Origin of the sequence: Trichocoleus sp. FACHB-40 (assembly GCF_014695915.1) — a bacterium.
Taxonomy (GTDB): Bacteria; Cyanobacteriota; Cyanobacteriia; order Cyanobacteriales; family FACHB-T130; genus Funiculus; species Funiculus sociatus.
Map to the genome: position 1 here is coordinate 57672 of NZ_JACJPF010000068.1, position 56505 is coordinate 114176.

The following is a 56505-nucleotide window of genomic DNA, read 5'->3' on the forward strand; positions in this document are numbered from 1 at the left end:
GAGGGGCTTTCCCCCTTTCCTACTAGGGAAGGGGCTAGGGGTTAGGTCTGTATTTTATTTAAGTAAGTAGTGCTACAAATCAATCTTTTTAAAATTAAACCACAAATAAATGCAGATAATTTATCAGTGTTTATCTGTGGTTAATAACTCTAAAAGGTTACTATTCAGGTTTGCACGGAAAATTCTTCTGGATCGATGTCCCAATTGATCCAGCTAATCGCTGCACGAGCTGATGTAATGTCCGGTGGAACTCGCATAGCATGAATAAAACTTGTGCTAGGACAGGTCATTTTTAGCAAATGAATTGGCTCTTTTTGAGGAGCATCATCATCATCATCAAAATCGTCAGGCTCGAAACCATCAATATCAGCATCAAGTTTTAGCAAAGTGTATTCTTGCCAGGAATCTAATTCAGTTGCTTGTAATTCTTGACAAATTCGTGCATAGCCAATCCCTTGAATTAGCACTCGCCTCAGCTCAGCGTTGTCTTCTTCTAAAAGCCATTGCGCCTGCCATTGATGAGGATGTAGTTTGCCATATTTTTCAGGCAATTTCACACCGTGATAATAATATCCTGTATGCCATCCATCGGCAAACTGAATCGCGGGTTCACCTTCGGCGTGGAGGCGGTTTTGGTTGTCGAGGGAGATTTTAGTAGGGCGATCGCATACGATACAAATCTTCTCAAACGGGAAAATCAAACCACAATGCTCGAAAAGCTGGTTCAGACAGTCAAATGCTTCCCGTGTCTTTTGGTCGAGAGTGACACCTAACGAAGAAACATAAAATTCAGTTGCGTAGATTTGTGTAAAAAGGTCTGTAGGAGTTACTGGATAAAAATCATCTGCATCAAAAGAGCTGGAATCAGCTCCGATGAGTTCTAGAGAATGATTAATTAATTCATCCAGCTCCCACCATCCTTCTTCGTCTCCTGCTGTCAGCTCTAGTTCTATCTGCTCTGGCGCTATTTCATTCCGGATATGATTCCACAGCGCTTGACACGGAAGTCCTTCCAAAAACCATTGGAGCTGCTTTGATAGTGACTCTCCCCACACGAGCAGGGATTTCAGCTTACCAAATCTTTGTTCTTCTGGTGTATTGTCTAGTTTGAGCAAGTTGAATAGTTGAGTACACCCCGCGTGTGGACTAGGGAAAAAAAGAACTTCTGGTGCTTCTTTGCCAATCCTTGCATACGCAGATTTGATAGCTTTTTTGGCTTCTTTAAAATCGATCGACTTCGTTAAGAGAGTGCACCGCTTCTGTAGAAGCGATCGCAACAAAGTTAGATTAAGGATTGGATTAACTCGGAGATTCAGTTTGGTAAGGTTGGTTAACTCAGAAAGCCCACTCAAGTCGCTAACTTGATTACTACTGAGACTCAGTTGGGTGAGGTTGGTTAACCCAGAAAGCGGACTCAATTTGGTAATTTGATTACCACCGAGTTTCAGATGGGTGAGGTTGGTTAACCCAGAAAGCGGACTCAATTCGGTAATTTGATTGTTGTAGAGATGCAGTTGGGTGAGGTTTATTAACCCAGAAAGGGGACTCAATTCGGTAATTTGATTGCTATTTAGATGCAGTTGGGTGAGGTTTATTAACCCAGAAAGGGGACTCAATTCGGTAATTTGATTGCTATTTAGATCCAGTTGGGTGAGGTTTATTAACCCAGAAAGGGGACTCAAATCGGTAATTTGATTACTATTTAGATCCAGTTGGGTGAGGTTGGTTAACCCAGAAAGCGGACTCAAGTCGGTAATTTTATTGTAATAGAGATTCAGTTGGGTGAGGTTAGTTAACCCAGAAAGCGGACTCAAGTCGGTAATCGAATTGTTATGTAGATCCAGTTGGGTGAGGTTGGTTAACCCAGTAAGGGGACTCAAGTCGTTAATTTGATTACTACCGAGATCCAGTTGGGTGAGATTGGTTAACCCAGAAAGTGGACTCAAATCGGTAATTTTATTGTAATAGAGATTCAGTTGGGTGAGGTTGGTTAACCCAGAAAGCGGACTCAAGTCATTAATATCTTCACCAAGAGACAGTTGGGTGAGGTTGGTTAACCCAGAAAGCGGACTCAAGTCGGTAATCCAATTGTTATGTAGATACAGTTGGGTGAGGTTGGTTAACCCAGAAAGCGGATTCAAGTCGGTAATTTCATTACTGCTGAGATCCAGCTCCGTGCAGTATGAAAGTATCAGCTCCGCTTCATAGCAGTCCCAAGTGTCAGCTTCCTCTAACAGCACCTCAACTGTGTGTCTGGCTGCTTCTGAGAGGGTATTTTTGTGCAAACACCAGTCAGCAAAGCTGTTAAAAGTTGTATTTTTTATTTGCTGTGGTTCAAACATTTATCACCTCTTAACTGAGATTTGTGTTTCTTAGTTAGGTGTCAGTAACCAGCAACTTGTTAAGAGCGCCAGTCTTTTTCAGCTTGTTCTAGCACGTAAGCGGAAACAGCTTGGATTTCTTGTTCGGTTAAGCGGTCTTTGTATGCCGACATATTGTTTTTGCCGTTAGCGACGATGGATGCGATCGCATCCGTTGAATCATATCCATTTTTTTTTAAAGCTTTTAGTTGCAGATTTTTCCCCCGTCTAATAATATTGCTGCCATTGATATGACAACCAGCACATTCGACGCTGAAAATTTTGGCACCATTAGCTATATCTGCCGCTAAAGCATTTGGAATAAATGCAATGGTCAGCATTACTACCATCAATATCGCGATTTTCACTAACTTATTCAACATTATTCCCCTAATCTTTAGCTAAATTAAACTACTTTTAATTATCCGTGCTTTCTCCATCAGATGATTCACTGTCTTCCATTGCTTCCTGAAGAAACAGCATAGCCAATCTGTTGTAGGTGCCAGCACCAATAAACTGCGGATAAGTGTGAGAACGGCTATATACCCATACCACATCTTCACCATCAAGAATTCGGATATCTTGAAACAAACTTTTGCACTTTGGTTGAAGAGACTTAGCGGTATTCAATGCGTCTGTCCATCTTTCAAACTCTTGAGAGAATCCCGGCGTTATTACTCTAAACATAACTTTGTGCTGCTGGGCTTTCTTAGTTGGTCATTCCTCAAAGTGACTCAAAGGAAGCCGAAAATCCTTCCAGGGTTAAACTCTCGTCTTGGAAGGCTTCCGCGTCCCCCACATCTTCAACGTGGTATTCCATGAAACGCTTACCATCGGGCATTTTTTTGGAAGAAATACAAGTATTTTGATACTTGTCTGCGATCGCTAAAAATTCTTTCCCATGTCGTTTCCAGCCATCGCCTGAGCAGGTGACAGTTAGCAGCCACATAATTTAATCTCCATTAATATTGTTCTGGTTGCAGTACACCCTGTAGATGTAAAAGGGTATTTTACTGCTGAGGTGCAATTACTTTGGCGCTGTTAGTGGAGTTATCCCAGACTATCCAAGCCAACTTATTGTCTAAATTATCGGAACTATTTGTGACCTTAAAATATATCTTTTCTCCGTTTCTAGGTTCAACCGCAAAGTCGGCTTTTTCAGCGTAGACTACTTTAAAGCCTTTGTCTCTAAGACAATACATTGCCCACGCTTTTAGCGTGTGTTTTTCTGGCTCAAATTTTATCGGAGGCTTGGTAAATATTTCCTCGATTACCTTAAATAGCTGCTGCACTGGTTTAACTCCCATCAGGCACTTTTCTTATCATCAGCGACAAAGGTAAGACTTTCAAGCTTAAATTTATTCTGGATCGCAGCGGATCTCGACGAGAAACCCATCTGGATCGTAGAAGTAAATGCCTCGTCCGGTAGGGCGACTAACGGGGCCATGATCGATCTGCACTTGATTTTGCTTTAGCACCTCGACGGCGCGGTCGAACAATTGCGGATCGATGTCAAAGGCAAGGTGATTGGCGCGGGTAAAGGCGCGATGGGGGTTTTCGTCTGGCGGTAACAGTTCCGGTTCCCAAAACAGATCGAGGACGGTGCCATCTGGGGTGACGAAGTTGGTCACTTTTCCATCTGTCACAAGCGATCGCAATGTGGCGGGAACTTCTTCGCCTGTCAGTTCGTGTAAACCAAGTATAGCTCCGTAGAAGTGACGGGAAGCTTGCATATCTTGAACGTTCAAGGCTATGTGGTGTACTCGACGCAGATTACCTGGGGTAAGAGCAATATTCTGAGATTGAGGGCTAGAAAGCATGGTAGTAATCGCAACCTTTCATTACTTAAGATAGAAGCTAGACTTTTATCTTTAATTCTATTATTTTAAATTAAAAATTAATTATGCAGTTTGATTATTCTCTAGATTTTAAAAATATCAATTTTCGCGATCGCCCTGAACTTTATCGAGTTGGCAAGGGCGAACAGGGAGTGCTTTTGGTGGAGCCATACAAAGCCGAAATCCTTCCCCATTGGCGGTTTAAAACTCCGGATATCGCGAGGGAGTCTAGCGAAAAAATCTACCAAATGTTTCTTGACTATCTGGAGCAGGATGATTTTATTGGGGCGGATATGGCGCGGAAGTTTTTACAAATGGGTTATACGCGATCGCGCCGCTACGCCAATCATAAAAGTGGCAGAAAATATAAGTCAAATCCTCAAAAAGAAGATTCTAAAGAAGCCCAGGTTACAGCCAGAAAAGATATTTTACCAAATGAAGTAGACCCGGTGAAAGCTGAATCGGCGGCAATATTCAAAGAAAAATGGATGCTAGCCAAGACAAATGAGAAGTATTTACAGCTTTTAGCAAACCATAAACAGATGTACGAGCAAGGATGAAATAAAAACAAACCCCAGCGAATAGAATTCGCAACCGCACCAACCAAGTCCGCCTGCGCGGGCTGTAGAGACTCGTGTCCCTACAAATAGATTTAACACCTGTGTATGCAGGTTTTTTTTCTTCCAGGGCAATTCTAGTTTCCCCAAGGTAAAAGTTAATCCTTTATGTCAGTTCAAATATTGACACACAATCAACCGAACTTTTTCGGAACCGTTCTCTACATTGGTGTAGTACACAATTAGTTTAGCAACAACAATCAAAATGCGTATTCATCGTCAATCAATGCTATTTGTCAGCTTATCTCTGACAACCTTGGGAACAATTACTTCGGCTAATCACGTCATAGCTTTATCCCAATCTTCTGCCTCAAGCCAAACAGTCACAACATCACAGAAAATCCTAGCCCAATCAACGCAACTTCCCTCTAAGTGTGTCTACGACACTAGAAAAACAGTGCAAACTGTGAAAAGTCAAAAGGGGAAGGTGACTCTGGTTGCTAACAATTATGTAATTGTTACCGAAGGCGTTAATGGAACAAGATTTGTTACTTGCAATCTTCCCGATGCTTTCAAAACGGAGGGGAAAACAATCGTATTCAGCGGTGAAGTAAAAGAAATCTATCCTAATGAACGTTTGGTGGCTACACCGTTTAAAATTACAGCGATCGCATCCAGCACCCCAACCCCAACCCCAACCCCAACTCAGTCTATTCAAAGCTTACCCAATGGTGACTACAGATTTTGTAGCAAGTCGCCTTCAGCGGACACAGGTAACGGAGATACAGGCTATTGTTATGTATTCAATAAAAGAGGAAATCGCCTAGTCGGAGACTTTTACGATTCCAGGTCTTTGGGCGAAGTAAGCGCCTGTGTTAGTGGTACGCTCAACAATAAAACTGTTCGCGGCGAAGCTATAGAATTGGTAGGAGATATTGGGAACCGCAATATCCCGCCAAATTCACGAGGAAATAGGCTGGTTAATTGGGATAGCCAAGGTTATTTGAAAGTTGCGAGAGCCACTCAAATTGCCAGGAATGCTACCACCGGGAGTAGAAAAATTCGCTATCGCGATGCTGTACTCAAATTAGATGGTTTTTATCGCTATAGCCAATCAGCAAAAGGCGCACCCACCAACTGTCTTAACCGCTAATCAAGGTTACTTGTAAAAGTAAGCGATTGAGAATGCGATCGCTGTAGGTTGAAACTTACAACAAAACCCTACCATTGCTTAAAATGGTAGGATTTTGTTGCTTCAACCCCACCTAAACTTTTATTTTTTGACAAATAAAAAGGAGGTACCGCAGCACAGGTACCTCCTTTTTATTTACTTAATCTGGTCAGGAGCGATCGCTTATCCTTGAGGTGGTAGCAAAACCATATCAACGACATGGATAACGCCATTGTCAGCTTCGATATCCGGTGTCACAACCATCGCCGCATTCACCTTGACTCCGCTAGAAGCATCAATGGTGAGGTCTGAACCTTGAACGGTTGTAGCTTTATCCAGATTGACCACATCAGAAGACATCACTTTGCCAGGGACAACGTGATAGGTCAGAATTTTGGTCAGTTCCGGAATATTCGCCAGCAGAGAATCTACTGTTCCGGCGGGAAGCTTGGCGAATGCCTCATCGGTTGGTGCGAAGACTGTGAACGGCCCAGGCCCTTTGAGGGTGTCTACTAAGCCCGCAGCCTGGACAGCAGCGACTAGGGTCTTGAAACTTCCAGCGCTAACGGCGGTATCTACGATGTCAGCCATTTGTTGCACCTAATCTCTAAAAACGTTTCTTTAACAAATGTAAAGGACTTTTAAGTTTTATGATGTCGTCCAAATTACATTGAACAAAAACTCGTTCCCCCTCGACAGGGCAAGGTTTTGAGTCAAATAAGTATGTCCTTAGAGAGAAGACAATAGCTGACAATTGTTGTTTTTGTTACACTAGCGCTGGCATAAGTATGCTATCAATGACGTGGATAACGCCGTTGTCGGCGAGGATATCTGCTTGGAGAACCTTAGCATCATTGACTTTGAAGCCACCGTCGATTTTATCAATTCCGACAATGCCGCCCTCAACTGTTTCAGCGGAATCTAGTTCAACCAAGTTGTCGGTTCTGACATCGCCAAACAGGACGTGATAAGTCAGAATTTTCTTGAGTTTGGGGATGTCTTCCATCCAAGAAGTGATGGTGTCAGAGGGAATCTTGGCAAAAGCTTCATCGGTGGGTGCGAAGATGGTGAAGGGGCCAGGACTTTTGAGAATATCTAATAAACCAGCAGCTTCAACAGCACTCAGCAGGGTTGTGAAAGATTCGGCGTTGGCGGCAGTTTCTAGAAGGTCAGCCATGTGTTTTGATGATTTCTAAGTATGTGTCCTGTTTAGGGATACAGGTTAGAACAGCAAGAGCGCATCTTTCTGGAGTTGCAAGTGAGAGTGAACTAGCGCACACCTATCGGAGTACCGATTAGGCGTGGGCTTCTGTACTCACGGGGGAGTGCCAAAGATTAGACTTTCGTCCCAGCTTTGGTCTTACCTCCCCTCCTACAGCAGAGACGGCTGAACCATCCGCCTTGAGCATTCTGATTCCCTCTGCTCTAATATTTATCGCTGCGTTTCCATCTCGGTCATGATGAGTGGCACAGTGAGGACAAGTCCACACCCTCACATCTAGCGGCATCTCACATCTCTGGTAGAAACAATTAGAGCAAAGCTTGGAACTGGGGAACCATCTATCAATTTCAACCAACTTTGCACCTGAGCGTTCTAGCTTGTAGGCTAAAAAGTTAGTGAATATTCCCCATCCCACGTCAGATATTGCTTTGGCCAAATTGTGATTGCGAACCATGCCCTTGACATGAAGGTTTTCTACTATGACAGCTTGGCTATCGCTGACCAACTTGTAACTAAGTTTATGTAGAAAATCTTGCCGCGAATTGCTAACTCGTTCGTACACTTTGGCAACAACTTTCTTGTATTTATTTCTGGAGTTACTTCCTTTTTGTTTACGGGCTAATTTTTGTTGCTTGCGCTTTAGATTATTTTCGTGTTTGGCAAGATGCTTTGGATTGTCGTATTTAGACACTTTTTCGCCGTCAGTAACGACTGCAAAATGTTTTATTCCTAAATCAATCCCGTAGATTTTTCCCAGATAATTAGACAGGTTTTCACCTTCCACCGTCGGGCGTTGTCCGCCAGTGCTAACAGTCAAAATAGAAGCAAAGTATTTCCCAGACGGAGTTTTACTAACAGTAACCGTCTTGATTTCTCCCTCAATAGGTCTATGTATTTTGGCTTTGACTATCCCGATGTTACCGGGTATTTTCACATTGCCATCTACAATCTTGACGTTTTGAGGATATTGAATTGACTGTTTACCGTGCTTAGATTTGAACTTAGGAAACCCAGCACGTTTGTCAAAAAAGTTTTTGTATGCCGTCGTCAAGTTGAGGGTTGTCGCTTGTAAAACTTGACTATAACATCCTCCTAACCATTTAGTTTCTTCGGCTTTTTTGAGAGTGGGTAGAAGTGCATTGAGTGCTGAACGCCCAAGTCCTTTACCCGTTTGCCCATAAGTCTCAATCGACTTATTCAAAGCATAATTCCACCACCAACGGGCAGAACCGAATGTTTGAGCTAATTGTATTTGTTGCTCTTTGGATGGGTATAAACGAACTTGCACTGCTTTGTGTAGCACTCAATATCACCTCCTTGGTTCGCTGATTCTACCACAATATATAATTTGCGATAAAGTCTCCGACCGAAATATTTGGGGATTCCTCATCGACCTGTTTGGTGGTTCGGCTATGCCTCACATCGGTCAGAGGTCAATTCCTCATCCCCCGCCTTATATCCCGCCACTGATTCGGAGTACCGAATACAGTGGGGGACTTACGGCGATTAAGTTAAATTGGTAGCGATCGCAACCACCATAGCCCGTACCCTAGAAGGGTGGAACCGCGCAAACAAAGCCCGCCTGCGCGGGCTTTGTTTGTTTAGCCGTGACTTTATAGCGTTTCTCAGTTGGGTGGAATATATCGCGGTTGTTTTGTTTTCGCCACCTTGGTAGGGACATGGCAATGCCCATTGGTGTCAAATTAAGCCCTGGCGACTGGAAGTCGCGGCTACAAAAACGAAGTCCGCCTGCCTTGGCTGACGAAATATCAAGGTTCTTTTAACCCGCGCAGGCGGGTTTTGTTTGTGTAGCTGCGGTTTCAACCGCCAAGCTAACGTTAAGTTGACGCTGTAGGGGCATTGCCATGTCCCTATAGATGTATCGCACCCGATGGAGAATTGCTTTAGTAGTCGGCGCAATAACTCAACTACTCGAACGAATACCGCGCTGCTGGAGTTGCTGAATAAAGAAGTCTTCCAGGGAGGGACGAGAGAGGTTCATGGCAATTAGCTGGGCGTTCATGATGCGGAGGCTAGCGAGAAACTCTTGGGGTTCGCCTTTTAAATGACCGTACCAACCGTCATGGTCAAATTCTAGATCGGGTACCCAGCGTTTGAGTATATCCAGGTTGCCGCCTTTGCCTTTGACGTGGTAGGCTTCGGCTGTGCCGAGGAGGTCGTTGAGGGAACCGCCGCAAATTAATTCACCTTGGGCAAGGATGGCGACGCGATCGCATATTTGCTCGACTTCCGCCAAAATGTGACTATTGAAGAAAATTGTCTTGCCTTGCTCTTTGAGAGATAAAATAATCTCTCGCATCTGGTAACGCCCCATCGGGTCGAGTCCAGACATCGGCTCATCTAAAAATACCAGTTCTGGGTCGTTGATTAATGCCTGAGCCATGCCAACTCGTTGTAGCATCCCTTTAGAATACTGACGCATCTGCTTCTTCCGGGCGGAGGCTTGGGCTAAACCAACTAAGTCTAGCAGTTGGGGGATGCGCTGACGTTGCACTGAGGCGGGGATTTGAAATAACCCGGCGGCAAACTGCAAAAACTCCCAACCTGTGAGAAAATCGTAAAAATAGGCGTTTTCCGGGAGATACCCGATGCGTTGCTTAACGATGCGATCGCCTACAGGTTTTCCCAGCAAGAATCCCCGCCCAGAAGTCGGGCGCACAATCCCCAGCAGCGTCTTCAACAGGGTAGTTTTTCCGGCACCATTTGGCCCAAGCAAGCCAAAAGTTTCTCCCTGATACACTGTCAGAGTGCAGCTTTTTAAGGATTCGATTTTTTGATTCATCCAGAAGCCAGTACGATAGACTTTTCGCAGTTGAGAAGTTTGCACCACTGGTTCGCGGTTGACAGTAACGAGTTCCCCTGGTTTATCGACAACAGTATCCATATCTATATCAACGACATATCGCATTCTCTACAATATTATTGATTCCCTATTTTGCGGACTTTCCTATCAGTCTGGAATGATCGGTGATATCAGTCCTCGACCTGTTATATTTCTTAGGGATAAACTGGGCGGATGCTTATCTTAACTGAAGCCGAGTTTCGAGAATCGGCAGAATCCTCGCTGCGTCTGGTTTTTCTGAACGACGACCCGTTTAACCAGCGTTTTGCACCGAATGTCCCGGCGCGAAGGATAATCTACGAGTATTTCTACCACATAGAACCGCCGCTCATAGATGCTGTAGTTGCGGCGGCTTCCAGTGTGGGAGACACTGCTTGTTACCTCTCAAATCTATGGCGTAATAAAAAACAAACCGAACGCCCCAATCACTGGTATATCCCTTTTTCTGAGATTTCAGCTTACATAGCAGCCGATGACAAAGTGTTTAACAATGCTTTGACTTCGGAGAATGTTCTCTACTCGCCTCAAGGAAAATGGGGAGTTATGATGTCTCACGAGCATCACGGTTTACTGGCTGGGACGCACGAGTTTATGGAAGAAATTGGTCAGATGATACCAGACCTCGATCGCCAGGTGTATGGGTTCCTAGATTATTGGAAATTCTGGTATAGCCAAGGTACCAGTGCTGATGTAACTTGGCTACGGGGATTATTAACGCAGATTTACGGGCGAGAAACAGCAAAAACCATGTTGCGAGAAGCAGGCTTAAAGTCTATCTGGCGAAAATACAGTTCTGAACTTCCATTAACTTAGACTGGATTTAGGAGTATTTAACAAAAGAGAAACTAATGGATCGTTCAAAAATAGTTGCAATTGTCGCTGGGGCGATTTCTATAACTCTAGCTCTTGCCTACCTGCTGCTGGTACAGTTGCTAGACTTCCGGCGGGAGATGATACCCGCACCTGTAAGTATAGTGCCGCAAGCAGTGCAAGTTGCCCAAATACCAGTCGATTTGGGTGTAGAAATCTCGTCTACACCGTCTCTACAACCGGAAGGTAATGTCTAATCGCAGTTACGGCATCCTGGGAACGGGTGCCTTGGGCGGGTATTACGGTGCTAAACTGCAACGTGCGGGGCTGCATGTGCATTTTTTGTTGCACAGCGACTATGAACACGTTTGTCAGCATGGTTTAGTTGTGGAGTCTCCAGACGGAGATTTCACCCTGCCTCATGTAAATGCTTACCAAGATGCTGCTAAGATGCCACCTTGTGATGTGGTAGCGATCGCTCTCAAAACTACGCAAAATCATCTTTTACCTCAGATGCTACATGTTGTCAAAGATGATGGCGTTGTCTTGGTTTTGCAAAATGGTCTGGGTGTTGAGGCGGAAGTTGCCGAAATTGTGGGTTCGCAACGTGTCATCGGCGGGTTGTGCTTTCTCTGCTCTAATAAGGTAGGCGCAGGACATATCCACCACCTTGACTATGGCGAGATTAAGCTTGGCGAATATACGCCCGATTATAGTCCCGGCGGGATAACTGGGCGAATGCGTCAGATTGCCAATGACTTTGAAAATGCTGCTATCCCTATCCAACTGGCTGAAGATTTGCTGCTGGCGCGTTGGCAGAAACTGGTCTGGAATATTCCTTACAACGGTCTTTCTGTGGTTCTCGATGCTACCACAGATGAGTTGATGGCGGATAGTCACACCTGTGCTTTAGTTAAGCAATTGATGGATGAAGTCGTGACGGGTGCTAAAGCGTGTGATCGCATTATCCCAGATAGCTTTGTGCAAAAGATGCTTGATTACACGCTGAAGATGAAGCCGTACCGCACCAGCATGAAAATAGACTACGACGAAAAGCGACAGATGGAAGTAGAAACCATGTTTGGCAACCCCCTGAGAATTGCTAAAGCTGCGGGTGTTGATTTGCCGCAAATCGCTATGCTTTACCAGCAGCTAAAGTTTTTGGATGCTAAAAATTGCCACGATTAGAGATTTTCTTGAGCAGACAGATTTCCATTATTTAATCGTACATTATTTTCCGAATAAGACAAGTATTAAATAATACTTAATTATGAAAAAACAGCCTTTGGAAAATCCTATTTTTACTGTCGAAAGCGTTCTGTCAAAAGCAGAGTGTGCCGAGTATATCGCCTTGAGCGAGAACATTGGCTATACTCCTGCTGGTCTCACTGTAGGACAGGATGAATACCTAATGGCTCCATCAGTCCGAAATAACGATCGCGTGATTTTGGATGATGAAGAGCTTGCAGCAAGTTTGTGGTGTCGTGTGGAAACTTATGTTCCCAGGATCGATAACTGGTGTGCAATTGGGCTTAATGAGCGCTTGCGATTCTACCGATACGATCCGGGTCAGCGCTTCGCACCCCATCGCGATGGTAGTTATTGGCGAACAAACGGCGATCATAGCCAATTGACTTTTATGATTTATCTAAACGAAGACTTTGAGGGAGGTGAAACTCGGTTTTTCTCACCCTACGTCTCTATAGTTCCAAAAATGGGTATGGTGTTGTTCTTCATCCATGAACTAAAACACGAAGGCGCACCCGTCATTCAGGGTCGGAAGTATGTTTTGCGGTCGGATGTGATGTATACGTATTGTGAGAAAAGGGAAATCGAGGGAAGTTGACTTTTAAAAAAGGCCGATGCTTTTTTCTACTTGCTCTGCCAGCAGTGGTTAAATTACCCCCTGTTGGTAAAAAATACTCCGATAACAACTAAGGCACCTCCCAAGAGCAGAGTAGCAGTTAGTTGCTCATTTAATAAAATAGCGGCTAATAAAATAGCAGATACTGGCACCAAATTGATGAAAACTGAGGCTTTGGCAGCACCAATTGCTTGAACACCCTCGTAGTACCAGTTAAAGCCAACAGCAGAACCCAAAAAGCCTAAATAGAAAACTCCTAACCAAGCTGTCAGAGAAATTTGACCGAAGTTTTGAGCCAGTCCTTCCATCCAAGCTGGAAAAAACAAAGCGATCGCTCCAATTACACAAGCATAGGTGCTTGCAGCCAGAGGAGAAAGTTCTTTCATGGCTAGTTTGCCGATAAGCGTATATGCCACCCAGCTAAAGACACAGCCAAGTAGAAAGACTTCTCCCCAACCTAAATTGCCAGCTAGGAAGTTTAGCAGATTGCCTTTGCTAATCACTACTGTCGCACCTAGCAGGGACGTGAGAATCCCAGTTAGCTTCAAGGGAGTGAGTTTTTCTTTGAAAACAATGGCAGAACAAAGGGCGATAAAGACCGGGTTGAGTGCAACGATTAAAGCAGCGCGGCTGGCAGTTATAGTCTTAAGACCTAGAAAAAAGAAGGCATTATAAGCGAAAACTCCAGTTAAACCGAGTAAAACAACTTGCAGGATTTGCTGTGGCTTGAGTTTGGGTAAACTACCTTCTTTGTGGGTAAACAAAAGCAGACAAAGGGATGCGATCGCAAAGCGACAGAACGCTACTGAAAATGGTTCCATGCTTTGTACTACGATTCTTCCGGCAATGAAAGTGCCACCCCAAATCAAAGCCGTCAACGCCAGCTTTACATAAACTATCATCGTGAAAACCCATTACCTGTTATTGATGATGCTGGTCTGATTCAGGTTCATGTTGTGGTTCTTTAGCTTCTGTCAAAGGTTTGACGACGCGGGCGATCGCTTCTTGTACAAACGCCTTCACAAACTCATCTTTGCGATTGAGTTGAAACTGTCGCTGCACAACTTCGGTAATGCCGCCGTCACCCCAATCTTGATCGTGGCGGAAGTATTCAATGGAACTTTTACCAGCAATGCGGGTGAGGTAAGCTGCGGTAATGCCTTGAATTGCTTTTCCAATCGGATAGGCGGCGACACTGAGTTGCAGTACCCTGGAGAGCAATTCTATCGCTCCTTGAACTATTCCCAAACTTGCCAAAGTTTTCCCCAGAGAAAGCGCTAATTCGCGCCCGCGATCCATATTCAGTTCGCAACCGTAAATTTTGCCAATTTCTACCACCATTTGGGCATTTACGGCAGCAGTTGCCAACAAATCTACCACTGGCAAGGGAGTAACCGCGATGACACCTGCACCAATCCACTGATAACGTTCTACTATTTTGTCCGCTTGTCGGCGGCGCTGGGTATCAAGTAGTCGTCGCGCTTCTTCTCCCAGTCGCTGAGATTGCAGTAATATGTTGTCTGCTACCAAGTCTTCACCTTCGGCGCGGAGAACAATTGCCATGCGGCGGATTAAAGGCATGACATCGGGTTCGGGTTGGAAGGTTTCTCCGGTTTCCAATTTTGCTGGTTGAGGATTGGCAGAAATTGCAACGACATCAGATGTGGAGATAAATCCGCGTACTCTTTCTCGGAGACGGGCGAGTATGGTTTCTTTGTCGGTTTCTCTGTAAAGATCGGTTTTATTGAGGATAAGAAGCGATCGCTTGCCAATTTCCGCTAAAGTTCGCAGCGGTTGATATTCCGATTGTCGCAAGTCATTATCTACCACAAATAGCAATAAATCGGCTTCCGTTGCCAATTGTCGCGCCAGTTGTTCTCGTTGCGTTCCCGCCACACCCGCTTCTAAAATTCCTGGCGTATCCGTGACCAGAATTTCCCGATTTAATCCTTTCAACTTGAGAACGTAAGTTTCCCCTACCTCTGTTGTACCCATTGGCGCGTCTACTCTGCCCACCATGCGCCCAATTAAGGCATTTACCAGAGAAGTTTTACCAGCGGAACCCGTACCAAAGACGACTACCAACAGTTCCCCACGAGACAAGTTTGCCTCAATTTCGCGCGATCGCTCTAGTAAAGCTTGCTTAGATACCTCATCCTGAATTTGCGCTACCTGCTGGCGCACAGCTTTAAGAGTTTCCTCAGCTGCTTCCGTCTTCGCTTCCGGAACTTTCGGAAGTCTGCGGCGTGATGAGCGTTTTGGCTGCCCAAACAAATTTACATAATATATAAATGCGCCAATTATCGCCCCCAATAACACAATCACCAACAATAACAGCAGATTCGCCAGCAGGGGGGCTGTGAAGGAAATTTGAATATAAAGCCGATATAGAGAGTTTATCAGCCACAGCATCAGCCCCAGGATTAAACTGAGGCCAACTAATAGCGTTAATAAGCGCGACAAAGGCATGAAGAAGTTTGGTAATTTACTTTAAATTTTAGGGAAACAGCGGCGCAATCAGAGCTGTCAGGAAAGCAAATTCAGAATCTACACGGATCTTCTTGCCACACCGTACTGCCATAATAAGCCTGAAACTCAAAAAGCGGGTTATAGTATCAAGCATTTCCCTGGGCAAATAGTCGGTGGTGATGGGTGTTGAATAGGGGATGACTTGTGAAAACATGACGCTTGCTAAGCAACTTACCCGGTAAACATACCTTCGTATCGCTCACAGGAGTAAAATCGTGACTTCTAAGCGTGACACCAGAGAGACTCAGCTACCCTTAAGCAAGTGGATCGCTCAGTTGAGTCGTCGCCTAAGTATTAGTAACAAAATCAGTTATGGATATGCGCTTACCCTTGGCATTGTTGTTGTAGGAACAACTGCCGGATTTACCATTGGAGATTCCTTTGAGCGAACGGCTAAAGAGCAAGAAGAACACGCTCACCAAGAAATACGTCTTCTGCATCGCTTGCAAACGGGCATAATACAGGCACGAACGCATCAACAACAGTTCATCCCTTTGATGGATGAACCAGAAAAATTCCAAGAAGAATATTCGCATTTTCTGCACCATGCCGCTGAGATTACTAAAGTATTTCTGGAAGTCAAATCTTTTGAAGAGCGTACCCCTTTTAAAGACGATCCCAATACTGAGGATATAGAACAGTTTCTGCACACCTACGAAGATGTGCCAGAAGTTTACTTTCAGCAGATAAACCAACTTTTAAAGCAAATCGATCCGCTTAATATAAAGTCAGGGGAAATTGATGCCGCCCAAAAACTACTTTTGAAGTTTACGAATAGCTCTGTAGCGCTTAAATTTGATGGTTTCTCAGATGATTTAACGGAGCTAATTCAATCGGCTTATCAGCAGGATGGAAAAGCACAGACTGCCCTAATTGCTGCGGAGACAATTCGAGTGCAGATCATTGCCACAAGTATATTTTTATCAATTGTATTCGCTGCCCTTTGCGCTGTTTTTACGAGTCGCGCGATCGCGCATCCTATTCTAGCAGCAACCGATGTTGCTGAGCGCGTCACCAAAGAAGCAAATTTCGACTTGCAAGCACCAGTAACAACTAAAGACGAAGTTGGGGTATTAGCCACTTCCCTAAACCAGCTAATTCAACAAGTCAAGCACCTTTTAGAAGAACAAAAAGCTGCCACACAAACCCAGCTGCTTCAGAGTGAAAAAATGTCCAGTCTCGGAAGAATGCTGGCGGGAGTTGCCCACGAGATAAATAATCCCGTTAACTTCATCTATGGCAATATCATCCATGCTAGTGAATACATTGACGAACTGATATCACTGCTAGAAACCTATCAAAAGGAGGTTTCTAATCCTTCCCCAAACATTCAACAGCAAGCCGATGAAATTGATATTGAATTCCTTAAAGAAGACTTGCCTAAGCTATTGCAATCAATGAAATTTGGAGCAGAACGTACTAGGGCAATTGTTCTTAGTTTGAAAGATTTCTCTCGCTTAGATCAGACAAAAGCCACCTTTGTAGATTTGCACGCCTGTATCGATAGTACACTGCTAATTCTAAACCATCGTCTCAACAAGGAAATCGCGGTACAGAAAAACTACGGCGATATTCCCCCAATTGAAGGTTATACAAGTTTGCTATATCAGGTATTTATGAATTTGCTGAGTAATGCAATTGATGCTTTGGAAGAAGTAAAAGGGTTGCAGGAAATAGTCATCTCCACAGAACTCATAGACAAAGACTGGGTTAAAGTAAAAATTTCTGATAATGGTTCTGGCATTGCTCCAGAAAATCAGGGGAAAATATTTGATACTTTCTTTACAACGAAACCGAGAAGCGTTGGCACTGGTTTGGGTTTATCGATTAGCTATCAGATTGTCGTAGAAAAACATGGCGGTAAGTTGAACTGCCTTTCCCTAAGTGGGAAAGGCACAGAGTTTGCGATCGCTTTACCCGTCAAACATGAACCTAATAAAGCACCAGCTTAAGCAATTATCTGCTATTAGTTAGAGGCGATTGCCTCCGAAAAGTGAGAAATTTGAAAAGGTGAAAACTCAGTACAAAGAAAGATTATGGGACTTTTCGACCAAATTTTGAATGCCATCGACGATCCGAATCAAGCAGCCAGTCCGGGACAGATGTCTGGTATTTTCAATACCGTGCAGCAGGTGAGTAATAGCTACGGTGCCGATCCTTCATCCGTTCAATCTGCCATGTCGATTGTCGGAAACTATGTTCGCTCTGCTTTACAGCAAAAGCAAGCTACCCAAGGCCCTGACCAAGCGGAAGCCTTCGTCAATCAATATAGCGGGTCTTCTCCCAACCCTCAAGCCGTAAACGCCCTTTTTGGTGCTTCTCAGGTGCAGCAAATCGTCCAAGCAGTTTCTCAAAGGACAGGATTGAATGCTGGCATGATTCAGCAGATGCTGCCAATTTTGGTTCCCTTGGTGCTAAATTTCTTACATACTGGCTCCCATACTCAAAGTGGGCGCGGGTCTAATCCTGTGCTGAGTGCCTTCTTGGATGCTGACAGAGATGGGGATGTCGATATCTCTGATGCCATGAGCTTAGCCGCTCGCCATTTCATGCGATAGTCAGGCGATGGTAAGGTAGCGATTGTCTGGAATGTCAATCCCGCAGGAGGCTAACTGCTTCTATTCTTCTGGCTTTTCCTCAGAACTAGGACGCCGGATGTAAGCATCCCTTGGTTTACCATACCGTTGTCGCTTTTGTGAACCAATCTTAGGTTGCTCCTCGGCTTTTTCTTCAGGAGTTTTTGCAGGGCTTATCTGCGGTGCTACATCATCTTTGGCTCTTGACCAGGAAACTACCCAGCCTCCAGCCAAACCACCAATCGCCCCAATAAAGATACTTAAAGGTACTGGGTAGCCCAGCAAGGAAAAGCTAACCAGGAAAAATAACCAATACTTCAATGCCGAGGAAAAACCCGCTGAGATTCGCGCAGTGCTTTTATTAGTCATTAGTTATTAGTTCACGGCTAATGGCTAATAGCTAATTGCTAATGGTAATTGACAGTTATATCCGGGAAGTCGCAGGCAAGATGCCTGCGCTAGTATTAGCAATTAGCTATTGAGTGCTAACTAATTTAATTGTGACTCCCAATCTTGGGTTGTGTCTAAAGTTTTCACATAAGGTTGTTCGGACTCGGTGAAGGGTTCAGCTGCGGCTTGTTGTTTAGTCAGTAGGTCAGCGGTAGCATCAGAGACATCTCCCGTGCGAGAGGAAACGCGACCTTGGCAAACTTCCATTGGTGCGGTGCAGTGGAGAATTGAAAGAGGCAGCTGGTGGGAATTAGCCCCAGCGATCGCATCTTGTCTCAACTTCTTTTTATCGTACTTTGCATCGAGAATCACCGACCAGCCAACACTTGCCAGCTTAATTCCCAATTCCAACAAGCGGCTGTAAGTCTTCTCAGTCATTTCGGCTGAGTAAAGGTCTGCTCCGCCTTGCTCGTCCAATGGTACGCCCGCAAGGTGTTTTCTCACCGCATCCGAGCGAATGTGAATTGCCCCCGTGTGCCGCGCTAGGTGACGCGCTACGGTACTTTTACCAGAACCTGATAGTCCTGACATCAAAGTTAGTTTCCCTTGGCTGGAGCCGCTTTGAGCGGCATACGCCGGGGACGGCGATCGCGTATATTCCCAAGCCAGCTGATAGTATTTCGCCGCTGTCACCGCAGCAGCTTCCTTATCGGCTGCGGGAACAGAGGGATCATCCAACAAGAAAGAAGTCACCTTAGCTCTGACATAGGACTGACGGCTCAAGTACAAAGGTAAAACCTGCAACCCTTCCCAATCGCCAATCTGCTCCACATAAGTATTTAGATAGGCATTGCCCAGGTCAGGACGCGATCGCGCATCCATATCCATCACCGCATAAGCAATGTCAAACATCACATCCACAAAGCGGAAAGGTTCATTAAATTCAATGCAGTCAAACAACAGAATTTTGTCTTGCCACAAACAAATATTTCTTAGATGCAAATCCCCGTGGCATTCCCGAATCCAATTATTTTTAATTCTACTGGCAAAAACTTCTTGACCAGAGGCAAAAAATTTATCTGTATACTGCTGAGTTTCCTCGTAATGTTCCTGAGTTTGAGGGCCACCAATATAACTGGCAGTTTGCCGATAATTCTCATCAATCGCATCGCGAACCTGGGGAATTTCGCCAAACTTGCGAATATAATCATCCGTATGGGCTTTTTCATGGAATTGGGCAACAATCCGCCCCAAATCTTCCATATATTTTTCCGTCAGTTCGCCCCGCTCAAACATATTGCTAAATAGCCCTTCCTGCGGAAACTGGTGCATTTTTAGTACATATTCTACTGCATCAGTACCGCCCAATTGATATTTTTCCCCAGCCTGACTAATCGGCAAAATTTCCAAATAAATTTCCGCTGCACCGCGCTGATTCAGACGAATTTCTTCCTTACAAAAATGGTGCCTCTTCTCCAAAGTCGAGTAATCCAAAAAGCCAAAATTCACTGGCTTTTTAACTTTATAAACATAATCGCCAGTCAACAGCACATAAGAAACGTGGGTTTGAATCAGTTCAATTGGTTCTATCACGGGGTGCGGATAAAAACCTGGTTGCAACATCTGCTGAATCAAAGGGGGAAAAGAAGTCTCAGTCATATTTGTTGTGTTTTTAGCGTCTTAGCGGTTAAAAAAAAGCCAGGGGTTAACCCCTGGCCATACAGATTAACGAAAACTGAGATTTTGCACCAGTATCAAATCGAGGTGCCTCAATATTCTCATTCCTGGGCTGAGCCTGGGAACGAAAGCTGGGAGGTGCCTCCCCCTGGTTGCGAATGGTGCAAGATGTCAGAAAAACCAACCTCAATTATTCGGATTCAGTTGCCTCTTCAGCATCTGTCGCTTCAGGGGTGATTTGCGGCGGGAGAACGCTGACAATCACTTGATCTGGCTCGCCTGAAGCTGTAACGCCTGGAGGCAAAACCAGTTCATTGAGATGCAAGGCATCCCCAACCTGCATATTAGAGACATCAATTTCAATGGAATCTGGAATGCTTTCAGGCGCACATCGCACCTGAATTTGTGTAAGCACGGGGTCTAATAAGCCGCCTTCTTGCTTGACACCAGCTGCCTCTCCCACAAAATGCAATGGCACCTCAACATCCAGGTCGCCATGAGCAGCGACCGCAAAAAAACTGAGGTGGTAGAGAGAGTTTTTCCAGGGATGTTTCTGGACTTCTTTTAGCAGCGTCTTACCACTCCAAGAGATTTCAGGAATGTTGAGATCGATCAGAGTGTTGTTAACAGACGACTCTCTGAGTAAGACTTCAGCCTTTTTGACAGGCATGGTCAGGGAAAGGGATTCAGTTCCTTGGTGACCGTATAAAACTACTGGGATTAACCCACTGCGACGAAGCGCATTTGGTTTGCTGCCTTCGGGTCGCTTTTGACATTCAACTGTAACTTGCATTTTCGTGGTTTGTTAGGTGTTCAGGGGAAAAAGCTAATTGCTAATCGCTCATAGCTAATTGCTAATTGGTGAAGTCTTCCGATTAGCCATTAGCTATTAGCCATTAACTATTACCTATGTGATGTCACGGGTGTGCCATTGGCGTGTAACAGCGCCCGCTTGGGACCGTGGATCGGATCTTCTACTATAATCGTTTGATCGCGACTAGCGCCGAGAGAGACGATCGCAATCGGGACATCCATCAACTCTGCTAGGAATTTCAGGTAAGAAAGTGCCTCTTTGGGTAAGTCTTCCAGAGTGCGGCACTCAGCGGTGGATTTTTGCCAACCGGGGAGGGTTTTGTAAATCGGCTGACAATTGGCAAAGTGACGGGCGTTGCTAGGAAAATCTTTCGTCGTTTCGCCATCAATCTCATAAGCGACGCAAACTTTGATTTCCTCTAGTTCGTCCAATACGTCCAGCTTAGTGATGGCCAGACAGTCCAGACCGTTAATGCGGACAGCATAGCGACCAATCACAGCATCAAACCAACCGCAGCGGCGTTTGCGTCCTGTTGTGGTGCCGAATTCAGCACCGCGATCGCATAACATTTCCCCTACTACTCCATCCAGTTCTGTAGGAAATGGCCCTTCTCCCACTCGTGTTGTGTAAGCTTTCGCCACCCCAATCACGCGGTCAATCATTGTCGGCCCTATGCCAGTTCCCACGCAAGCTCCACCTGCAACTGGGTTCGAGGACGTAACGTAAGGATAAGTCCCGTGATCCAAGTCTAAGAGCGTTCCTTGAGCGCCCTCAAACAGAATATTTCGCCGCCGCTGAATGGCATCGTAAATTTTCAGGGAACTGTCTACCACATGGGGACGCAAACGCTCAGCGTACTCTCTGTACTGAGCAATCACCGTCTCTGCATCCAACGGCGGTAAATTGTAAAGCTTTTCTAAAATGACGTTTTTGTACTCAATCGTCCAGCGCAGTTGCTTTTGCAACCCTTTTGGATCCATCAAGTCTAAAATTCTAATTCCCGTTCGCTCCGACTTATCTGCGTAAGTCGGGCCAATACCGCGCCCGGTCGTGCCTATTTTATGAGTACCCCGACGCTCCTCGGATGCCTGGTCAATCATCCGATGATAAGGCATCGTTACATGGGCAGTCTCGGAAATCAGCAGATTCCGGGTGGAAATATTCAGAGCTTGCAACTGATCGAGTTCTTGTATCAGCACCTGCGGATCGATGACCGTACCACAGCCAATAATGCACTCGGTGTCAGGATACAAAATTCCAGACGGAATCAGGTGCAGCTTAAATGTCTGACCCTGCACCACAACGGTGTGTCCAGCATTGACACCCCCTTGGTAACGTACTACGACATCTGCTGACTTGCTCAGTAAATCGGTTATCTTACCTTTGCCTTCATCGCCCCATTGGGCGCCAATCACAACTACGTTAGCCAAGGGTTTATTAAAAGTGCTAGAGTTTTCACAAATTACAATTATTAACAGATAGTGATATCGCTGTCAATACAAAGTTAACAATTCGCAGTCAAGGGTCTGCCTTGATTAAATGCTCGTTAACGAAGCTCTTGGCGGCTCTGCCTCCCGATTCTTGTTGCTTGTGTTGCAAAATGTCAAGCTCATATCAACTAAACCGCAAACGACTAAATAGAAGAGAATCAAATGTCTTTATATGCTGAACTACACCGCCATCTAGGCGGTTCGGTCGTACCTCGCGTTCTCTGGCGATATTTCCATCGCAGCGATCGCGAGCTGGCGCAACGCTTTCCTGAGTATCCTGAGTTTGAGGAATTTTACACGCGCCCCCGCAATACTCTTGATGAGTATTTAGAACTGCATACGCTGGTAGAAAGTGTCCAAACAGCCCAAACGCTGCCTTACTTTATCTATCGGCTGATTCGGGGTGCTTACATTTTTGAAAATCTGGCATATTTGGAGTTGCGCTATACGCCTTATCTCCGAACACCAGACCATTTGAGTCAGTCAGAACGGATTGAGAAAATGGCGGAAATTGTCGATATTGTAGGCATTTCCAGCCGAGTGCCTGAGTATCCAATTGTCACCAGCCAAATCTTGTGTATGCACTCGCGGTTGCCTTATGAGGTGAACCGGGCGATTGTTGACTTGGCTTCCCAGGCTAAGGAGTATGTATGTGCGGTAGATATTGCCGGGGGAGATGCCCACGTAGCCGAGCGTTTGGATGAATTTGTGGGATTGTTTGAGTATGCGCGGAGTCTTGGCATTAAAACCACCGGACACCTGTTTGAAACTTCATCTGGCTGTTATCCCCAACTGCTACCTTATTTGATGCGAATTGGTCACGGCATCCAAATTCCCCTAAAATATCCAGAATTACTGCCCGAAGTGGCTCAACGCAATCAGTGTTTGGAAGTTTGCCCGACCACATACCTGAAAACAGGCACGCTGGAAGATATGCGCCAACTGAAGCTGGTTTTCGACCGCTGTTTTGACGCTGGGGTAGACATCGCCATCTGCACCGATAATGCTGGCTTGCACAACGTGCGTTTGCCCTTTGAGTATGAAAATCTGCTAACTTTAGATGTGATTGGTTTTGAGCAGTTGCAAGCTTGTCAGGAAGCAGCTTTCCGCCATGCCTTCGCTTGGCCTTACGCTCAGCGTCCCGCCTCTATTTTGACAGGGTTGCTGCAAACTGAATCCGGCGATACTTTAGCAATTGGTGGGTAGGAAAAAGACCTAACCCTTAGCCCCCTTCCCTTTCAAGCGAAGGTGAAATTAAAGCCCCTCTCCTTTTAGGAGAGGGGTTTGGGGAGAGGTTAACACCCTTGTAGGGAAGAAGTAATCATTGGAAAGAGGAACAGACAGAATTAGCGTCTTCTGCCGCTTGAACCGAAACCCCGACTGCGGCTAGGAGCGCGCGATCGCCCACCACTGCCAAAACTTGGGCTTCTCTCGGCACGGCTGGGAGTAGATCTATTAGAACGGCGCAGAGTGCTAGTACCGTAACCTGATCCTGTAGCCCGACCGCTTCCGGTTGCAGGTGTTCGGCGCACCGTTGGTTGATTGTAGGAAGGCGATCGCAAGCGTCCAGTAGTCCGGAGAACTTGACGATTGCGTACAGCTGGTGGCGGCGCTTGGTAGCGAGTTTGGTATTGCTGAACCGCTTGCCCATAACTGCTGCCATAGCCGCCGTAGCCTCTGAGAATGCCTCCTGGTTGGTAAACTGGCGGCACATAGTAACGCGGAGAAAATAACAAGCTGCCCACAGCTTGACCAGCCAATGCTCCCGCAAAAGGAGTCCAAAAGCTAGGTTGCTGACGCACGACTACGGTTTGGGGTTGACCTGTTTGTGGGTCGGTTCGAGTTTCGGTAACGTTGTGAATGTATTCAATTTTGAAGTCTTCTGGTATGTGTAGAGATGCCTGACCGTTATCCATCTTCAGATAACCTTTTTGTCCAGACTTAATTTCTTCGTCGGTCAGACGAGCCATCTGCAAATCTGTATTGCGATAAACAGACGGCGTGCCAGGAGGGGTATTGAGCAACATTACACTATATTCCCCATTGGCATCATTGTAAGTAGCCTGTTGTACGGGATATTGTCCCTCACTTAATCGAGTTTGAGTGGACGTTGTGTTGAAATCCCGATTTTGAGATTGGGTAGGAGGAGGTGTTGGCGCACCACAAGCCAATGTGGTGAAACACAACGTCATGGTCATTAAAAAGATGGTAAATTTTCGCAACATAAACCGGGATAACAATTTGGGATTTTCGATGCAAGGATTTTGGATTTATAAATTTTTATTTTTAAATTTGGGATTTTGGGTAAATTGTTATACTCAACAATCTATAATTTTTCCCATCCACCCCAATCTAAAATCCAAAATCGATTAGAGGGGAATCAGTTCTGGAAAATACTCCAACAGTTGATCGCTTGTCAATTCATCGCCCAACTGTGCCGGAGAGAAATGAACTTGAATAGCCCGCAATTTTTCCTGATAGTGCAGATTTACCAAGGCTTTTAAACCTTGTTTGAGCGCATCAATATTTGCCAGGTCAGTTTCCAATTGCGGTACTTCACCCTCGTAAGCCACTGTAATCATTACAATCAAGTTCCGGGTTACAGGCAATGATAACGGTTCATTTCCCCTGCTAGGATTTTGACTGAAATCAGGTTCGCTTAGATAGCGTTCGGCAGAGTCAGTGAATAGTTCATTCACATAGTCTCCGGCTTCACCTTCATCCCAGAAAACATCGCCTTCATTCGCTGCTGATTGCCAGTAAGTATCGTTTTGTAATAAATTCTGGCAAATTTCAACCAATCCTTCCCCTAAGATTGTAATGTCGCCGTCGGCTTCGACTGCCTCCCTAGCGGCACGATTGAGAACTCCCAGGAGAGGCGCAACCTCTGCACCTGCTAGGTGGATAAATATACGACAGACCGCAAAGCGGGTTTTGCCACTGATTCGATTAAAGCGATCGCGCCAAGAAGAAGTCATGACTTGCCACCAACTGCAAACAATACTCACCTGAGTATATTTTCTACTTTAGGGGGCGCGTCGCCGATAGCCTTCTACCAAGAGAAGTGTTATGGGGTTTGATAGTTGGGTGCGTTAAGGGGGATCGTTTGGCTAGAATTTCCAACTCATAAGGGTTACTGACACGCTGACACCTTCTGCTTTAGGATTCTGGTACACCTGGATACTGCTACTCTCAAATTCATCCACAGCAGCAAGTCCTTGGCACAAATCAGGTGTTCTGACTCCAGTTGCAGGGGTAAAGTAAGCCTGCGATCGCTTGTAACTCTGGGAAATAATTAAAAGGCTGGTTTAGCAAGACCAAAAGATCGACATTGCTGTCTGCGATCGCTTGGTTACGAGCCATTGAACCATAAACAATCAAACCAGCCAAGCGATCGCCATAGTAATCTGCTAAAACTTTTTTACATTTTTCTAAAAAATCACTCTTTTGTGCTTTGGCACTAATTCAGATTCATTGTGTATAAAAAAAGATAACTTAGATGCGGCACCAATAAGGTTATTTCATATATATTCAACATTTTAGCCTATTGATTTACGTGTTTCAACGGATAGAGAAATGTAAAACATATTGATATTTTAAGGTGAATGCAGCAAACCAAACACATTGGGGGATTTGTGTCTGATACAGCCTCAGACAGGAACTTGATTGATCTGAATGTATTGCCTCAAGATACTTGCGAACAAAGTAAAGATGTACTGGGATTATCTGACATCTCTTTAAAAGGCAACGTTTGGGAAAAGCACCGAGCCAATGCAGATATAGTTTCTAAACACTATGCTGGGGCTGGAGATGGTAGCTTCAATCGCTATGCTTATCGGGTGAGTACCTGTTCCGAGTGGCTGGAGTTTCGATTAGTGCCACCATCGGAAGGTTCTCTCAAGTTTAAGCTATCAAATACTCGATTTTGTCGGGTTCGTCACTGTCCGGTTTGTCAGTGGCGGCGCAGTCTCATGTGGAAGGCGAAGGCTTACAAAATTCTCCCGAAAGTTGTCACTGATTACCCTAAATACCGCTGGCTTTTTATTACTCTGACCGTAAAAAACTGTCAGATTGAGGATTTACGGACAACTTTGGATGGGATGAACAAAGCTTTTAAACGATTGACTGAATTGAAGGCATGGCCTGCAAAAGGTTGGATAAAGTCTGTAGAGGTTACTATGGGTCGGGATGGGGTATCTGCTCACCCACATTTACATATTTTGGCACTGGTGCAGCCTTCATACTTCAGTCATGGCTATCTATCGCAGGCTAAGTGGGTAGAACTTTGGCAGCAGTGCTTGCGGATAGATTATAAGCCAGTTATCGATGTCAGAGCGATCGCTAAGCATCACGACCCTACGCTGCTAATCCCTGAAATCCTCAAGTATCAGGTGAAAGAGTCAGACTTGGTAGCAAATCGGGAATGGTTTCTAGAGTTGACCCGCCAGTTGCATAAAACGAGAGCTGTTGCTCTTGGGGGTTTACTGAAGCAGTATATGCGGGATTTGGAGTCGGTACACCAAGACCTCATTAGGGAGGATGAAGAGAGTAATGAGGTTGACGAGGGGAGTTTGTATTTCAGGTGGGAAAGAGAGTTGGAGAAGTACAAGATAGAGGGATATTAGAGATTAGTCAAGATAGTTGCTATCAGGGAGATAGGGTGGTTTAAGGCGACTAAAGAACGTAGAAGCCGATTTTAGAAGGTAGAGAGTATAAGCGGCATGACGATGGTGGGGATATAGGGTTGCAAGGCGCAGGTACTCAGAAACAGGAGCAATAAACCAATAAACTGTTCCAGAAGGGTAAGGGGTTACATCAAGAATGTGAATAGTATGCGAACGAAGGAACTGAGGGGTGGTTGTGAAGGAGCGAGGAACAAAAAGACGACCAACAGGAACACCAGAAAACTTATGAGAATTAACAAGAAATTCGGGAAACATAAAAACCTCATCCGAGAATTCAAAAGCAGCAATAGCGCTTAAAAAACCACAAAAAAGCATCCCAAAATAAACCGGAATGCAGTAAAGCATCAAGAATTCGCGAAAGGGGAAAAAATTGAAAGGAAAATACCTAATAAGACTTCCCCTCCCTTCCGGCGCGGCAGCGCACACCACCATCTCTTGGGAAAGCGAGTAATAGCAACACAGAGACTTCGATGTTTTCCGGCGCGAGCCGGTTGTCTATCAGCGAAGCGAGTAATCCGAACTAACATCAACCAAAGCTAAGCGAAGCGAGTAATCCCAACTGACAACCTAGCTGGGGAGTGCCGAAGAAGCTAGATGTGAGTTGCGAGGAGGATAACTTAACTAGAAACTGAGAAATAACGGCGGTGATGAAGTTGTAAAAGAGGAGTAAATAAATAAAAAAAACTATAAAAGCAAATAGACCCTGGCGAATTACATTCGCGGCTACACAAACAAAGTCCGCCTGCGCGGACTAATAAATTTTAACCCGCGCACCATTCGGGTAATGCCAGGTTAGCTGCGATTACCAACATCGCGAAGTTACAAAAATGAGATGCACCCGAAGCGATCGCGTCAATCATTCATTCATTGTGTCAAAATCGGGAAACACTCTAGATAAATCGAGAGACAAATCAGGGAAACCTGGTAAAGTAACAATAGTATTAGATAGAAAAATTTGCTTGCTGGCATAACCAAAGTTGCCTTGCAAGTCTTGATAAGGTTGACTATAAACTTCTAAGCAACTTGCTACTAAATTGAATATCCAGTAGTCAGAAATTCCAGATTCAGCGTAGAGAGATAATTTCACTTCCTGGTCATACTTAAGCGTAGAATCCGCAACCTCAGCTACGAGTAAAATATCAGATGGACTGGGATGCCCCGATAAATAACGATCTGGACGATAACGTGCAATTACTAAATCGGGTTCAGGTTCGCTATTAGGAGGTAGGATTATTGGTTCTCGTCCTCGGACTATTGCTTGTCTTTGCAATAAAAACGTGACTTCGCAAACCAAACTTGTATTGCAAACGGTGTGGGGGGTTCCTTTAGCTACCATTTGCATCAGTTCTCCCTTGATTAACTCTAGGCGGTCATTTTCGGTGAGGAACCCCAATTCAATGAGGCGATGATATTCCTCTAAAGTAAAACGTTTAGGAGTAACAGTGGTGATAGTAGCCATAAGGCAATTAGTGAGAGATTGCGATCGCATTTAACGACCAGTTTACCTTGAACAATTTTGTCGCTGATACGCCAACTGGGTTGCTAACCTGATCGCTGCTTTCATCGAAGTAGCATCAGCAATTCCCTTACCAGCAATATCAAAAGCTGTACCATGATCCGGTGAGGTGCGGATAAAGGGAAGACCGATAGAAGTATTAACCGCACGGTCAAAAGCCATCAGTTTTACTGGGATTAAACCTTGGTCGTGGTAAAGTGCAAGATAACCATCATGAGCAGATGAAATGCCACCAAACCAGGCTTGACCAGGCTTCACCCACATGGTATCTGGGGGAATCGGGCCGTCGAGTTGCAGGTGCGGACGTTTTTGGCGTTCTTGTTCTAACCAAGGAATTAACCAGTCTATTTCTTCTCGTCCGAGTTGTCCTTGTTCGCCGCTGTGGGGATTTAAACCCGCGATCGCAATCTTTCCCTTTTCTATCCCAAAATCTTCCCGCAAGCACTTGTCCAGTAAATCTAGTTTCGCGGTCATCAACTGCGGTGATAATGTTTCGGCAACTTGACAAAGTGGAATATGTGTAGTAGCAAGTAAAGTGCGGAGCGTCCAGCCAGTATGAGGCGATCGCGCTACAAACAGCATTCCAAATTTATCAACACCAGCGCGGATGGCTAAAAGTTCAGTTTGACCGGGGTAATGATGTCCAGCAGCTTTCCAAGCAGACTTGGCGATAGGTGCAGTGACGATGGCATCGAACTCGCCGGAAAGAGTGCGTGCGATCGCAGTTTCCATATAAGCAAAACTTGCGGCACCACTGGCAGCATTTCCAGTACCAATCGTAATTTCCGAATCCAGCGGCACATCGATAATAGATAACTCTTTAGTCTGCGAAGGCAGGCTTTGTTCAGATAGCGGCGACTTCAGTCCGGCTTGCAACAGCGCAGAGGTGCCAACCACTGTAATATGGCAATCTTTAGTGACATCCGGATCTGCCAGCGCCTTTAGCACCACTTCTGGCCCAATTCCGGCTGGATCTCCCAATGTTACAGCCAACCGGGGACGAGTTTGCTGTTGTGTGAAATTGGTTGAACTTTTTGTAAAGAAACTTGTCACAGCTTTCAGTTTAAAATACGACTAACTTTAAATTCACCAACGTTGGAGTTTGCAAGCAATGACCGAAGAGATTGTCAAGGCAGCTATATTGTCCTTTTCCTTGATTTTAGTGGGTCTGGGCATGGGCTTTTTGTTACTCAAAATCCAAGGCGGCGAAAACGAGTCCCTATAGGGGAAAATTCTTCATTCGCACAAAAGGCGACACGCTTAAAGCCGCGTGTCGCCTTTTGCGGTACTTGTTTAATTTTATAACTCGCCTGTGGCATTGCCATGAGGCGAAAATTTCCTGTTTTTACAGTGGGGAAAAGCACAGATAGCCCGTATGTTACGCGATCGCATCCGTCGTGCCATTGATCCCAGCTTCCCGGCTTTTGTAAACTTTCTTAGAGTTAAACCAGAGATTTCTGATAACATCTTATAGAAAGATTAAGATTCCTTACTAATTTATCTAGATGACTGTATTAATAGTCGGTGCCACCGGCACCTTAGGAAGACAGGTGGCTCGTCGGGCAATAGAAGAGGGCTATCAAGTACGCTGTATGGTACGGAGTGCTAAAAAAGCCGCATTCTTAAAAGAATGGGGCGCTGAACTTGTACCAGGCAACCTCTGCGAACCTGAAACCCTCAAAGCTGCCCTCAGCGGAGTAAACGCTGTGATTGATGCAGCAACTTCTCGCCCCACCGACTCCCTGAGTATGAGACAGGTAGACTGGGATGGCAAAGTCGCACTGATTCAAGCAGCAGGGGCAGCGGGTATTGAGCGTTTTATCTTCTTCTCAATTTTGGATGCCGAAAAGTACCCCAATGTGCCGCTGATGGAAATCAAGCGGTGTACAGAACTTTTTTTAGCCCAATCAGGATTAAATTACACAATTTTGCGACCAAGCGGCTTTATGCAAGGGCTAATTGGTCAATATGCAGTGCCGATTTTGGATGGGCAAGCGGTGTGGGTGACGGGTGACACCTCTCCGATTGCCTACATGGATACTCAGGATATCGCTAAGTTTGCAGTTGCAGCTCTGCGGCTTCCGGAAACAGAAAAGAAATCTTTTCCAGTGGTCGGATCTCGTGCGTGGGGTGCATACGAAATCATCCGCTTGTGCGAACGACTTTCGGGGCGGCAGGCAAAGGTGTCGCGGATGCCTCTGGGTTTACTACGTGGGGTTCGTTCCACTGCCCGCTTTTTTGAATGGGGCTGGAATTTAGCTGATAGACTAGCTTTTGCCGAAGTTTTGGCTAGTGGCAAGCCGCTAAGTTCCTCGATGGATGAAGTTTACCCTGTCTTCGGGATAGACAAAGAGGAAATCACAACCTTAGAAGCTTACCTGCAAGACTACTTTAGTCGAATTTTGAAAAAACTTAAGGAAATAGATTACCAAACATCCAAAAATAAAAAGCAGAAGAAAAAGATGCCTTTTACATTCTGAGCTAAATTTACAGCAGTAGGGTGGCATTGTCCACCATACTAATTACCAATCCCAAGTTAGTTGCTTACTTGTTAATTTTTAGTTATTAGATAACTAAAAACCAAGATAAACAAATAGCAAATAATGAACCATTACCGGACTCGAAGCGTGCCTAAAGCAGGGATTATCTACAATGACATCAAACCTGTAGCTTGTCGTGCGGCAGTGGAGTTGAAAGACAAGCTGGCGGCAGATGGTTGGGAAGTTTGCATGGCAACGGGTTCCGGTGGGATTTTGGGTTACTCTCGACCGGGTGGTCCAGTTTGTCATACACCGATTGATTCGTTGGCTCCCCCTGGATTTGATGCCGAGATGTCCTTTGCGGTGGTGTTGGGGGGAGATGGCACAGTGTTGGCGGCATTTCGCCAAGTGGCACCCTGCGGGATTCCCTTGCTGGCAGTAAATACGGGACACATGGGTTTCTTAACTGAAGCTTATGTGAACCAGTTGCCGGCCGCCCTGGAAATGTTGAAGACAGGGGAATTTGAAATTGAACAACGGGCGATGCTGTCGGTGCAGCTGTTTCGGGATGATTGCCTGTTGTGGGAAGCGCTTTGTCTGAATGAAATGGTGATTCACCGTGAACCGTTGACGAGTATGTGCCATTTTGAAGTGGTAATAGGTCGTCATGCGCCTGTGGATATTGCGGCAGATGGTTTGATTATCTCTACTCCGACTGGTTCGACGGCTTACTCGTTGAGTGCTGGAGGGCCAGTGGTGACACCAGGGGTGCCGACTCTACAGTTGGTGCCGATTTGTCCGCATTCGCTGGCATCTAGGGCTTTGGTGTTTGCTGATAGCGAAACGGTGACAATTTTCCCAGCTAATTCTAATCCACTGGTGATGGTAGTCGATGGGAATGCAGGGTGTTATGTGTTGCCAGAAGATCGGGTACAGATGCAGCGATCGCCTTATTCGGCTCATTTCATTCGCCTGCAACCACCTGAGTTTTTCCGGATTTTGCGGGAAAAACTCGGCTGGGGTTTGCCTCACATTGCTAAACCAACATCGGTTGAGTTGCCATAAAAGCTAATAGCTAAAGGCTCAGAAAGCCTTTAGCTATTAGCCTTTAGCAAAAGTTAACATAAATAAGCCGGAAAATCTCCAGCTTTCGGTATCCCCCCTCTGATAGACTTCTAACTGGAATCGCCAGATAAAACGTCGCCAAATCAAGCACTTGGGAGGACAGTCTTCGTGGAAAATACGCTGGGATTAGAAATTATAGAGGTAGTTGAGCAAGCTGCGATCGCATCGTCCCGATGGATGGGCAAAGGCGAAAAGAACACGGCTGACCAAGTAGCCGTGGAAGCTATGCGGGAGCGGATGAACAAAATTTATATGCGGGGTCGCATTGTCATCGGCGAAGGCGAACGGGACGACGCTCCCATGTTGTATATCGGGGAAGAAGTTGGCATTTGCACCCGCGAAGATGCCAAAACTTTCTGCAACCCAGATGAATTGATGGAGATTGACATTGCCGTTGACCCTTGCGAAGGAACCAACCTGGTTGCCTACGGTCAAAATGGTTCAATGGCAGTGCTGGCGATCGCTGAAAAAGGCGGTTTGTTTGCAGCTCCTGACTTTTACATGAAAAAGCTGGCAGCTCCGCCAGTGGCACGGGGTCATGTAGATATTAACAAGTCTGCTACCCAAAACCTGAAAATTCTCTCTGAGTGTCTGAACCGCTCGATTGAGGAACTGGTGGTAGTAGTGATGGATCGTCCTCGTCACAAAGAGTTGATTCAGGAAATCCGGCAAGCTGGTGCCAGAGTGCGCCTGATCAGCGATGGTGATGTCTCTGCTGCTATCTCCTGCGCCTTCTCTGGTACTAATATCCACGCTTTGATGGGAATTGGTGCTGCACCAGAAGGCGTTATCTCAGCCGCCGCCCTGCGCTGTCTGGGTGGACACTTCCAGGGTCAATTGATCTACGATCCAGATGTGGTGAAAACAGGCTTGATTGGGGAGAGCAGAGAAAGCAACATTGCGCGACTCAACGGGATGGGTATCACAGACCCAGACAAAGTTTACAACGCTGACGAACTAGCCTCTGGCAAGACGGTTCTGTTCGCAGCTTGTGGCATTACCCCTGGAACACTCATGGAAGGTGTCCGGTTCTTCAAGGGAGGAGCAAGGACTCAAAGCCTGGTAATTTCCAGTCAGTCGCGCACGGCTCGGTTTGTGGATACTATCCATATGTTTGAAGAGCCAAAGCAGCTGCAATTGAAGTAAGACGTTAATGACTAATGGCTAATGGTTAATTAGCCATTAGCTATTAGCAATTAGTAATTAGCAATTAGTAATTAGCAATTTAGCAAATGAATATTGCAGTCGTAGGTCTTAGCCATAAGACAGCGCCAGTTGAAATTCGGGAAAAACTCAGTATTCCAGAGGCAGCGTATGAAGGTGCGATCGCCCACGTTACCAGCTACCCTCATATTCAAGAGGTAGCGATACTTAGCACCTGTAATCGTCTGGAAATCTACATCGTCGCTCAAGAGACTGAACAGGGAGTCCGGGAAGTTATCCAGTTTCTCTCGGAATACAGCAAGTTACCTATGCACCAGTTGCGGCAACATTTGTTTATGTTGCTGCACCAAGATGCTGTAATGCACTTGATGCGGGTGGCAGCTGGGTTAGATAGTCTGGTGCTAGGAGAAGGGCAAATCCTAGCTCAGGTGAAACATACTCACAAATTGGGGCAGCAATACAAGGGGATCGGCAGCGTCTTGAATCGTTTGTTTAAAAGTGCGCTCACCGCTGGGAAGCGCGTCCGCACCGAAACCAGTATCGGTACTGGGGCAGTCTCGATCAGCTCGGCTGCTGTAGAATTAGCTCAAGTTAAAGCTCAGAATTTGGCAGCTTGTCGGGTGGCAATTGTCGGCGCTGGGAAAATGTCGCGGCTTTTGGTGCAGCATTTAGTTGCAAAGGGAGCCGTCCACATCACAATTCTCAACCGCAGTTTGGATCGGGCGCAGGAATTGGCGCGTCAGTTCCCAGAGGCCCAGTTTCAACTGTATCCGCTGTCAGAAATGATGAGCGCGATCGCCCAATCGGATTTGGTGTTTACCAGTACCGCTTCTGTGGAACCGCTATTGAACCGCTCAAAGCTGGAAATACACATAGAGGCGCATCGGTCTTTGATGATATTTGATATTTCCGTACCGCGCAATGTGGACGGGGATGTCAAAGAAATGCAGAACGTGCAGGCGTTCAATGTGGATGATTTGAAGGCGGTAGTGGCGCAAAATCACGAAAGCCGTCGCAAGATGGCAATGGAAGCGCAAGGGCTGCTAGAAGAGGAGGTGGATGCCTTTGATGTCTGGTGGCGATCTCTGGAAACTGTTCCAACCATTAGCTGTCTGCGCGACAAGATGGAAACTATCCGCGCCCAAGAGTTAGAAAAAGCTCTATCCCGCTTGGGGACTGAGTTTGCAGAAAGACATCAAGAAGTCATCGAAGCACTAACTCGCGGAATTGTTAATAAGATTCTGCACGATCCGATGGTACAGTTGCGATCGCAGCAAGATATCGACGCCAGACGCAAAGCGATGCAATCGCTGCAAGTATTGTTTAACCTGGATGTAGGTGAACAATTTAGCTAATAGCCAATGGCTATGAACAATTAGCCATTAGCAATTAACATAATGAATCGAATTTTCCGATTAATTGTACTGCTACTGGGGGTTTGGCTAGGTTTCGATCTAGTCGCACACCTAGTAGCAGATGTTTTTTGGTTTCAGGAAGTCGGGTATTTAGCGGCGTTTCTTCTGAGGATAAAAACTCAGCTGTCGTTGGGTGCGATCGCATTTATCGTTACAGCAGGCTTTTTACTGGGCAATTTATATCTCGCCCATCGTCTCAAATATCCCAACGAGATCCCTCCAACCCTCCTAAAAAAGGGGGGCTTTTCTCCCCTCTTTTCAAGAGCAGCTAGGGGGGATCAAATCTTAACCGAATATAGGGGAGAATCCTTTTTTTCACCCAGTCCCCAATCCCCAGTCCCCAATCCCCAGTCCCCAACCTCCAATCCCCAATCCTCAGCACTGAAGTTGCGATCGCTTCTAGTAATCACCATCGCCCTCAGTTTGCTGATTGGGTTAATGTTGCTGCACTATGGTCAAATAGCCGTCAGCTATTGGCATCCCAATCTCAACTTGCCTAATATATCTCCACCCGTGCCAGTGTGGATTCAGCCAGAGTTAATTTTGGTTCAAAGTCGGAAGATACTATCTAACAGCTGGCAGATAGTTGTAGTGTTGGTATCGGCGGCGCTGGTTTTTAGTTTTCCGCAGTTTTTGGTAACAGCGATCGCTGTTGTTATAAGTTTATTTTTTGGGCTGGTTCTCTCAAGTCACTGGGCGAGAGTTTTACAGTTTTTCCATCCCATAAGTTTTAATAGCACTGACCCCTTATTTGGACGCAATATCAGCTTTTACGTATTTAATTTGCCAATTTGGGAGTTGTTGGATTTTGGGCTTTCCGGACTATTTTTGTATTGTTTGGTAGCAGTAACTCTGACATACTTAACCTCCGGAGACAGTATTAGTCAAGGCGTATTTCCGGGATTTTCTAAAGCGCAACTGCGGCATTTGTACGGACTGGGGGGATGTTTATTTAGTGCGTTGGCGCTGCATTATTGGCTGTCGCGCTATCAATTGTTGTATTCCACCAGTGGTGTTAGCTATGGTGCCAGTTACACTGATGTCGCAGTGAAGTTGCCGTTGAATACAGGTTTGAGCATTTTGGCAATAGCGATCGCGCTTTTGCTGTTTTGGCGAATAAGGCAATTTAAACTAAAAATTTTAAAATTAAAATTCTTTTTAATTGCATTCTTAAGCCTTCATGTTTCATTTTTCATTGTCTTACCCTTCGTAGTACAACGCTTAGTTGTTCAGCCTAACGAACTCCGCCGAGAAACACCTTTTATTAAACGCAGCATCGCTTTCACACGTCAAGCATTCGATCTAGAGGATATTGAAGTTCAAACTTTTAATCCCACAGATCAACTCACCGCAGCTGATTTGCAGAATAACAATCTAACTATTGATAATATTCGCCTTTGGGATACGCGACCACTTTTGCAAACTAATCGCCAGTTACAGCAAATCAGACTTTATTACAAATTTCCCGATGCTGATATCGATAGATATACTTTAAAAAGTGAGGTTATTGCTCCAAAAACGCCCCCAACATCAAGACAACAGGTACTCATCGCTGCACGAGAATTAGACTATACCGCCGTTCCCCAACAAGCACAGACTTGGGTAAACGAACACCTAGTTTACACTCACGGTTACGGTTTTACCCTTTCTCCAGTAAATACAGTAGGCCCAGGTGGACTACCAGACTATTTTGTAAAAAATATTGGCACGGAGGCGGGTGAAGCTGGCACTTTAGAGACATCTAGCGAAGCAGTTCGAGCTAGTATTCCTATTGAAACGCCTCGGATTTACTACGGTGAAATTAGCAACACCTATGTAATGACATCAACAAGAGCTAGAGAGTTAGATTTTCCGAGTGGCGACGATAATGTTTACAATACTTATGATGGTCGCGGCGGTATTTCTATCGGTTCTTGGTGGCGGCGGTTGTTGTTTGCCGAGTATTTGAAAGACTGGCAAATGTTGCTGACGCGGGACTTTACGCCAGAAACTAAGTTGTTGTTTCGCCGCAATATTAACGAGAGAATTCGAGCGATCGCGCCTTTTTTGCGATACGATGGCGAACCTTATTTGGTAGCTGCTAATACTGGCGACAGCGAGACTGAAAGTTACTTGTACTGGATTGTGGATGCTTATACAACAAGCGATCGCTATCCCTACTCAGATCCAGGCAAGTATGACTTTAACTATATGCGGAATTCCGTGAAAGTCGTCATTGATGCTTACAACGGTTCTGCTAACTTTTACATTGCCAATCCTACAGACCCAATCATTAATAGCTGGAGTGCTATCTTTCCGGGACTCTTCAAACCCTTAAACGAGATGCCAGCTACCTTACGCAGTCATATTCGTTATCCGATGGACTTTTTCAACACCCAATCGGAACGATTACTAACATACCACATGACAGACCAACAGGTGTTCTACAACCGCGAAGATCAGTGGCGCATTCCGATGGAAATTTACGCCGCCGAACAGCAAGCAGTAGAACCCTACTTTCTAATTATGAGACTGCCAACAGCCCAGGAAGAAGAATTTATCCTGCTGTTACCCTTCACTCCCATACAACGCAATAACTTAATTGCTTGGTTAGCGGCGCGTTCCGATGGTGATAACTACGGTAAGCTGTTACTCTACCAGTTTCCTAAGCAGGAATTAATCTATGGAACCGAGCAAATTGAAGCGTTGATTAACCAAGATCCGGTTATTTCCCAACAGATTTCTCTGTGGAATCGTCAAGGTTCAAGAGCAATTCAAGGGAATTTATTGGTAATTCCAATTGAAGAATCGCTGCTTTATGTTGAACCACTTTATTTAGAAGCAGAAAGAAACAGTTTACCGACTTTAGTGCGCGTGATTGTTGCCTATGAGAACCGCATCATCATGGCAGAAACTCTCGATCAAGCACTCCAGGCTATCTTCCAACCAGAAAACCCGTCAACTCCTCCAATTATCCGTCCGGTGGAGGAGCCAGCTTTATAGCACCAAAGACACCAGCAGCGATTTCTACCTAGAGTACGGTATCGGACAGAACAACGATTTTCACAATTATATACTAAAGACAAAAGGCTGGCGTAAAGGTGCAACAAGTCTATTGCTCTTGATACGCGATCGCTACTACTAAAACAAGTTAAAGAAGTCGCTATTGAAGTAGATGTACGCATACAGAACGGAAATTGAGGATGCCGTAGAGCTTTTGCAAGAGCAAGTAGAAAGCTTAAAGCAAGAGCTGCATTACAAAGAGTTAGAACTGCAAGAGATACAGCAAGAATTGATTTTTACAAATCAGGAGCTATGTGCTGCACTCACAGTAAAGCAGCTAACTCTTGATGAGGCTAAGGAGTTAGCTAAAAGCATTTTGGCAAGCCAGAATATTACTGGCGAATCTCTGTCTGAACTCCTCAGTGCTATCTATGGTACTCCAGTAAAAGCCGATGAGTTGCAGCAAATAGACACAGCAAGTTCTATTACTTGTCTGACAAACGCTGAGCCTAATAATGCACCTAACCCTCTCAGGGGAGGTGAACTTAGAGCTAAGTTTACATCGCTGGCAGAGCAAAGTGATAAACTTCAAGCTCGATCTAACAAGCTTAGACAACAAGCTAATGAAGTTAAGGCTCACTCTAGAAAGCTCAAAACTCAGCTTCATGAATGTGTCAAGAACGTTAGTTAGCGCTCACCCTAAAGGATGGCGCTACACAAACTCTCACCCGGCTACGGGTACTTTATTGTAATAAACAGCGGCTTGCAACCGGATGAGTGTAGGCGCGCCTACACTCATCCGGCATTTTTACAGCATCTTCTCAAGAAATTGCTGAGCGCGATCGCATTCTGGATTTGTAAAGAACTTGCTAGGCGGTGAATCTTCCGCCAGCATCCCTTTATCCAAAAACAAAATTCGATTGGCAACTTCTCGCGCAAACCCCATTTCGTGGGTGACAATTGCCATTGTGATCCCAGTTTTGGTAAGGTCTTTCATCACTTCCAGCACCTCTTTCACCATTTCTGGGTCGAGTGCGGAGGTGGGTTCGTCAAACAACATGATATCAGGCTTCATTGCCAAGGAACGCGCGATCGCTACCCGCTGTTTCTGTCCCCCTGACAACTTAGAAGGATAAACATCAGCCTTTTCTGCCAAACCAACTTTACTCAACAATTCCATTCCTTCTCGCCGCGCCTCCTCCGGCGAAACATGTTTCACCTTTTTTGGTGCATACGTCACATTAGAAAGGACAGTTTTGTGAGGGAATAGATGGAAATGTTGAAATACCATTCCGACATTTTGACGAACTTTCATAATGTCAGTTTTTTGCGAGGTGATGTCTGCTCCTTGGATGTAAATCTTTCCTGAAGTTGGCACTTCCAGTAAATTCATGCACCTCAAGAAAGTGGATTTACCAGAACCAGAAGGCCCAATAACTGCCACAACTTCCCCGTGTCCAATCTCTGTAGAAATTCCTTGCAAAACCTTGAGGTTGCCAAAAGATTTATGCAAGTTATCAACCTTAACTGCTGCGTTGTAATCTTCGTTCGAGTGCATAACCCCCCCATGTTAAACTCATGACCATTAAATAGTAAATCGCACCTGCAAATAGCAAAGGTTCAAAGTAGATATATTGTTCGGCTCCCACAATTTGGGCGCGGCGTAACAAGTCAGTTACACCAATTGTAGAGACTAATGCTGAGTCTTTCAGTAGTGCAATACTCTCATTTACCAATGCTGGCAAAATGTTTTTTATCGCCTGTGGCAAGATAATATCCAGCATCATTGGTTTGTAGGGAACGCCAAGCGATAAAGCTGCTTCCCGTTGTCCTTTGTCAACTGCCAGAATACCGCCGCGAATTGTCTCAGAAATGTAAGCACCTGAGTTGAGAGTAAAGGTAATTACACCTGCTAACAAGGCGGGGATATTGTAGCCAATCAATTGAGGCGTTGCGTAATAAACTAAAGCTATTTGCAACAGTAGTGGTGTGCCTCGAAAGATAGACGTGTAAGCTGTGGCGAACCAAACCAACGGCTTGAAGGTAGAAATCTTAAACAACGATAGGATTGTTCCCCAGATGAATCCTAAAACTGCTGAGATAGCAGTAAATTGAAGAGTAATTAATATTCCCTTTAGAATGAAAGGAATCCGGGGTGTTATCTTAGCAAAAGCTAAGCTGGAACTACTAGCTGGGGTTTCAGCTTTACCATTGTTTTCAAACCACTTTTTCACCAACCTGTCTATTTCCCCGTTCTGTTTCATTTCTGCCAGAACGCGGTTGAAGTCATTGACTAGCGGCGAACCTTTGGCGAAAGCGATCGCGCTCCCTGCTTCTCCAGTATTGGGAACAGTATTAAATTCCAAATCTGGGTTATTGGCGATAAAACCTTTGGCGATCGTATCTTCGATAATTGCAGCGTCGATACGATTTGATTTAACTTCTTGGATGATCTCCCCAGTCTTGTTTAGTGCGACAAGATTTGCACCTTTTATTTCTTTAGCTGCTTTTTCTTGAGTTGAACCCAATTGAACGCCGACTTTTTTCCCGGCTAAACTTTCAGGTGTGGTTAGGTTGCTACCTTTTTGGGCAACAATTGTGTTTTTGGCTTCATAGTAAATATCGGAAAAATCTACATTTTGCCTCCGTTCTGCTGTCGGTGTCATCCCAGCCATCGCAAAGTCGGCCCGACCTGATTGCACAGCAGGAATTATGCCGCTGAAATCTGTATCTTTAATATCAAGTTGAAACCCTAACTCTTTGGCAATATAGTTGGCAATATCTACGTCAAAACCAACAATATCAGCGCTACCACTAGCAGTATCTCGAAATTCATAAGGTGGATAGTCCGCTGACGTGACCATCACAAATTTTTTACCTTGATATTGGGGCGATTGTCCTAAGACGCGATCGCTTCTCCAACCTCCAAAAACCAAACTTATCGTCAGCGCGACAGAAAATAGGATGAAGAAGAGCCATTTCCTTTTTGGCATGGCTAGGAATTCCTTAATAGTTTTGATTATCAACATTTAACCCTTTAACTATAGGATGATTTCTACTATCTTAAGGATGAGATTTTATTAACGAAAAGTTACAATTTCATAAGTAATAAAGGGCGAATAGAATTCGCATCTACACAGGCTAAACCCGCCTTCGCGGGTTTCAAAAGTCCGCGTTAGCGCATAGGTAGACTTTATCTGTGTAACCGCGAATTCTATTCACCAGGTATATTTGCTTTATCCTAAAAAATGAAACTTGTTCTTACCACACCAATCACAGCATCAGGATTTCGATCGTCATGGTTAGGCGCTGTTAGCCAAAACAAACCAGGAGTAATCGAAATATTTTCTGTTAACTGATATCTGTAAAAAGCTTCGATGTGATATCCCGTATCGCGATCGCTTCTTTGTCCGGGAGGTAAACCAATAGCCTGCGCTAAAGCACTATTGCTAGTACCAGTTAACTTAGGCTGCATCCCTAACACGATACCGCCCAAATTTCCCTTTTTCCCCAAATCAGGGAAAGCCAACGTCACTGCATAGTTCCAGACATCTGCATCCCCCTTGATATTACCAACAGCGCGGGCGGCAGTGTAACCCACCCAGCCGCCGAGTTCAAAGCGGGGACTGAAGCGGTAATTAACTTGTGCGCCGTAACCATTACCCACCACGGGATTACCATCAGGATCGGTGAGATCGATGACTTTGGCGGCGTTGCTACCTGCAAGAGTATCGACACCAAAAGCTTGAGAAAAAGAGTTAAGGTAAAGCAACCCAACTTTCAAGCGATCGCCACTATAAACCAATTGTGCAAAAGCACTGTAACCACCATTAAATATACCTGAATCTTTGCCTGGGTTACTAGGCCCATTAGGCGTGTCTTCACCAAAGTAACCAACGTCTAAACTAATGGCTTTGCTAAGGGCATAATTTGCCGCAATACCTGCTCGATTTCCCAGTGGAAAATACACAGGATTGACTTGACCAAAGTTAGAAATAGCACCAGTAGATGTATCGATAAAAGGAGTAATTGTATCCGTAACATACGACGGATCAATTGTCCCAGCTTCCAGATAAATTCTTATTTTATCTCCTACTGGAAAGCGGTACTCTAGCTGACTGATTCTGGCATCACTATTTTGAGATACGCTACTAGGAGTAAAGCGAGTTTCGCCTGTTAAACCTGGATCTGGCCCTCCGCCAAATGTTGCCCCAGTGTCAAACTGTCTCAAATTAGTTATTTGAAAACGAGTTCTTAAACGGTCTTTTCCAGTGAAGCTTGTATTAAAATCGATGCGAGTTCGATGACCGATGGTAGCATTGTTTACGTCGCTGGCATTCTCACCAAAAGCAGCGCCAGTATAGGTTATTACTTCACCGCCTAGTTTGGTGGTTGTGGAAAATTGGTTAGCTTCTATTTCGTTGGTTCTAGCTTCCAGCACATCGACTCGACTCCGTAGTGTTGCCAGTTCTGTGCTAAATTCATCAATCAGCCTTTGCAGCGTAACTAAATCTTCTTTGGTGACAAAATCTGCGGTACTGGCGGCAATTAATTTCTCAATTTGCGTCAAACAAGCGTTTACCCCAGCGGCAAATTCATAGCGACTCAAAGCGCGATTTCCGCGAAAAGTGCCATCAGGATATCCTGCAATACAGCCGTAACGTTCCACAAGACTTCGCAATGCTTCATAAGCCCAATCTGTCGGCGTTACATCCCGCAACTGCGACACATTGGTAACTTGATCCATCGTATCCGTATCTTTCTCGGACGGGGAAACTGATGGACTATCATCGCTGTACTGATTAATTTGTTCTAGGGAAGTGTCTATTTCTAAAGAATCTGTGGTTTGACCAGTAGCTTTTGCTTGGGTAAAATTGACAATTAGCAACGTGTTGACTAGGGCAGCTATACCAAAAGGTATCTTCCCAAAAAGTTTCCGCATAGTCTCTCCTGACACCTAAGTAGTGCATTGATGGATAAATTAAACCCTTAATGCAAAAGCTTAGAATATTTCTCACCCGTCAGTCTAAATTAGTATGAATCTACATTTAAGGCACGTTCACACATTGTTATTGTTTATACCGAATTGAGTAAAATTATTATAAATATTACATATTGTATTTTTTCCAATATATAGGCACATTCTTCAATAAATATTTATTAATTTTAAAAATAATTAAACTTAAGCCATAAGATAGATGAAGGAAAAATAAATATATAAATTATAAAAAAAAGGCAAAAGAAAGAAGAATTAGACAGAACAATAGAAACCTAGTAAATAATCTTCTTTTGCCTTTTGCCTTCCCAAAAGGCTTACTGCCCCAAATAAGCTTCTAAAACTTCTGAGTTGCGCTGAATTTCTATCGGAGTACCTACAGCAAGATTGCGACCTTCCGCGAGAACCCAAACGCGATCGCATAGTGACATAATCACGTCCATATTGTGTTCAATAATCAAAAACGTCATCCCCTCGCGATTCCATTGGGTGATGTACTCGCAGATTTGATTAATCAACGTCGGATTCACCCCCGCAGCTGGTTCATCCAACAAAATCAACTTCGGTTGAGTCATCAGCGCCCGCGCCATTTCTAGCAGCTTGCGTTGTCCGCCAGACAGCGCCCCTGCGTAGTCCTGCGCCTTCGCAGCCAAACCCACAGATTCCAGCATACTCATCGCCCGTTCCCGCAGTTGCTTTTCTTCTTTAACAACCAGATGCGGCTGAAGCCAGACATTCCAAAAGTTCTCGCCAGTTTGCTTCTGCGCCCCTAAGAGCATATTTTCCATCACTGTCAGCCGCGACAGCACCCGCGCCACCTGAAAGGTGCGAACCATCCCCATCTGGGCGATTTGATACGGCTGTAAGTGTTCAATAGGTTCGCCGTCAAAAATGGTTCGCCCTTTATCTGGGCGAATAAAATTAGACAAAAGGTTGAAAAGAGTAGTTTTGCCAGCACCATTTGGGCCAATCAGCCCAGTGATGCTACCTTGAGCTACACTAATTTCGGCATTATTCACCGCCCGGACTCCGCCGAAGCTTTTGCACAATCCAGTAGCGGCTAATAAAGATATTTCTGTTTGGGGTTTTTGGTATTCTTCCACCACATCAGAACTGTTTTCGACATGGTGGCTACTACCGTTTAAAGAATCATCAGAAAGCGAATTGGGCGGAATGTGAGAATTATTTGCCAAGGGTCAATTCCTCTTTTTTACCCAAGATACCTTGCGGTCGCCAAATCATCAGCAACATTAAAATTAAACCAATCAGCATAATTCGCAACGCCCCCAAACGCGCACTATCGAGGTTAACAAGTCCGGGAAGGATAAAGCGAGTTGCCTCGAAATATGCCGAGAAAATAATTGCTCCTAGTATAGTACCTAGATTGCTCCCAGCACCGCCCAAAACCACGATTGTCCAAGCGTTGAAAGTAATTAGCGGCTCAAAGTTAGTCGGGTAAACTGTTTTCAGATACCAAGCATAGAACGAACCAGCGACACCCGCGATCGCGCCTCCCAACATAAACGCTTGCAACTTGTACCAAAAAACATTCTTTCCTAAAGCTTTCGGTATTTGCTCATCTTCCCGGATAGCTTTCAGCACTCGACCCCAAGGCGATCGCACCAACCTCTCTAGCAGCCAAAACGTCAGCCCTAACACCAACAGGGACAACACCATCAACCCAATATTCAGATCCAGTGGCAGAGAATCTAATGGCAGCGCATACCCCGATCTCCCTACTGAAGTACGAGCTTGCACCCCAAAGCTGCCAAAAGTCAACTCCTCCTCATTCAGCGCCACCAGACGCAGCAACTCGGCAACCCCAATAGTAACAATCGCCAGGTAATCCTCCCGCAACCGCAGCGTCGATAAACCAATCAACAGCCCCAACAGCGCCGCCACAGCTGCACCAATCAAAACCGCAAAAATCAGCGGTACGCCTTTCATACTCAACAATACTGTGGTATATGCACCAACAGTCATAAAGGCAACGTGTCCAAAATTAATCAGCCCCGTAAAGCCCCACTGTAAATTTAACCCCAGGCTAAACAGCGCAAAGGTCGCAGTAAAAGTTACCAAAAAAATTAGATAGCCAATCATGTCACGCTTGTGAAACGTAATGAAACAATGGACTTGAGACTTTAGACTTTAGACTATCTAGAGTCCTCTAACAAGGGGCAACCGTTTTATGAAAACAGCACCCGAAGAAAGAAGATGTTAATTTGTTCAGTGGTATTTAAGTATGAATTTTGTCAGAGGCCGGTTACAACGCTTAATTGCTAAGATGCCTAAGTTAATCGAGAAACTAACTGATGATAACTTGGAAGACACTTGGCAAGTTCTACAACAGGTTTATTATGACCTCTATATGCTCAAAGCCATCCAAGAGTCGAAGCAAAGCGTACAGCCAGGGGAAAGCCTAACCCGCGAAGAGGCTATACGTATGTTGCAATTCCCCTAAGTGTTTCCATCACCGGGGAAATGTGTTTGGCAGCATGAAGAGTGCAAAATAAATTGGGTGTGCCGATTAAAATAAGCTAAAGCTGGAAAGTGAAACTAGAAGTGCGCTACGCCCGGTCTTTTTTGCGCGACCTTAAAAATTTAGAGTACGCGGCTAGAGAACGCATCTATGAATTCGTTTTTGAAGAGTTCATGCGGATCAATCAAATTTATGACCTACCGGAATTACAGCGACTCGGTTCCGATACCATTTTCTACCGCTTCAGTATAGATGACTATCTGATTGCAATTGAGGTGACAGGGCATATTGTTAAATTCCTGCGGGTTCTGCCTAAACCGGATTTGTAAGTTGGGGATTGGGGATTGGGGACTGGGGACTGGGGATTGGGAATAGGGAATAGGGAATAGGGAATTGGGGATTGGGAATTGGGGATTGGGAATTGGGGATTGGGGATTGGAACGACTCTTTCTTCCCTAGTCCCCAGTCCCCAGTCCCTAGTCCCTAGTCCCTAGTCCCCAGCCCCCAGTTTCTTCTCTTAGGGACACGAAAAGAAATTCAGAATTTCACTTCTGGGTTGTTTCGGCACAAATACCGAATTTTAGACTGTAAGCACAGAAGTAATGCGATCGCTTACCTTACACTTGTGTTGACTGAAAACACGCTTGGTGAGATTCGCTTATGGATGCAGTGGCACTTTGGCAACGGTACCAGGATTGGCTCTACTATCACGAGGGGTTAGAATTTTACCTCGATATCAGCCGGATGCGGTTTGATGATGAGTTTGTCCAATCGATGCAGCCGGGGTTTGAGAAGGCGTTTAAGGAGATGGCAGAATTGGAGGGAGGCGCGATCGCTAACCCTGACGAAAACCGCATGGTCGGACACTACTGGCTGCGCGATCCCGACTTAGCCCCGACCCCGGAAATAAAACAACAGATTGTCAAAACTTTAGAAAAAATTGAAGCCTTTACCCAAAAAGTCCATAGCGGGGAAATTAAACCCCCCAACGCCCCCAAATTTACCGACATTATCTCCATTGGCATTGGCGGTTCAGCACTTGGCCCTGAGTTTGTCGCCGAAGCCCTAGCGCCAGATTTCCCACCCCTGGCAATTCACTTCATCGACAACAGCGATCCTGCTGGTATCGACAGTATCCTCAACAAACTCAAAGACCGACTAGCCAGCACCCTAGTCTTAGTCATCTCCAAATCTGGGGGAACGCCAGAACCGCGCAACGGCATGATTGAGGTGCAAACAGCCTTTGCTGCTCAGAATTTGAACTTTCCCCCCCAAGCCGTCGCCATCACAGGAGACGGCAGCAAATTAGACCAGCAGGCAAAGTCAGAAGGCTGGTTAGACACCTTCCCAATGGAAGATTGGGTGGGAGGAAGAACTTCGGAAATGTCAGCCGTGGGGTTGGTTCCAGCCGCTTTGCAAGGCATCGATATCCGCGCTATGCTTGCTGGTGCAAAAGAAATGGATGCTGCCACCCGCATCTCCAAGCTGAAAGAAAACCCAGCGGCATTGCTTGCCCTCAGCTGGTACTTCGCTGGCAACGGCAAAGGCGAAAAAGACATGGTGGTGTTGCCTTACAAAGACAGCCTGCTGCTATTCAGCCGCTATCTACAACAGCTGGTGATGGAATCTTTGGGCAAGGAAAGAGACAAGGACGGCAATATCGTTCACCAAGGCATCGCCGTCTATGGCAACAAAGGCTCAACCGACCAACACGCCTACGTCCAGCAGTTGCGAGATGGGGTTCCGAATTTCTTCTTAACCTTTATTGAAGTGTTACGCGATCGCTCTGGCAACTCCCCAGAAATAGAGCCTAGTGTCACATCAGGCGACTATCTATCTGGTTTCTTGCAGGGAACGCGACAAGCTCTTTACGAAAATCACCGAGATTCTATCACCGTGACGATTGGGCAAGTCAATCCCCGCATGGTGGGAGCGTTAATTGCATTGTATGAGCGGGCTGTTGGATTTTATGGAATCCTTGTCAATATCAATGCTTATCACCAACCAGGGGTAGAAGCTGGTAAAAAAGCTGCCGCCACCATTCTCGACTTGCAGAAACAAGTTTTGCAAGTCCTACAGGAAGAAGGCGCTGCCCTCTCTCTTACCCAATTGGCACAGAAAGCTGGTGCTTCCGATCAAGTTGAGGCGATTTACAAAATTCTGCGGCATCTCCATACCAACCACCGGGGTGTTGCCTTAGAAGGCAATTTCGCAAAACCAGCAAGTTTGATGGTTTCCGCTACCTGAACCCTACCCGCTCCCCGTCCACGGGTACCGTGTATACACAAGTCTTGAGTCTAGAGTCTGGGGTTGTAGATCCCCCTTGCATCCCCCTTTTTAATGGGGACTTTGACTCCGATTTCCCCCCCTTGAAAAGGGGGGTTAGGGGGGATCGAAAGCTGTAATTGCTAACCACAACTATTTGTGTATACACGGTAGCCCCGTCCACGGTAAAGGGGCTAAGAAAAGCTTCATTCTCGTTCCCAGATGTACTCCTGGGAACGAGGAGCAGGAGGTTCAGCCTTCAGTAAAAATCAGAAATTAACAACTTCCCATTTTTAATCTTTCAGTAAACTTGGGCAAGTCAGAACAAACACATCCCGCGTACCTTTACCAGAAACTAGCGGTTGGATAGGAGTAGTGTAGTGAAAAAACTCGTCATCATTGACTAATAGCAAGTCCCCTGGATTGAGGATTTTATGAAAAACTGGACTCTCCTTTTTGGATTTATACAGTTCGGTTTCCCCACCTTGAATATTGTTCCTATCCACAGAAAATATTCCGACAAAATCAGTGCCATCTCTATGAATTCCTTCAGGCGCTGGGTTTCCATAATTATCCGGCGAACAGGTAGTTCGGATTTGATGAACTCCAATTTCAACAGCTTGTTTGTCGAGTTGACAGTAATCAATAAAAGCCAACACCAGCTTTTTAAAATCCTCAAGCTTTGTCATTGCATCATCGAGTTCGGCGAACTCTCTTTTAATGTCCCCCAGTAATGGATTGTATTTTTTGCTTTGGAACAAGTAGCCATGAGGCAGCTTGATTAACTCATCCCCCAATACTTTGAAGCGAGATAACCGTCTAAAGCGATAATTACCTTTGATATAAGGGTCAACGGGAAGATTGGTAAAGAATGGCTTAAACTCCTCAATGTTTACTGACTTGACTTTGTGCAAAGTAAACATCATGGCATAAGCCAAATTTTTGACTTCAGATAGCGTTTGCATAGCTTTTTCTCCAATAAGCATTGATCCCTATATATCCAGCCTCTTTATGAGGACTCTATATCAAGCATAGATTCAGAAAAATAAAAAACTATTATATTTGATACAAAACTCATATAAATTTTTGATGAAGCTGCTTGCCATTTTGTGTAGCAACCCTAAATGATTCGTGAAGGTGAGATACTCGACTTCTCCAAAAAGTCGGGGATCTGAAGAGCTGGCTCACAACTCAAATAGGATTGGTATATAAAACTTGCGGTTATCGCATCTTTACGCCTAGTAAAAAGCTTTAAGACCGCACCGCATGAACCAATGCCTGGCACGCTTTTAAAAAGATGCCCACATCCACGCCTAGCCCGACATACTGAACCCCAGCATCAATCCACTGCTTCGCGGTTTCCGGATTATCGGCAAAGGTGCCAGCAGCTTTCCCAGCGTTACGGATGCTGGCAACGCATTTCTGCATCAAGTCAATAACCCGCGAGTCGCCTACCTGTCCGGGAATTCCCAACGACTGCGACAGGTCATAAGGGCCGAGAAATATAACATCGATGTGGGGGACACTGACAATCTCTTCGATGTTTTCCACGCCGCGCCTGCCTTCGACGTGAACGACAATTAAAGACTCTTGGTTTAGCCGATCGGTAATTTGCGTCCCTGCCGACCCATACACGCCAGCCCTGGTGTAGAATGATAGACCGCGAGAACCAAGAGGGCTATACTTGGCACCACGCACAACGTCTGCTGCGTCGGCTTGGGTTTCAATCTGAGGCACCTGGACACCTGCACTGCCAATGTCTAGCGCTCGTTGGATTTGTGGCACGTCATTCTTGCTGATGCGTATAATAGGTGCTAATCCCACGCAGTCTGCTGCACGGCATAGGTCTTCGGCAACTAGCGTGTTTAAGGCACCGTGTTCCATATCAATGACAGCGAAATCAAATCCGGCGTGTCCGCAGATTTCAATAAATGCGGGATAGGCGCAGTTGATAAATGGGCCTATGACGACTTCGCCCTGCTGGAGTTTTTGTTTGAGTCGGTGTTCACGCATCCTCAGCTTTTACCTCAATGGGTAGAAAAGTTGCCTAAAACTTATAATGTTTTAATCTTATAAATAAAATTGACTTATTCTAGGGGTTAAGTACGCTGTTTCCTGTTTGCCATGCCTTTGCTCATCCTGGTTGCCGATGACGATCCAGGGATTCGTCTTTCTATTAGCGATTATCTGGAGCTTTCTGGCTATTCGGTCATTACAGCCGAGGATGGTCAAGCCGCACTCGGCTTGGTTGAGAAGTATCATCCTCATTTGCTGGTGACAGACATTATGATGCCTCGGATGGACGGCTACGAACTGGTGCGGCAGCTTCGTCAACGTCCAGCCTTCCGCTTGCTACCTGTGATTTTTTTGACAGAGCGTGCCAGTACCTCAGAACGGATTCAGGGGTATAAGTTGGGGTGCGATCTTTATCTGCCCAAGCCGTTTGAACTGGAGGAGTTGGGGGCGGTGATTCGCAATTTGTTGGAGCGATCGCAAATGATCCAAGTCGAGTGGCGATCGTTCATCCAAGGTGGAGCTGCACCAACACAAGAAGTCGAAGCTTCTCCGCTTTCTCCACCTGTTGCTTCCGTGACACTCAACCTCACTCAGCGAGAACAGGAAGTTCTAGATCAACTCACCAAAGGTCTATCTAATGGCGACATCGGCAACAAGCTGCACCTCAGTCCTCGGACGGTGGAAAAGCACGTCAGCAGTCTGCTGAGAAAAACGGAAACCAACAACCGATCCGAATTGGTGCGTTTTGCTATGGAGCATCATTTGGTGGAATAGTCAATACTTAATAGCTAATTGTTTAAATGCCATTAGCTCTAATGTGTTGCAGCAGCCCCTCACAGGCATCTAACAGTAAATCTATGACTTTATTAAATCCTTCCGGGCCACCATAGTAGGGGTCAGGAACTTCCTTGGCGGTATGGTGGGTGCAGAAGTCACACATTAGCCGCACTTTGTCCTGATACTTGAGAGCTGGATCAAGGGAGAGGATATCTTGGTAGTTTTCTCGATCCATTGCCAAAATTAAATCAAATTCCTCAAAGTTTGACTTTTGAAATTGCTGCGCTTGACCCTGAAGCATAATTCCACGCGCCTTAGCGGCTATTGCCATGCGTCTGTCTGGAGGACTGCCAATGTGATAACCTCCAGTGCCGGCAGAATCGCAGCTAATGCGATCGCTTAAACCCGCTTGCTCAATCAAATGGTTCATCATGTTTTCTGCCGCAGGCGAACGGCAGATATTACCAAGGCAGACGAATAATAACTTGTAGGGCATATGGTAAGATATCTACTTTTGTACTCTTATGCAGTAACGATTCCCTGAATACCGCACCAGCATTTAGGGAAAAGTCTGTTGGCACAGCAAATTCATCATAGGTTGTCATCTACCACGCTGTTAAGTTTAGCAACGAAATTGCAGCATAGCGCGATCGCTTGCCGAAGGCAAAAGGCAAAAGGCAAAAGGCAAAAAAGAATAAATATTTACCTTTGCTTTTTAACTTTTAACTTCCCTTGTTCGTTGCTCATTTGAGGTTCATTACTTGATGTTTAAAAAGTCCGGCTACAGCTACAAATCTTACCAAAAACGCCGCCAGCCGCCTCAGCTTCTCCTCGTACTCCTAGCCCTGCCCCTATTCTTGATTTTTCTAGAATTGCTGGCACGGGTTTTTGTGGGTGTCGCAGGCAAAAGTCCCGAATTGGCAGCCTATGAAGGCGAACCACCAGAAGTTACAGCTTACCGTCTTAAGTTCCTCGATCAAAACCAGCAACCCTTCGACGGTCTACCCAACTATGGGCATCTGATTGCTAATCGGCGTTTATCTGTAGGATATGAGCTGGCTCCTAACCAGAAGAGCAAATTTTGGCGCATTAACCAACAGGGTTTTCGTGACCACGAAGCGGTTCCCCTAGCAAAACCCAAAGATGAAATTCGGGTTTTCGTTTTGGGCGGATCAACCGCCTTTGGTCACATGAATTTGAGTAACCAAGAAACCTTCGCTAACAAGCTTGAAGGGAGCCTCAATATACGAGTAGCCAAGCAAAAAGCGGCTCCGGAGAATTTTCGCCCAGATTTTTTGCCTTACTACAAGCCAGAACGAATAAAAGCGCTCTCCTTACCGCTACGGATTCGCGAAGGCAAATATCGCGTCATCAATGCGGCAGTACCAGGCTATACTTCTGGCAATCAACTAGCTCAATTAGCGCTCCAGATTTTGCCTTATAAGCCGGACGCGATCATAGTTTTGGATGGGTATGGTGACTTAATGTTGCCCAGCACCGAAAACGAAACAGATATTCCTCATTTAGACAAATTTCTGAACAATGCGCCAGGGCATCTAGGGTTCGTGCTGAGCCACGATATTAAGCGCTGGCTAAGTCAAACGTATCTAGTGAAAGCAACGCAGTATTGGGTGTTGAAACCGCAGCCATCGGTAGATCAGCTGAGTATGGCGGTGAGTGAGGAAAGTTTGCCTTTAGAAGAACGTTTGGCGGCTTCGCCAGCTGAGTTGAAGCGTCGGGTTGAGCGCTATAGCGATCGCATGAAGCAGATGGCTATTTTGACAGCACCGGCAAAGATTCCTTTGCTTGTAGTTACTCAACCCGAAATTACCGGGCGCTCAACAAGCAGTATGTCGGAAAAAGAGCGGCAGCTTTTGGGCGAACTAGGTTCAACCTACACTCAACGAGTCAAAGACGGTTATGTACAATTAGCCGCAGCCAATCAGCAGCTAGAGCGAATGTATGGGCAAAATGTGAAAACGTTGAACTTCTACCAACTTTACGATAAGTCTCCCCGTCAGGCTTTCTCTGATGCCGTTCACCTGACGGATGAAGCTAATACAATCCTGGCAGATAGACTCTACAAAACTATGTTGGAGTTACCTCTGCTTCAGATTGCAACTCAGAAGCCGAAATAGGGATTGGGGGCTGGGGGCTGGGGACTGGGGACTGGGGACTGGGGACTGGGGACTGGGGACTGGGGACTAGGTAAGCCTTTTTCCTCTTTCCTCTTTCCCAATCCCCAATTCCCAATCCCTAACTACATCGGTAGATCGAGTCCACTGGTGAGTTCTTCCATGCGCGATCGCATGGTTGCTGTGGACTTCTCGTAGGCATCTTTCATCGCCGCCGTCACTTGTCCGGAAAGGGCTTCTGCCCCCAGATTGTAGGCATCTGCTGAAATTTCTACCCGCAGAGGTTCTTGATTACCGCTCAAGTAAACCTTGACGCTGCTATTGTCGTTAGTTCCCTCAATCTCCATTTGCTCCAGTTCTTCCTGAAGCCTTTTAGCACCTTCTTGAACCTGCTGGGCTTTTTTGAAAGCTTCGGCTAGTTCTTTCATTTTGCCTAAACCGAAGCCGAATCCTTTTTGTGTCATGACTATTTAACGCTGTATTAGTTGGACTTGCAAGTCTATCTTGATCTTAGTATTGTTGAGGCCGTGCGACATCTCTACACAGGTTGAAAGTCACCTAGGATTTTCACTTCCGGCTCTAAAGACAGTGACCAGCGATGTTCCACTTGCTGCTGAATATAGCGGATGAGTTGGAAAATATCACTAGCTTTGGCACCGCCGCAATTAAGGATAAAGTTAGCATGGCGCTGGGAAACTTGAGCGCCGCCAATTTGGTATCCTTTCAGACCAGTTTGTTCAATCAACCAAGCCGCCTTGTGGGGGTTGGGATTGCGGAAAACGCTGCCACAGGAAGGCAAGTTGTAAGGTTGACTGGTGCGCCGTTGCTCTAGATGTTTGCTGGTTGCTGCCATAACGAAGGCAGGATCTGCTCCAGGCTGAAGCTTGAAGGTTGCTTGGGTGACTAAGCGATTGCCTCCTTGCAGTATTGAGGTACGATAAGCAAATTTGAGTTTTTCCGGGGTAAGAATTTCTATTTTCCCGTCTGGTGAGAAGACTTGGGTGTTGGCCAAAATATCAGCAGTACAGCTAGTGTGAGCGCCCGCATTCATCACTACTGCGCCGCCGACTGTACCGGGAATGCCAACTGCCCATTCTAGCCCTTGCCAACCGCGTTCGGCTGCTTGCCATGCGAGGCGGGCTATCGGTTCTCCTGCACCTGCACTCACTAGACCCGTTTCGGGGTCAAAGTGAGTCTGACGGAGATGGCGAGTACAAATAACTAAACCGGGAAGCCCATTATCACTTACCAGTAAATTTGAACCAGCCCCCAACAAAGTGATCGGTAACTCCTCAAAATTAGCCCATTCAAAACTGGCTTGCAGTTCTTCGATGCGACGGGGAGCCACGTACCACTCGGCGGGGCCTCCGACTCTGTAAGAGGTGAGTCGGTCGAGAGGTGCTTGCGATCGCAATAAACAATCAGTTCCTGGTAAGTAAAGGGGTGAAGATTTCAGGGATTCTTTGCTGGGGTTAACAGAAGCGTCCAAAACGCTTGGTGGATCATAGGAAAGAGTCATATCAATTCGCTAATGAGAATGCCGAGACAGCTGACACCACGGAAGAAAGGCCATTATTTATAAGTCATTGGTCATTAGAAAAGCTGGCTAATAACCAATGACTTATGACTATTAACTACTTCCTTCTTTTTGATAGAAAGCCATGACCTCTGGAATAATTTGATTCAGGTTTCCCGCTCCCAAAAACAGAGCCAAGTCACCTGGTTGAAGGATTTGGGTAAGCAACCTACTGATTTCGGGGAGAGACGGTTGGTAGTGAACATTGGGATGATGGGTTGCAATTAATTCTGCCACCTGTTCACCGCTAATCTGCCCCAAATTTGGTTCTCCCGCGCTGTAGATATCACTGAGAACAACAATGTCGGCATCCTTAAACGACTGTGCAAATTCTGCCAAAAAAGCGATAGTCCGGCTGTAGCGATGTGGCTGGAAGATTGCCACAATCCTGCGCGGTGCTTTGACTTGCAAACGTGCTGCCCCTACCGTGGCGATGATTTCGCTGGGGTGGTGGGCATAGTCATCCACAAAGCAGATGCCATTGCTCTCGCCGCGCAGCTCAAATCGACGGCGTGCGCCCTCGAAGGATGCGATCGCTTGTGCAATTACCCCAAAATCTACACCCAATTTGCGCCCTACAGCTACCGCCGCCAGGGCATTGCTCAGATTGTGCGCCCCTAGCAACTTCACTGAAAGCTTCCCTAAAATTTTTCCTTGTTCCCAAACTCTGGCCTCTGTGCCGTCAGCTCCATAATTAATCTCATCGACGGTGTAATCAGCTCCAGAGTCCCGCCGCAGGCTATAACTAATTTCCGGTTGCAAGGAATCTTTAACTACCGCGCAATCGATGCAACCTATGACACTTTTGCACCGAGAAGCGAATATCTCGAAGGTGTTAATCACTTCTTCGAGGCTATCGTAGTGGTCTGGATGATCCAGTTCAATGTTTGTCACTACCCCAATGGCAGCTGAAAGTCTAGATAAAGAACCATCAGATTCATCTGCTTCTGCAACCAGATAGGGGCCTTCTCCTAAACGCGCATTGCCTTCCCAGGCATTTACTTCTCCACCTACCACAATTGTCGGGTCTAACCCGGCTTTTAGCAGCAAATACCCAATCATGCTACTAGTTGTGGTTTTGCCATGAGTACCAGCGACCGCAATACTCTGGTAATCCTGAATCAAAGCTGCCAGTAAATCCGAACGATGAAAAATCGGACAGCCTAAATCAAGTGCTGCCCGATATTCAGCATTTGCCGGATTGATTGCTGTGGAACAAATCACTTGCGGCAAGGTCATCGACATTACTTTCTCATTCGTAGATGACCATCGACCGCCAGAACGGACTTGTCCGTTCTTCTCTGGTTCCAAAGAAGATTCTTTTGCGTCGCTTATGCCTATAACTGCCGCTTTCTCCGCTTCAGTGTCTCTACTCGGTTGAAAAAATTCTAAGTTTGAGGCATCTTGACTACCAAAAATGTGAGCGCCAACTGCCTGCAAACGCTTGGTAATATGGCTCGAATGAATATCCGACCCAGATACAGGCAACTTACGTTTAGCTACAACGTAGGCGAGAGCTGACATTCCAATTCCACCAATGCCGATGAAATGAAATGGCCTCCCGGTAAAATCAACTGTATTCGGCATTTTAGCTCCTTACACACCACACCACATCCAGGCTGCACCGATAACACGCGCTATCATATCAAGAATTGATTTTTCTTGATACAACCTTGCCGAGATTTACAATACAATCCCAGAGCGCAATTCGATAATAAGAGTATTTTTGTTTCACGCAATACCCGCACTTCAAGAGCGTAGCACTAGGCACCCTAGTTAGATTAACTACACACTAGGTTATTCCTGACCCAGTAGCTTCTATCATGAGATGGTTTTTATCTTTACTCGTCAAAATTGCTTACACTCCGGAAACTTCTTGAAAAGACTAACACCATAGTTGGTTGCAGTTCATCCGAGTTTTCACTGTTGGACAAAGACTATGGGAGACAAGCTGGGTTGGCTGTTGTATTATGCAAAACTGGGGAATTTTGGGTGGCACCTTTGATCCCGTTCACTGGGGACACCTGTTGATGGCGGAAACTGCCTTAATTCAAGCGGATTTGGACAAGGTGATCTGGGTACCAAGTTTCTCTCCTCCCCACAAACAAGCGATGGAATTTGAGCATCGTTCCTCAATGGTGCAACTAGCGATCGCTGACCATCCCAGCTTTGCTCTGGCACCTGTAGAGGCAAATCTCCAGTCTATAGATTATGCCATCCACTCCCTGAATTACCTCCAGTCTCTCTACCCCCACACCCACTGGCATTGGATTATTGGCATGGATGCCTTCACAACTTTACCCCGTTGGTATCGCCGTCAGGAACTTATAACAATCTGTGACTGGTTGGTGGCACCGCGTCCATCAACTCATGTCCAGCTAGATGACACCCAGGTTGCTCAACAGCTGGCTCTCCAAGGTATGACGATTCGCTCTTCGTTGCTTGCCATGCCAAGTGTGGGCATTTCATCAAGTTTGATTCGGCAGTATTGCCGCCAAGGACGTTCGATTCGTTACTTAGTCCCGGAAGCTGTCCGAATTTACATTGATACCCACAAACTTTACTCAAATTGATCGGCTAATAATGTTCTTAAACTTACGCAACATTGAAACCGATTGATTTTGGATACACAATCCCCAATTCCTCAATCTAAAATCCCAAATTGCTTCGCTGAGAGTTTATGCCGCCAGAATATTTTTGTTTTTTGTGGTATTTGTTATAAAAAATAGATAA

General features: G+C 45.6%; 57 protein-coding genes and 1 pseudogene. 24 read left to right on the forward strand and 34 right to left on the reverse strand.

Annotated elements, in window-relative coordinates; translation table 11 throughout:
* Positions 1-164 precede the first annotated feature (164 nt).
* The 6 genes from H6F63_RS29445 to H6F63_RS16160 all read right to left on the reverse strand — a co-directional run bounded on the left by H6F63_RS29445 (position 165) and on the right by H6F63_RS16160 (position 4180).
* Entirely contained in the window at positions 165-2342 is a 2178-nt protein-coding gene (locus H6F63_RS29445) for a leucine-rich repeat domain-containing protein (RefSeq protein WP_199298074.1), read from the reverse strand.
* Positions 2343-2401: 59 nt separating this feature from the next.
* Positions 2402-2743 (reverse strand): cytochrome c6 PetJ, encoded by a 342-nt coding sequence (petJ, locus tag H6F63_RS16140; RefSeq protein WP_190638593.1) that lies wholly within the window; start codon positions 2741-2743, stop codon positions 2402-2404.
* Between the two features lie 34 nt (positions 2744-2777).
* Positions 2778-3047 (reverse strand): hypothetical protein, encoded by a 270-nt coding sequence (locus H6F63_RS16145; protein ID WP_190426994.1) that lies wholly within the window; start codon positions 3045-3047, stop codon positions 2778-2780.
* Positions 3048-3084: 37 nt separating this feature from the next.
* On the reverse strand, positions 3085-3309 hold the full coding sequence (locus H6F63_RS16150; protein ID WP_190638594.1) for a hypothetical protein: 225 nt from the start codon (positions 3307-3309) through the stop codon (positions 3085-3087).
* 61 nt (positions 3310-3370) lie between these two features.
* Positions 3371-3667, reverse strand: coding sequence for a hypothetical protein (locus H6F63_RS16155; RefSeq protein WP_190638595.1), 297 nt, complete (start codon positions 3665-3667; stop codon positions 3371-3373).
* Between the two features lie 51 nt (positions 3668-3718).
* Positions 3719-4180 carry a VOC family protein gene (locus H6F63_RS16160; RefSeq protein ID WP_190638596.1) on the reverse strand — a complete coding sequence of 154 codons (462 nt, stop codon included), beginning with the start codon at positions 4178-4180 and terminating at the stop codon, positions 3719-3721.
* A gap of 83 nt (positions 4181-4263) precedes the next feature.
* Between H6F63_RS16160 and H6F63_RS16165 the strand changes: the two genes are divergently transcribed.
* Both H6F63_RS16165 and H6F63_RS16170 read left to right on the forward strand, forming a co-directional pair.
* Positions 4264-4758 carry a DUF4385 domain-containing protein gene (locus H6F63_RS16165; RefSeq protein ID WP_190638597.1) on the forward strand — a complete coding sequence of 165 codons (495 nt, stop codon included), beginning with the start codon at positions 4264-4266 and terminating at the stop codon, positions 4756-4758.
* A gap of 262 nt (positions 4759-5020) precedes the next feature.
* Complete coding sequence (locus H6F63_RS16170; RefSeq protein ID WP_190638598.1) at positions 5021-5908, forward strand: hypothetical protein; 888 nt, start codon at positions 5021-5023, stop codon at positions 5906-5908.
* 201 nt (positions 5909-6109) lie between these two features.
* Here the strand turns inward: H6F63_RS16170 and H6F63_RS16175 are convergent, their stop codons facing one another.
* From H6F63_RS16175 to H6F63_RS16185, 3 genes are all read right to left on the reverse strand, one after another.
* Positions 6110-6517: a fasciclin domain-containing protein gene (locus H6F63_RS16175; protein ID WP_190638599.1), complete on the reverse strand. Its 408-nt coding sequence runs from the start codon at positions 6515-6517 to the stop codon at positions 6110-6112.
* Positions 6518-6692: 175 nt separating this feature from the next.
* Positions 6693-7103 (reverse strand): fasciclin domain-containing protein, encoded by a 411-nt coding sequence (locus H6F63_RS16180; protein WP_190444023.1) that lies wholly within the window; start codon positions 7101-7103, stop codon positions 6693-6695.
* 118 nt (positions 7104-7221) lie between these two features.
* The gene (locus tag H6F63_RS16185; RefSeq protein ID WP_190638600.1) at positions 7222-8451 is read right to left on the reverse strand and encodes an RNA-guided endonuclease TnpB family protein; all 1230 of its coding nucleotides are present in this window, start codon (positions 8449-8451) and stop codon (positions 7222-7224) included.
* On the opposite strand from H6F63_RS16185, the gene H6F63_RS16190 reads away from it, so the two are divergent.
* On the forward strand, positions 8441-8671 hold the full coding sequence (locus H6F63_RS16190; RefSeq protein WP_190638601.1) for a hypothetical protein: 231 nt from the start codon (positions 8441-8443) through the stop codon (positions 8669-8671). The two genes, H6F63_RS16185 and H6F63_RS16190, sit on opposite strands and share 11 nt — an antisense overlap.
* Positions 8672-9072: 401 nt before the next feature.
* Here the strand turns inward: H6F63_RS16190 and H6F63_RS16195 are convergent, their stop codons facing one another.
* Positions 9073-10053, reverse strand: a complete 981-nt coding sequence (locus H6F63_RS16195) for an ABC transporter ATP-binding protein (RefSeq protein ID WP_190451479.1) — start codon at positions 10051-10053, stop codon at positions 9073-9075.
* A 132-nt stretch (positions 10054-10185) separates the two neighbouring features.
* Between H6F63_RS16195 and H6F63_RS16200 the strand changes: the two genes are divergently transcribed.
* From H6F63_RS16200 to H6F63_RS16215, 4 genes are all read left to right on the forward strand, one after another.
* Positions 10186-10824, forward strand: a complete 639-nt coding sequence (locus tag H6F63_RS16200) for a hypothetical protein (protein WP_190638602.1) — start codon at positions 10186-10188, stop codon at positions 10822-10824.
* Between the two features lie 35 nt (positions 10825-10859).
* Positions 10860-11078 carry a hypothetical protein gene (locus H6F63_RS16205; RefSeq protein WP_190638603.1) on the forward strand — a complete coding sequence of 73 codons (219 nt, stop codon included), beginning with the start codon at positions 10860-10862 and terminating at the stop codon, positions 11076-11078.
* Positions 11071-12009 carry a putative 2-dehydropantoate 2-reductase gene (locus tag H6F63_RS16210; RefSeq protein ID WP_190638604.1) on the forward strand — a complete coding sequence of 313 codons (939 nt, stop codon included), beginning with the start codon at positions 11071-11073 and terminating at the stop codon, positions 12007-12009. The genes H6F63_RS16205 and H6F63_RS16210 overlap by 8 nt, the downstream gene beginning before the upstream one ends.
* An 82-nt stretch (positions 12010-12091) precedes the next feature.
* Positions 12092-12667, forward strand: a complete 576-nt coding sequence (locus H6F63_RS16215) for a 2OG-Fe(II) oxygenase (RefSeq protein ID WP_190638605.1) — start codon at positions 12092-12094, stop codon at positions 12665-12667.
* Positions 12668-12720: 53 nt separating this feature from the next.
* On the opposite strand, the gene H6F63_RS16220 is transcribed toward H6F63_RS16215, so the two are convergent.
* Both H6F63_RS16220 and H6F63_RS16225 read right to left on the reverse strand, forming a co-directional pair.
* On the reverse strand, positions 12721-13587 hold the full coding sequence (locus H6F63_RS16220; RefSeq protein WP_190638606.1) for a DMT family transporter: 867 nt from the start codon (positions 13585-13587) through the stop codon (positions 12721-12723).
* Positions 13588-13606: 19 nt separating this feature from the next.
* Entirely contained in the window at positions 13607-15154 is a 1548-nt protein-coding gene (locus H6F63_RS16225; protein WP_190638607.1) for a GTP-binding protein, read from the reverse strand.
* Between the two features lie 275 nt (positions 15155-15429).
* Here H6F63_RS16225 and H6F63_RS16230 point away from each other — a divergent pair, with 275 nt between their 5' ends.
* Positions 15430-17166, forward strand: a complete 1737-nt coding sequence (locus tag H6F63_RS16230; protein ID WP_199298075.1) for an ATP-binding protein — start codon at positions 15430-15432, stop codon at positions 17164-17166.
* 75 nt (positions 17167-17241) lie between these two features.
* A pseudogene (locus H6F63_RS16235) lies at positions 17242-17772 on the forward strand (DUF937 domain-containing protein); the annotation flags it as partial.
* A gap of 60 nt (positions 17773-17832) precedes the next feature.
* On the opposite strand, the gene H6F63_RS16240 reads toward H6F63_RS16235, so the two are convergent.
* The 4 genes from H6F63_RS16240 to H6F63_RS16255 form a co-directional block, all read right to left on the reverse strand.
* On the reverse strand, positions 17833-18159 hold the full coding sequence (locus H6F63_RS16240) for a hypothetical protein (RefSeq protein ID WP_190638609.1): 327 nt from the start codon (positions 18157-18159) through the stop codon (positions 17833-17835).
* Between the two features lie 120 nt (positions 18160-18279).
* The gene (locus tag H6F63_RS16245; RefSeq protein WP_190638610.1) at positions 18280-19839 is read right to left on the reverse strand and encodes an AAA family ATPase; all 1560 of its coding nucleotides are present in this window, start codon (positions 19837-19839) and stop codon (positions 18280-18282) included.
* Between the two features lie 208 nt (positions 19840-20047).
* Complete coding sequence (locus tag H6F63_RS16250) at positions 20048-20650, reverse strand: 50S ribosomal protein L25/general stress protein Ctc (RefSeq protein WP_190638611.1); 603 nt, start codon at positions 20648-20650, stop codon at positions 20048-20050.
* A gap of 110 nt (positions 20651-20760) precedes the next feature.
* The gene (locus tag H6F63_RS16255; protein WP_190638612.1) at positions 20761-22101 is read right to left on the reverse strand and encodes an adenylosuccinate synthase; all 1341 of its coding nucleotides are present in this window, start codon (positions 22099-22101) and stop codon (positions 20761-20763) included.
* Positions 22102-22323: 222 nt separating this feature from the next.
* On the opposite strand from H6F63_RS16255, the gene H6F63_RS16260 reads away from it, so the two are divergent.
* Positions 22324-23367, forward strand: coding sequence for an adenosine deaminase (locus H6F63_RS16260; protein ID WP_190638613.1), 1044 nt, complete (start codon positions 22324-22326; stop codon positions 23365-23367).
* A gap of 140 nt (positions 23368-23507) precedes the next feature.
* Here H6F63_RS16260 and H6F63_RS16265 read toward each other — a convergent pair whose 3' ends face one another.
* The 3 genes from H6F63_RS16265 to H6F63_RS16275 all read right to left on the reverse strand — a co-directional run bounded on the left by H6F63_RS16265 (position 23508) and on the right by H6F63_RS16275 (position 25626).
* Positions 23508-24386, reverse strand: coding sequence for a hypothetical protein (locus H6F63_RS16265; protein ID WP_190638614.1), 879 nt, complete (start codon positions 24384-24386; stop codon positions 23508-23510).
* 144 nt (positions 24387-24530) lie between these two features.
* Positions 24531-25139, reverse strand: a complete 609-nt coding sequence (locus tag H6F63_RS16270; RefSeq protein ID WP_190638615.1) for a DUF1517 domain-containing protein — start codon at positions 25137-25139, stop codon at positions 24531-24533.
* Between the two features lie 250 nt (positions 25140-25389).
* Positions 25390-25626 (reverse strand): nucleotidyltransferase domain-containing protein, encoded by a 237-nt coding sequence (locus H6F63_RS16275; protein WP_190638654.1) that lies wholly within the window; start codon positions 25624-25626, stop codon positions 25390-25392.
* A 140-nt stretch (positions 25627-25766) separates the two neighbouring features.
* On the opposite strand from H6F63_RS16275, the gene H6F63_RS16280 reads away from it, so the two are divergent.
* A complete protein-coding gene (locus H6F63_RS16280) occupies positions 25767-26786 on the forward strand; it encodes a protein rep (RefSeq protein WP_190638616.1) in 1020 nt (339 codons plus the stop codon).
* Between the two features lie 3 nt (positions 26787-26789).
* Here the strand turns inward: H6F63_RS16280 and H6F63_RS16285 are convergent, their stop codons facing one another.
* The 3 genes from H6F63_RS16285 to pdxA form a co-directional block, all read right to left on the reverse strand.
* Positions 26790-27101: a hypothetical protein gene (locus H6F63_RS16285; RefSeq protein WP_190638617.1), complete on the reverse strand. Its 312-nt coding sequence runs from the start codon at positions 27099-27101 to the stop codon at positions 26790-26792.
* Between the two features lie 601 nt (positions 27102-27702).
* Complete coding sequence (locus tag H6F63_RS16290) at positions 27703-28296, reverse strand: Uma2 family endonuclease (RefSeq protein ID WP_190638655.1); 594 nt, start codon at positions 28294-28296, stop codon at positions 27703-27705.
* A 51-nt stretch (positions 28297-28347) separates the two neighbouring features.
* Positions 28348-29415: a 4-hydroxythreonine-4-phosphate dehydrogenase PdxA gene (pdxA, locus tag H6F63_RS16295; protein WP_190638618.1), complete on the reverse strand. Its 1068-nt coding sequence runs from the start codon at positions 29413-29415 to the stop codon at positions 28348-28350.
* Between the two features lie 58 nt (positions 29416-29473).
* On the opposite strand from pdxA, the gene H6F63_RS16300 reads away from it, so the two are divergent.
* Complete coding sequence (locus H6F63_RS16300) at positions 29474-29587, forward strand: PetM family cytochrome b6-f complex subunit 7 (protein WP_190426950.1); 114 nt, start codon at positions 29474-29476, stop codon at positions 29585-29587.
* Between the two features lie 74 nt (positions 29588-29661).
* On the opposite strand, the gene H6F63_RS16305 is transcribed toward H6F63_RS16300, so the two are convergent.
* Positions 29662-29829 (reverse strand): hypothetical protein, encoded by a 168-nt coding sequence (locus H6F63_RS16305; RefSeq protein ID WP_190638619.1) that lies wholly within the window; start codon positions 29827-29829, stop codon positions 29662-29664.
* Positions 29830-29867: 38 nt separating this feature from the next.
* On the opposite strand from H6F63_RS16305, the gene H6F63_RS16310 reads away from it, so the two are divergent.
* From H6F63_RS16310 to H6F63_RS16335, 6 genes are all read left to right on the forward strand, one after another.
* Positions 29868-30842 carry an SDR family oxidoreductase gene (locus H6F63_RS16310; protein WP_190638620.1) on the forward strand — a complete coding sequence of 325 codons (975 nt, stop codon included), beginning with the start codon at positions 29868-29870 and terminating at the stop codon, positions 30840-30842.
* A gap of 147 nt (positions 30843-30989) precedes the next feature.
* Positions 30990-31907: an NAD(+) kinase gene (locus tag H6F63_RS16315; protein WP_190426940.1), complete on the forward strand. Its 918-nt coding sequence runs from the start codon at positions 30990-30992 to the stop codon at positions 31905-31907.
* A 168-nt stretch (positions 31908-32075) separates the two neighbouring features.
* Positions 32076-33113 (forward strand): class II fructose-bisphosphatase, encoded by a 1038-nt coding sequence (glpX, locus tag H6F63_RS16320; RefSeq protein WP_190638621.1) that lies wholly within the window; start codon positions 32076-32078, stop codon positions 33111-33113.
* Positions 33114-33199: 86 nt separating this feature from the next.
* A complete protein-coding gene (locus H6F63_RS16325; protein ID WP_190638622.1) occupies positions 33200-34486 on the forward strand; it encodes a glutamyl-tRNA reductase in 1287 nt (428 codons plus the stop codon).
* A 42-nt stretch (positions 34487-34528) separates the two neighbouring features.
* The gene (locus tag H6F63_RS16330; RefSeq protein ID WP_190638623.1) at positions 34529-37528 is read left to right on the forward strand and encodes a UPF0182 family protein; all 3000 of its coding nucleotides are present in this window, start codon (positions 34529-34531) and stop codon (positions 37526-37528) included.
* A 172-nt stretch (positions 37529-37700) separates the two neighbouring features.
* Positions 37701-38219 (forward strand): hypothetical protein, encoded by a 519-nt coding sequence (locus tag H6F63_RS16335; protein WP_190638624.1) that lies wholly within the window; start codon positions 37701-37703, stop codon positions 38217-38219.
* A gap of 117 nt (positions 38220-38336) precedes the next feature.
* Here H6F63_RS16335 and H6F63_RS16340 read toward each other — a convergent pair whose 3' ends face one another.
* The 5 genes from H6F63_RS16340 to H6F63_RS16360 form a co-directional block, all read right to left on the reverse strand.
* Positions 38337-39086 (reverse strand): amino acid ABC transporter ATP-binding protein, encoded by a 750-nt coding sequence (locus H6F63_RS16340; RefSeq protein ID WP_190638625.1) that lies wholly within the window; start codon positions 39084-39086, stop codon positions 38337-38339.
* A complete protein-coding gene (locus tag H6F63_RS16345; RefSeq protein ID WP_190638626.1) occupies positions 39052-40521 on the reverse strand; it encodes an ABC transporter substrate-binding protein/permease in 1470 nt (489 codons plus the stop codon). The genes H6F63_RS16340 and H6F63_RS16345 overlap by 35 nt, the downstream gene beginning before the upstream one ends.
* 248 nt (positions 40522-40769) lie before the next feature.
* Complete coding sequence (locus H6F63_RS16350) at positions 40770-42470, reverse strand: iron uptake porin (protein WP_242019829.1); 1701 nt, start codon at positions 42468-42470, stop codon at positions 40770-40772.
* Positions 42471-42841: 371 nt separating this feature from the next.
* The gene (locus H6F63_RS16355; RefSeq protein WP_347269537.1) at positions 42842-43627 is read right to left on the reverse strand and encodes an ABC transporter ATP-binding protein; all 786 of its coding nucleotides are present in this window, start codon (positions 43625-43627) and stop codon (positions 42842-42844) included.
* A 79-nt stretch (positions 43628-43706) separates the two neighbouring features.
* Positions 43707-44624 (reverse strand): branched-chain amino acid ABC transporter permease, encoded by a 918-nt coding sequence (locus H6F63_RS16360; RefSeq protein WP_190426902.1) that lies wholly within the window; start codon positions 44622-44624, stop codon positions 43707-43709.
* A 142-nt stretch (positions 44625-44766) separates the two neighbouring features.
* On the opposite strand from H6F63_RS16360, the gene H6F63_RS16365 reads away from it, so the two are divergent.
* The 3 genes from H6F63_RS16365 (at position 44767) to H6F63_RS16375 (ending at position 47250) form a co-directional block, all read left to right on the forward strand.
* On the forward strand, positions 44767-44985 hold the full coding sequence (locus tag H6F63_RS16365) for a hypothetical protein (RefSeq protein WP_190426899.1): 219 nt from the start codon (positions 44767-44769) through the stop codon (positions 44983-44985).
* Positions 44986-45074: 89 nt separating this feature from the next.
* Positions 45075-45332, forward strand: coding sequence for a cytotoxic translational repressor of toxin-antitoxin stability system (locus H6F63_RS16370; RefSeq protein WP_190426896.1), 258 nt, complete (start codon positions 45075-45077; stop codon positions 45330-45332).
* A 331-nt stretch (positions 45333-45663) separates the two neighbouring features.
* Positions 45664-47250, forward strand: coding sequence for a glucose-6-phosphate isomerase (locus H6F63_RS16375; protein ID WP_190638627.1), 1587 nt, complete (start codon positions 45664-45666; stop codon positions 47248-47250).
* Between the two features lie 311 nt (positions 47251-47561).
* Here H6F63_RS16375 and H6F63_RS16380 read toward each other — a convergent pair whose 3' ends face one another.
* Both H6F63_RS16380 and H6F63_RS16385 read right to left on the reverse strand, forming a co-directional pair.
* Complete coding sequence (locus H6F63_RS16380; protein WP_190443992.1) at positions 47562-48233, reverse strand: 2OG-Fe dioxygenase family protein; 672 nt, start codon at positions 48231-48233, stop codon at positions 47562-47564.
* 286 nt (positions 48234-48519) lie between these two features.
* Positions 48520-49281: an aldolase/citrate lyase family protein gene (locus tag H6F63_RS16385; protein ID WP_190638628.1), complete on the reverse strand. Its 762-nt coding sequence runs from the start codon at positions 49279-49281 to the stop codon at positions 48520-48522.
* 111 nt (positions 49282-49392) lie between these two features.
* Between H6F63_RS16385 and H6F63_RS16390 the strand changes: the two genes are divergently transcribed.
* Complete coding sequence (locus H6F63_RS16390; RefSeq protein WP_190638629.1) at positions 49393-50058, forward strand: response regulator transcription factor; 666 nt, start codon at positions 49393-49395, stop codon at positions 50056-50058.
* A gap of 22 nt (positions 50059-50080) precedes the next feature.
* Here the strand turns inward: H6F63_RS16390 and H6F63_RS16395 are convergent, their stop codons facing one another.
* Positions 50081-50557, reverse strand: coding sequence for a low molecular weight protein-tyrosine-phosphatase (locus tag H6F63_RS16395; protein WP_190638630.1), 477 nt, complete (start codon positions 50555-50557; stop codon positions 50081-50083).
* A 268-nt stretch (positions 50558-50825) separates the two neighbouring features.
* On the opposite strand from H6F63_RS16395, the gene H6F63_RS16400 reads away from it, so the two are divergent.
* The gene (locus H6F63_RS16400) at positions 50826-52199 is read left to right on the forward strand and encodes an SGNH/GDSL hydrolase family protein (protein WP_190638631.1); all 1374 of its coding nucleotides are present in this window, start codon (positions 50826-50828) and stop codon (positions 52197-52199) included.
* A 122-nt stretch (positions 52200-52321) separates the two neighbouring features.
* On the opposite strand, the gene H6F63_RS16405 is transcribed toward H6F63_RS16400, so the two are convergent.
* The 3 genes from H6F63_RS16405 to murC all read right to left on the reverse strand — a co-directional run bounded on the left by H6F63_RS16405 (position 52322) and on the right by murC (position 55359).
* Positions 52322-52660, reverse strand: a complete 339-nt coding sequence (locus tag H6F63_RS16405; protein ID WP_190638632.1) for a YbaB/EbfC family nucleoid-associated protein — start codon at positions 52658-52660, stop codon at positions 52322-52324.
* 74 nt (positions 52661-52734) lie between these two features.
* A complete protein-coding gene (gene murB / locus H6F63_RS16410) occupies positions 52735-53715 on the reverse strand; it encodes a UDP-N-acetylmuramate dehydrogenase (RefSeq protein ID WP_190638633.1) in 981 nt (326 codons plus the stop codon).
* A gap of 111 nt (positions 53716-53826) precedes the next feature.
* Positions 53827-55359 (reverse strand): UDP-N-acetylmuramate--L-alanine ligase, encoded by a 1533-nt coding sequence (gene murC, locus H6F63_RS16415; RefSeq protein ID WP_190638634.1) that lies wholly within the window; start codon positions 55357-55359, stop codon positions 53827-53829.
* 383 nt (positions 55360-55742) lie between these two features.
* On the opposite strand from murC, the gene nadD reads away from it, so the two are divergent.
* Positions 55743-56345 (forward strand): nicotinate (nicotinamide) nucleotide adenylyltransferase, encoded by a 603-nt coding sequence (gene nadD / locus H6F63_RS16420; protein ID WP_190638635.1) that lies wholly within the window; start codon positions 55743-55745, stop codon positions 56343-56345.
* Positions 56346-56505 lie beyond the last annotated feature (160 nt).

Bases quoted from the DNA above. Each gene is read 5' to 3' on its own strand.
- H6F63_RS16285 (WP_190638617.1), bottom strand. From the start codon at position 27,101: ATGTTTCCCGAATTTCTTGTTAATTCTCATAAGTTTTCTGGTGTTCCT.
- H6F63_RS16390 (WP_190638629.1), top strand. From the start codon at position 49,393: ATGCCTTTGCTCATCCTGGTTGCCGATGACGATCCAGGGATTCGTCTT.
- H6F63_RS16155 (WP_190638595.1), bottom strand. From the start codon at position 3,667: ATGGGAGTTAAACCAGTGCAGCAGCTATTTAAGGTAATCGAGGAAATA.
- H6F63_RS16245 (WP_190638610.1), bottom strand. From the start codon at position 19,839: ATGACTGAGACTTCTTTTCCCCCTTTGATTCAGCAGATGTTGCAACCA.
- nadD (WP_190638635.1), top strand. From the start codon at position 55,743: ATGCAAAACTGGGGAATTTTGGGTGGCACCTTTGATCCCGTTCACTGG.
- H6F63_RS16400 (WP_190638631.1), top strand. From the start codon at position 50,826: ATGTTTAAAAAGTCCGGCTACAGCTACAAATCTTACCAAAAACGCCGC.
- H6F63_RS16205 (WP_190638603.1), top strand. From the start codon at position 10,860: ATGGATCGTTCAAAAATAGTTGCAATTGTCGCTGGGGCGATTTCTATA.
- H6F63_RS29445 (WP_199298074.1), bottom strand. From the start codon at position 2,342: ATGTTTGAACCACAGCAAATAAAAAATACAACTTTTAACAGCTTTGCT.
- H6F63_RS16330 (WP_190638623.1), top strand. From the start codon at position 34,529: ATGAATCGAATTTTCCGATTAATTGTACTGCTACTGGGGGTTTGGCTA.
- H6F63_RS16260 (WP_190638613.1), top strand. From the start codon at position 22,324: ATGTCTTTATATGCTGAACTACACCGCCATCTAGGCGGTTCGGTCGTA.
- H6F63_RS16280 (WP_190638616.1), top strand. From the start codon at position 25,767: ATGCAGCAAACCAAACACATTGGGGGATTTGTGTCTGATACAGCCTCA.
- petJ (WP_190638593.1), bottom strand. From the start codon at position 2,743: ATGTTGAATAAGTTAGTGAAAATCGCGATATTGATGGTAGTAATGCTG.
- H6F63_RS16225 (WP_190638607.1), bottom strand. From the start codon at position 15,154: ATGCCTTTGTCGCGCTTATTAACGCTATTAGTTGGCCTCAGTTTAATC.
- H6F63_RS16200 (WP_190638602.1), top strand. From the start codon at position 10,186: ATGCTTATCTTAACTGAAGCCGAGTTTCGAGAATCGGCAGAATCCTCG.
- H6F63_RS16250 (WP_190638611.1), bottom strand. From the start codon at position 20,650: ATGCAAGTTACAGTTGAATGTCAAAAGCGACCCGAAGGCAGCAAACCA.
- H6F63_RS16165 (WP_190638597.1), top strand. From the start codon at position 4,264: ATGCAGTTTGATTATTCTCTAGATTTTAAAAATATCAATTTTCGCGAT.
- H6F63_RS16145 (WP_190426994.1), bottom strand. From the start codon at position 3,047: ATGTTTAGAGTAATAACGCCGGGATTCTCTCAAGAGTTTGAAAGATGG.
- H6F63_RS16270 (WP_190638615.1), bottom strand. From the start codon at position 25,139: ATGACTTCTTCTTGGCGCGATCGCTTTAATCGAATCAGTGGCAAAACC.
- H6F63_RS16240 (WP_190638609.1), bottom strand. From the start codon at position 18,159: ATGACTAATAAAAGCACTGCGCGAATCTCAGCGGGTTTTTCCTCGGCA.
- H6F63_RS16340 (WP_190638625.1), bottom strand. From the start codon at position 39,086: ATGCACTCGAACGAAGATTACAACGCAGCAGTTAAGGTTGATAACTTG.
- H6F63_RS16305 (WP_190638619.1), bottom strand. From the start codon at position 29,829: ATGTTATCAGAAATCTCTGGTTTAACTCTAAGAAAGTTTACAAAAGCC.
- murC (WP_190638634.1), bottom strand. From the start codon at position 55,359: ATGCCGAATACAGTTGATTTTACCGGGAGGCCATTTCATTTCATCGGC.
- H6F63_RS16180 (WP_190444023.1), bottom strand. From the start codon at position 7,103: ATGGCTGACCTTCTAGAAACTGCCGCCAACGCCGAATCTTTCACAACC.
- H6F63_RS16170 (WP_190638598.1), top strand. From the start codon at position 5,021: ATGCGTATTCATCGTCAATCAATGCTATTTGTCAGCTTATCTCTGACA.
- H6F63_RS16220 (WP_190638606.1), bottom strand. From the start codon at position 13,587: ATGATAGTTTATGTAAAGCTGGCGTTGACGGCTTTGATTTGGGGTGGC.
- H6F63_RS16360 (WP_190426902.1), bottom strand. From the start codon at position 44,624: ATGATTGGCTATCTAATTTTTTTGGTAACTTTTACTGCGACCTTTGCG.
- H6F63_RS16325 (WP_190638622.1), top strand. From the start codon at position 33,200: ATGAATATTGCAGTCGTAGGTCTTAGCCATAAGACAGCGCCAGTTGAA.
- H6F63_RS16210 (WP_190638604.1), top strand. From the start codon at position 11,071: ATGTCTAATCGCAGTTACGGCATCCTGGGAACGGGTGCCTTGGGCGGG.
- H6F63_RS16300 (WP_190426950.1), top strand. From the start codon at position 29,474: ATGACCGAAGAGATTGTCAAGGCAGCTATATTGTCCTTTTCCTTGATT.
- H6F63_RS16395 (WP_190638630.1), bottom strand. From the start codon at position 50,557: ATGCCCTACAAGTTATTATTCGTCTGCCTTGGTAATATCTGCCGTTCG.
- H6F63_RS16350 (WP_242019829.1), bottom strand. From the start codon at position 42,470: ATGCGGAAACTTTTTGGGAAGATACCTTTTGGTATAGCTGCCCTAGTC.
- H6F63_RS16310 (WP_190638620.1), top strand. From the start codon at position 29,868: ATGACTGTATTAATAGTCGGTGCCACCGGCACCTTAGGAAGACAGGTG.
- H6F63_RS16385 (WP_190638628.1), bottom strand. From the start codon at position 49,281: ATGCGTGAACACCGACTCAAACAAAAACTCCAGCAGGGCGAAGTCGTC.
- H6F63_RS16380 (WP_190443992.1), bottom strand. From the start codon at position 48,233: ATGCAAACGCTATCTGAAGTCAAAAATTTGGCTTATGCCATGATGTTT.
- H6F63_RS16175 (WP_190638599.1), bottom strand. From the start codon at position 6,517: ATGGCTGACATCGTAGATACCGCCGTTAGCGCTGGAAGTTTCAAGACC.
- H6F63_RS16335 (WP_190638624.1), top strand. From the start codon at position 37,701: ATGTACGCATACAGAACGGAAATTGAGGATGCCGTAGAGCTTTTGCAA.
- H6F63_RS16195 (WP_190451479.1), bottom strand. From the start codon at position 10,053: ATGGATACTGTTGTCGATAAACCAGGGGAACTCGTTACTGTCAACCGC.
- murB (WP_190638633.1), bottom strand. From the start codon at position 53,715: ATGACTCTTTCCTATGATCCACCAAGCGTTTTGGACGCTTCTGTTAAC.
- H6F63_RS16265 (WP_190638614.1), bottom strand. From the start codon at position 24,386: ATGTTGCGAAAATTTACCATCTTTTTAATGACCATGACGTTGTGTTTC.
- H6F63_RS16215 (WP_190638605.1), top strand. From the start codon at position 12,092: ATGAAAAAACAGCCTTTGGAAAATCCTATTTTTACTGTCGAAAGCGTT.
- H6F63_RS16150 (WP_190638594.1), bottom strand. From the start codon at position 3,309: ATGTGGCTGCTAACTGTCACCTGCTCAGGCGATGGCTGGAAACGACAT.
- H6F63_RS16160 (WP_190638596.1), bottom strand. From the start codon at position 4,180: ATGCTTTCTAGCCCTCAATCTCAGAATATTGCTCTTACCCCAGGTAAT.
- H6F63_RS16405 (WP_190638632.1), bottom strand. From the start codon at position 52,660: ATGACACAAAAAGGATTCGGCTTCGGTTTAGGCAAAATGAAAGAACTA.
- H6F63_RS16365 (WP_190426899.1), top strand. From the start codon at position 44,767: ATGAATTTTGTCAGAGGCCGGTTACAACGCTTAATTGCTAAGATGCCT.
- H6F63_RS16345 (WP_190638626.1), bottom strand. From the start codon at position 40,521: ATGCCAAAAAGGAAATGGCTCTTCTTCATCCTATTTTCTGTCGCGCTG.
- H6F63_RS16375 (WP_190638627.1), top strand. From the start codon at position 45,664: ATGGATGCAGTGGCACTTTGGCAACGGTACCAGGATTGGCTCTACTAT.